Source organism: Yersinia rochesterensis, assembly GCF_003600645.1.
Lineage (GTDB): Bacteria > Pseudomonadota > Gammaproteobacteria > Enterobacterales > Enterobacteriaceae > Yersinia > Yersinia rochesterensis.
Genome location: NZ_CP032482.1, coordinates 3,629,244 through 3,686,914 on the forward strand (window position 1 = coordinate 3,629,244; position 57,671 = coordinate 3,686,914).

Below are 57,671 nucleotides of genomic sequence, written 5' to 3' on the forward strand. Positions count from 1 at the left end.
ATGAGTGATCGTCATCTTTGCGGCGCTGTTTCTGTTGCCGCCCCAGTTCACGCACTGTCATCAGGCTAACACCGGCGACCAACCCCACCACGCCGCCCAGCAATGCCGTGGCGGTGGTCGAAATTTCGCCGCCCTCAGGGTTATTAATCAGCGGTTTCTCAGCACGCGGTGTTGGGTTCTCGACATTCGCCAATTGGGCAATACCTTTAGTAAACCCGATTCCCTCCTCATTACAGCCATAGCAAGGGTGCCCAATACCAACCGGCCAGATGCCACCGCCAACATCGCAGAATTCCAGTGTCGGGCAGTTGCCGTAGGTTTCCGGCCCTTTGCAACCCAGGTGATAAAGGCAAAAACCTTGACGATGCCCTTCGTCGCCAAATTGACGGGCAAAACGGCCAGCATCGAAGTGTGGACGGCGCTCGCAGTTTTCATGGATTAAACGGCCATAAGCAAAAGTCGGGCGATTTTTGCTATCCAGTGCGGGCGGCCGCCCGAAAGTAATGATATGGGCCACTGTCGCCAGGAAGTTATGAGGATTAGGCGGGCAGCCAGGAATATTAATCACGGTTTTGCCCGGCAGCGCCGCTTGCAAACTCACCGCACCGGTCGGGTTGCCCCCCGTCGCGGGAACGCCCCCCCAAGCGGAGCACGAACCAATGGCAATTATGGCCGCCGCATGTTCCGCGGCTTCGCGGATATGCTCGACAATAGGTTTACCCGCCACCATGCAGTAAATCCCACCGTCTTTCAGTGGAATCGACCCATCCACCACCAGCACATATTTCCCTTTGTACTGTTCGATGGCCCGATGTTTATTCTCCTCCGCTTGCTCACCAAATGCCGCAGAGAGCACTTCGTGATACTCCATTGAAATAACACTCAACAGCAGGTTTTCAATGGTCGGGTGAGTGGAACGTAACAGTGATTCGGTACAGCCAGTACATTCCTGAGCACCAATCCAGATAACCGGCGGGCGCTGGGGGGAACTGACGGTGCTGGCAATTTCAGCGGCAGCCTTGCTGCTGAGCCCCATGGTGGCCGCCAATGCGGCACAAAGCTTCATAAAATCACGACGGTTAACGCCATGCTGGGAAAGCATGTTTTTTTCCCCTGTCATTATTATTCTATTGTTTACATACCCGATATTGATGACGGGCATACCCTTATAAAAAACATGGTTTTCTGTTAATAGTTTGTAACTCTGTAACTTTAATTAAGTTGATCTCTATCAATGGAAATTGATTGAATTAATGCGAGGGAAATATCTGTGAACTAAAACCGTTTCAGCAAAACATTTCATTTGCCACGAAATAGAAAATCTGTCAGGAGGAGGTTTAGTGAATGCAGATGGAATTGAATATCATTAACCCAACAATGAAACCAACCCCAGTAACTTTAATTAAATATCAGTTATTTTAGTTAGTTAACTGAAAATTAAAATTTCATATCATATAAAAACGAAACAAAAAAAAGACGTAAATATAAACCATAAAGCACAATTAATAATGAATAATACTGCGAAAAAAACTTATCATTATTAAGTCAGATAACAATAAGATTTTTATCAATTTCATTAATTTTAAGGGTTTAAAGTTATTTTTTCCCCCTCTAAATCGGCAAACATTAATGTTACAAAATGGATCAGCCCAGCATAATGTTTAAAAAACGACCAATGTGAATTAATTGCATCTTTTGTATATAAATCAAACTTTTGGTAAATAACTCGTGCTATGATTCATTTGTCGGTCAATATTCAACCGGTTATGCGCTAAAAGGGGTCTATATGATAAAACCATTCATTGTTGTTGCTATCGCCGTCGCCACACTCAGTGGTTGCGCAAATAATAACACCCTTTCGGGCGATACGTTCAGCAGCTCTCAGGCTGGACAGGCTCAAACCGTCACTTACGGTACTCTGGTTTCTGTGCGCCCGGTGACTATTCAGGGCGGTGATGGGAATAACGTCGCCGGTGCTGTCGGTGGGGCTGTTGTCGGTGGCTTCCTCGGTAATACGATAGGTGGCGGGACAGGTCGGCGTCTCGGTACTGCTGCGGGTGCTGTTGCCGGTGGTGTTGTCGGCCAACAAGTGCAGAGCATGATGAACCGCAGTAGCGGAGTTGAATTGGAAGTTCGCCGTGATAACGGAACCACCTTCCTGGTGGTTCAGGCTCAAGGTGTGACTCAGTTCCAACCGGGGCAACGAGTCACCATTGCAACCCATGGTAATACTGTCACTGTCACACCGCGCTAATTTTTGCCGCCCAAACGCCGTGTTTGGGTGCTGCTTTATTAACATTTAGCGCTGTAAGCAAATTTAAGTGCTGCTTGCAGCCGCCGCGAAGAGGCGAGGCCCATGGAAGGGCTTGATAGCAAACGCATGCAGCTTGTAGCATGACGGGCATAATGTAAAAAAACACCGCCCAGCCCTAAAAGCTCGAGGGTAAGCTGGACGGTGAAAAAAAGAACATAACTAGCCCGCTTTCTTTGCGGCAGGCTTCACTACATTCTCTCCGTGGTTCCCAAAGAATTGATATAAGGTGTCTGAAGCCGTTTTGGTTAATACCATAATTTCAATACGGCGGTTTTTTGCCGCAAGGGGTTCAGCCGGGTCCAGTAGCATCTGATCTGCCATTGCGTTAATTTGTAATACTCGCCCCTCAGTTAACCCACCTTTTACTAACGCCTTATGGGCCATCAACGCCCGCTCACCAGAAAGATTCCAGTTGTTGTACATCACTTGGTCACGATAGCGGGAAGCATCGGTATGCCCGGTAATAATGATTTTATTGTCCATTTCATTAAATGCCGGCGCCAACTCAGCCAGTAAACGGCCAAAGAATGGGGTCAGTACTGCACTGCTGCGCTGGAACATATCGCGCTGTTTATCATCCTGAATCAAAATACGCAGCCCTTGTGGCACCACCTCCATTTGCAAGTTGGATTGCGCATCGTAGGCGGATGTAATTTGCATAATGATGCGGGATAACTCTTCCATTTCTTTACGTGATTTATCCACCACATCTTCCAGAGACTGTTCTGGATCCGGCACTTCAACGGCCAGATTGCTTTTGATTTCTTTCGCTTGTTCCTTGCCATCAATGCTGTTAGAGAACTTGCCGCCGCCACTTTTGCTTTTAGAGGGAATAGAAATAAAGGATTGCTGCGAAAAGATGGTTTGCCCATTCAGTTGCGCGACAATTTCTTGCCGCTCTTCCTCCGATACCACTCCGACAATCCATAGCACCATAAACAGCGCCATCATCGCTAAGGTAAAGTCGGCAAAAGCCACTTTCCATGCGCCAGAATGCCCGCCACTGTGTTTTTTTCTGGGTGCGCGTCTAATTATGGTGGTTTGCCCGCCTTTGGCATGACTTCTCATTTTACGCGCCTGCCATTATCAGCTGGTTAACCCAGGAATCCAAGGTGGCAAAGGTGGGTTTGCTGTCCAGTGGCAGCATCTTGCGACCTGCATCCACCGACAGTAACGAAGGTTTACCCGCCACATGACTGACCAGCACTATGCGCACACATTCAAAGAATGCCAGCTTCTTTTTCATCTCTTGCTCCATGGCATTAGCCATCGGGTCCATCAGGCAATAACAGATAAACACCCCGAGGAAGGTGCCAATCAAAGCCGCCGCCACTTTGATACCAATCAGTGCAATCGAACCATCAATCGACTGCATGGTGATAATAATGCCTAATACCGCAGCACAAATACCAAAGCCGGGCATGGCTTCTGCGGTGCGGTGGAAGGATCGCGAGGGAACCAGCAGTTCATCTTCTACAGCGGATAACTCCTGCTGTAAGATTCCTTCCAGTTCGTATTGGTTAATTTTCCCCATCGCCATTAAGCGGAAATTATCGGAGATAAAAGTCACTAAATGATGATCATGTAAAATAAGCGGATAGCGCTGGAATAACGGGCTATTCGCCGGAACTTCAATATGTTCATCAAGACGTTTCAATCCCCCTTCGTCGACCATTTCCAACAATTCATAGAGCAGCATTAATAATTGTTTCTGAAACTCAGCGGTATATTCACTTTTGCGTGTTACTGCAACAATTTGATACCACATTTCTTTTAATACATAACCTGGATTCGCCAATATCATGGCACCAATTCCGGAACCAAAAATAATAATGATTTCCCCAGGCTGCCAGAAGGAAGATAATATTCCGCCTGACATAATATAGCCGCCAATCACACAGATCATAATGACCAGCAGACCAAATAATTTCTGCATAACACCCTCGATAATTTAAAAAAATGATTTAATTTTTTGAACTAGTTTTTTATTTAGCTGACAAATTCGTGCTTCAGTGAGATCTAAGACCTGAGCAATCTCTTTCATACTCATTTCTTGTTGATAATAAAGATGCAGAATCATTTGCTCTCGCTTCTCAAGTGACGCAATAGCATGGTTCAGATTATCTTCAATAATAATACTTTCTTCTAACTCTCTGCTCTGTAACGCATCAGTCGGCGTGTCTAATGACAGTATTTCGTCCAAACTCTCCATGCCGCTGGCACTTTCCAAAAGCAGGTATTCTTGATATTCCTCCGCTGTTAGTTGCAGCTCGGCCGCTATTTCCTCAAAGCTCGGTTCATGGCCCAATCGCTTGGCCAATTGTCGTATTGCCTCATTAGTCTTGTGCGTTTTTTGCCTTAACCGGCGCGGCCGCCAGTCATGTTCTCGCAATTGATCCAGCACCGCACCACGAATTCGATGGACAGCATAGGCAGCAAATTGCCCATCAGGGTGACCATAGCGGCGTAATGCCTCTAATAGCCCCATCAATGCAATTTGCTGCATATCCTCCTTGCCGATAACACTGTCTGCTTGAAATGAAAGTTGTCTGACAATACGTTTTACCAGCGGCAAATACGCTTCCAGATATTTCCCTTCCTCTGCAGGAGTCAGTGCTAAATTATCATTAGTATCTATTATTGCCATATTGATTATTGGAAGACCATTCGGCTAATTACCACATCATCAAATGGCATTGGCTCATTTAATTTTTCAAAATCTTTTTTATATTCATTCATCAACTGACGACGCAAATCAACAATGGACGTATTACGCACTGCTTGATAATCCATATTTGAAAGTAAATTAACCGTAGCCGATTGAATTACCGGCACCATCGCGATAACTTTCTTAATATCATTATCATCACCGGTTGCCATACCTAATTCCAACTGTAGGTAGCGCTCGGCTTTAGTATCTTTCAGCGTGATAATCATGTTTTTAATTTCAACAAACTGAACTGATTTATTACCACGAACAAAAGATTTACTGATAGCGACGGGCTTATTTTTTAATTCATCCCAAATAGCATCATGATATTTTACCGCTACGGCAATCAGTGCAATTAATAATAGGGAGCCCCACACTTTCATTGAAAATGTTTTTTTCTGGGTGTTCATTTATAGTCCTTTATACGGTGATGAGGAGCGTACCGTCGTCGGCGCTCATATTCTCTTGAGCCTCAATATGACGTGCTGCCAAAATATCGGCATGCGCCTGTTGGTTCTGCTGCTGTCGTTGCTGTTGCTGGCTATTCGCCGATATTTGTACCTCTACAGCAGCACTATTTTGCCCGGTTAATGTTTGCCGTAACTCCGCACAGCTCTGTTGCAATGCCCGATAAACATCCCCCTGACTTGCATTGATATGAACCTGTAATTTTCCTCCTTCCATATGCACTGAGATATCAATCTTACCCATATCCGGTGGGTCTAGCCGAATAGTGGCATGTTGTACCTTATTCTCAACCTGCATTTGCAGGCGCTCACCGAGCACATTATGTAACTGTTGCGGCCACTCTTTCTGGTTAGCCACTAATGTCAGTTGACTCTCCACCCGAGGGGCGGCCACTTCAGCACTGTTATTAGTAATATGACTCAGAATTGTGGGGATAACCGCACTGATTCCCTCTGGCATAATCCGGTTAAGAAGCAAACTTTCCCCTACTGGCACTGCCGGTTGAGCCGTAATATCCAATCGCGGGCTAATCAATTTCAGCAGATTCATCAGTGGTGATGAATTATCTGATGCCGGTTGGCCCACTATTTGATGACTATCAACCGCAGGTGCAAAAGGCACAGTGACGGTGGGTTGTACACTTTGCACTGGCGTGTCCTGCCGATGAAATTGCAGCAATACATCAAGCAGTTGCTGGTTCTGTTCATCAGTCGGCGGCAGCACGCCCGCAGCATCCGCACCCAAATTGCCATCAAATTTAGTGATCAAATCCATCACTACTGATGGCCGTAAAGAAATAGGTTGATGGGGTACCCATGCTTGTGACAATACCTCATCAAATCCTGCCAGATGATCAATGCCGCCCTCTTCCGCATTACCCGCGATGGGCGAATTCCCTACATCCACCGCCAGTTGACTACCCGCCTGAGCAAAACCCGTTAATGTGATCACCTTGCCTCCTCTTGTTGCGCCATATCCTCATAAGCGGAAATCGCCATGGTGGCGTAGGCGGTGATACCTACTTGCGCTGCTCTCTGACGGGCTATTTCATCTTTTAGCTGGTGCTTTTGCAGACCACAATATTCATAGGCCCGCTGATATATTTCCTTTAAGCGCAGCATCGCCGACTGCTGTTCCAATGAGAACGAACTCTCAGAGCGCTCGGCCAGCCACTGAACCACGCGGCTATCTACTGCCTCTATTTGCTCCCAATCTTGTTGCCCAATAGCCAAATCCAGGGTGGCAATACATTCATTAATTAACAATAAATCATTCATTAGCTCTCCTGGTTTGCTTCCCAACCTGAACGTAGAGTGGCTAATATCTTTTCCACTTCATCAATATATTCCAGTGACATTTTGATACTGGCGTCATACAACCGATAGACACAGTGGCTATATAAGCTGGCCGTACTGTTGGCCAGCTCCCCGCCATTAGCAAAATCCAATGAACCGGTCAGCGCGTTTAATACATCAATACATTTATTGATGCTGGTGGCTTTATGCTCATAACGTTTAGCCTCAATATGCCCTCTGGCCCGAACCAACTCGTCCATTAAGCCATTGAACATAATCAACACTAATTGCTGTGATGTTGCTGCTGCCGTTTGAATACCAATATCCGCTGACTGGTAATCATGAAAATTCTGATCCAATAACATTAAAATCTCGCCTGTTGATCAAACATATCCATGGTGCTTTGCATCTTATCCATCATTTCATTCAGGCGATTGAATTTGAGTAAATTGGTTTTTAATACTCGCGCATAACTGTTCTCCAACCCTTCCTTGGTTCTTTCCAGTGATGTTTTGCGCATTGCCAACATCTCTGAACGCACTTTTAGTGAGCCGTCACTGGCATTCAAATAAGGGTCTAACGCTTTATCCAGCTTATTGATTAGCCCATCGGGGCCGCTCATCAAATCAGTTATTAGTGTTGGCGAGGTCTTCAGTATTTCCGTTAATTTTTTGCTGTCTAACTTCAAATCACCATTACGATCAAATGACACCCCAATCATGCCAAGGGTTTTACCACCATAGAGTTTGCCGACCAGGCTATTTAAATTTTGCTTTAACGCGGTGGACAATGAATCGCTATTATTATTTGAACTGACCGCAGATTTAGCGCTATTAAAAGCATCAATAAATTTCTTTATTTGCGTTTCTGTTTGCGCCGGTTCGACTTCAATCTTCACTTCCAGCAGTGGGTCACCCGCCTTTTGCACTTTAACCAGCTCAATGGTCACCCCATCAATGACTTTATCCAGGGTGTTACTGCTACTTTCCACTTTTAAATTGTTGCTTTTATCGCCGATATACACCACAGAATCTTGTGCGGAAGAAAGTTCCTTCTCATTACCGGCAACAAAAATTGCTGGCCGCGGAGTATCGAACTTAATTTCATTCTCCTTACCGCTCTTATCACTGGTCAGTAACAGAATATTCTGCCCATTACTGCGCACCACTGAGGCAGTAACACCCGGGTTATCCTTAGCGTGATTAACGGCATGAGCCAAATCTGTCAGGGTATCAACGCCCTTCAGTTCAACACTAAAAGATTGACCATTGACGGTTAACGCCAGTGGATTCTGCTCAGTTTTAACCTTGTCATCTGTCAGACCGGTATAGGCCAGTTGATGAGCACTAGCTAATTTCTCAACAAAAAATGAATAAGTGCCTTTAAGCGCTTTTTCATTGGCGCTAATCGTGGCGACTTCTTTTATGCTGGTGCTGGTTTTATTTTTCAGTAAACCTTCTTCGACTTTACTTAAATCCTTTAATGCATCACGAAAAGTACTTAAGCCCGACTTTTGTTTATCCAATGCCGTTTGCTGCGTTTTTAATTGCTGCTCTAGCTTATGTTGCTTTTCTTTTCTTTTGGCGAACAGATCTTGGGTAACCTGTTTGCTCAATGCATCTACATCAATTCCCATTTGCGTTTCCCCGATAATTTTTTTATGCAACCCACTTCAGGATAGAGCGGTTAATACCCTCAACTATCTACAGTTTAGCAATAGTCATGCCAATGTTTATTTGATTGATTTATATGACTATTATTTTAATCATGGAAGAGTTTCTTCCTTATTACTCTCAAGGGGAAGCAAATTGCGGCCAAAAAAATACCGCCATAATCAGCGGTATTTTCGAGTAACAAAAATGATTAGAACAACTGTGCAACCATCTGACCCATTTGGGTATTTTTGGACAGCGCTTTAATACCGCTGTTCATCAGCAACATTGCGGTGTTTTGTGCAGTAGAAGCGGCAACAGCATCAGCATTCATAATTGAATCTTTAGCCGCCATATTCCCATCACGCATATTGGTCAGGTTGTCGCTGGAATAACCCAGACGGTTAATACCTGCCGCCAGAGACGCGGTTACTGAGCTGTAGCTACCAATGGCTTTGGTCAGTGTAGTAATGGCTTCTTGGGCATTTTTAGTATCATCCAAATTCAGTGAAGCAATACCGGCAGAACGATAGCGAGAATCGTGATCCTTGATATTTTGCAGTTTAGACTCAGCGTCTGCCAGTTCCGCTTTCGGTGCATCCAGCCCTACAACCGCCAATTCGACAACTTGGTCATTAGTTAACTTTTCGCCAAGAACGATATCTTTTGGGCTAGTAATAGCAGCAACATTAGCTACAACATTTTTACCTAAAGACGCTGCGTTTGCAGCGTCCCACACTACAGTCGCATGGCCTTGGTTACCAAAAGCGGCTTTATCAAGAGAGGGTGCAGTATTCTTTGCGGTAATGAATGCCGAGTCAAAAGCTTGTTCTGCGGTTTTAACCGCTGTTTCTGCAGTAGTGACAGCCGCAGTTTTAGTTACGATCTCGGCTTCTGCATCACCTACAACTTTCTCGATAGTATTAGCAGTAGCACCTGTATCACCGATAGTTGCAGTCCCTGCAACCGTTTCCATCAAACCTTTCACGCCTTTTGAAAGGTCAATTTCAATCACATCAGTAGCGCTGGCACCGGTCTGGAAAGTCAGTTTGCCATCTAATTTACCACCGCTGGCAAACAGGGTACCGTCACCAAAGGTGGTTTTATCCAGTGTAGACTTCAATTCTTCGCCCAGTGACTTAAATTCCGCGTTCAGCGCGGCACGGTCTTGAGCACCATTGGTGGCGTTAGCTGCTTGGGTTGCCAGCTCTTTCATCCGGTTCAGGATACCGTCGGAACCGGCCAGTGCGCCGTTAGCCGCTTCCAGCATCGCGGAGCTTTGTGAATTGTTACGCAGTGCCACATTCTGGCCAGTGATAGCAGCATTCAGGCCAGCAGCAATTTGTGAACCCGCAGCATCATCTTTGGCACTCAGGATACGCAGGCCAGTAGACAATTGGCTGGTAGACTTGTTGTACATGCTCTGTGATTTGTTCAGTGCTTTAGCAGCGATGAAAGCTTGTGACTGGTCGTTGATGCTTAATCCCATGATAATTTTCTCTATTTGGCGAGAGCTACCTATTAGCTCCCTGCCGGTATCTGAGAAAAGCGTCACCGTCACCTGTAAAATTAAATATGAAATTAAAAAAGATAAAATAGTGAAATGAAATTATATTGGCAAGGTAAAAGGCTAATATTGACACGCGCAGATTAGACGACACTATTAATTTTAAAATTAAATTAATATCCTTTCTTTATGACTATTTATTCAATATTGGTCATTAAATTATTCAATTCGCTACAATTCCGATACTGCCTCATTTTGTTTGTCTTGCTCATAAACACGTAATTTTATATGATGCGCTCCAGTTTAATGGGGGGGGTAAGATAATAAATTTGATAGTACAGCAGCATTCTACACAAATATTTTAATTGAGATCAGTACTATACGGATAAAAATTTTTACTCTAGGTAGATTTTGGTATGCTATTTATCGTTAATGACTAAATAACCTTAACTTTATAATGGTCATCTGCTTCCTCAGATTATTCCTGCGAACATTAAAATGAAAAAGTGCCAATATATTGTTAATAAATGGTCTATTGACCTCTCATCCGGTTTTATCAGTCATCAGGAAACCGGTGAACAAAAGCGCCTGGGCGAATATCAAGTTAAGCTGCTAAGTGTGCTACTGCAACATTCCGGACAAATTCTCTCGCGGGATGAACTGACCAATTTAGTCTGGAAACGCCGAGTTATTGGTAATAATAGTTTGCCGAATGCCGTCCACACTTTGCGTGTTGCTTTGGGGGATGATAAAAAGCAGCAGCGTATTATTCAAACCATCCCTAAAATCGGTTATTTATTAGACGCGACTTACTGTGAAATTATTGAAGAAGATGAAGCCCCCCCTGCGTTAAGTGATGTTGAAATCGCTGATGACCCATTAATGGTTAATCACAATCTTTCCGAGAATGCCGATCAAACCTTACTTAAGACTGTGGCAGAAAATCGTGAAACGCCGCAAGAAATGAATAATTCATCAGCAGAGGGTGCCGGTTTATCTCATCATCAGCTCTTAAGTACGGATAGCGAATCACCAGAAAAAATCGCCACTGAGTTACCACTGGTTTCCCCTCCGGTTGCAATACTGACAACAAATTCTACCCAGCCCCCCGGAACAGCAAAAAAAACTAAAAAGCTATTCGGTTTACTGGCGATTATCACTATTGGCTGCTGCATAGCACTCTATTTAACCTTTCAAGGGCAGAGTGCCGCAACTTATCAAGCAACAGAACAAGAGCAAGGAACTTATAGCAATATCAGGATGTTTCAGATTGATGACAGCCGTTTTGATAAGCAAAATGCCGACAATCTGTATATCCGGCTAAAAGATACGCTGTATAGAATCGATAAAGACCTTAAAATTAAAGATGCACATTTGACTATTTATTACCATATATCCCTGCGGCGGCTGGATTACACTATTTCAGTTGAAACGCAATGTGATAAAAAACAGCTTAATATGACGATTTACCATTGGCGGCAAGACGACAATTTGTTGAATAACGTCATCTATGATGAAACTGAGAGAAAAATAAATGAAATTCCTGCCTGCTAAAATTAGCCCTATTTTGCTGATATGTGGTGTGTCATTTACTGCATTGGCGCTCACACACAGCGATGATATCTCTATGACTCCTCATAGCGAGATGCAAATGGGGTTCTATGACCTGTTATCTCATAAAAAAGAGATCTACGATGTCCGTATTACATCAACCCATGGCGCAGTGATCAGTACAATAACCAACCCAAATGACAATAGATTTATTTTTAAGGGAAAATTCACCGTAGAAGCGGCTAAAAACCAACAAGTTAACTTCAAATATACGCCAATATTCTATAACAACCCGACATCAGGGCGCATGATTGATGGTTTTATGGACTATATGACCCATAACAATATTTTTATGACACCGATGACAGTAGCCGGTCAGCCATTGCTTTACGGATTGAGTGGAATATTTCTGGATGAAAGTAATATGACAAAGGGGAAAGATTAATTTCCCCTATATCCGTCATACTTTAAGCCGCATGTATGTTGGCTACTATTGTTAAATAAAAATTATTTTACAAATAAGTTTTTGACAATGGCACTATGAAGATAGCCTTGACCACTATGTGATAGTGTTGCATAAGATGGGCGCTCGGAAAATTGTTTGTGTGCCAATCGCTCCGCAATAGATATTGCACTGTTAGGTTGGATAATACCGGCCATTCCTGCCACCCGTTCACGAGCATTATTCTTGAATTTATTCAGTTGGCGCAATTCGCCAGTAATATGTGTTAATGTCTGTTGTAGATCTTCAATGTATTCTTTAGCTATAAACGGCTGACCGATAATCTCTTTTACCTTATCCGCCAATACACTCTCGGCCTGTAATTCAACAGATTGGAATTTGTCTGCTGGATAATGCGAACCTTCTCCGCGCACAGTCAAATTCTGGCTTAATCGTTGCCAGTGTTTCTCATCAGTCTGGAATGCCAATTGGCCGTCATTATCAAGTTTACCGTGAATACCCAAGCGCCCTAACCCTTTATTGAGTTGCAGTATTTTGTGTTTAGCTGAACTTTGCCCAATAAGTTTGACCGCTACAACACTATTGGCAGCATCGGCTAATGAAAACAACAAAGTCTCATCCTCTGACGCCAGCAACAGCTTATTGGCCTCCTTAAAGGTAAAATTAACTTTAGGGTTTTCTTCTAAGGATATATTGAGCTGTCGATCAATTGTATTACCTGAGGCAATTTCTCTTTGTTCCAACCACGATAACAATTTCAGCGACTGCTGCTTAATTGCCTTTGGGTTATGGCTGATAGCCTGTTGAAGCTCTGACAATTGACGTTCTGTCGCTAATAAATAGTGATCCGCCTGCTGCAAACTGGTTAATTGGCTATTAAGTTGCACGTTGTAACGCAAAGGTTCTGTCGAAAGATAGCCAGACTCTGGAAAGGCAGCCGGCGTTACCCGCGGCTTTAGCGGCTTTATCTGCTGAGATTGTTCAACGCCAATGCGTTTATTAACGGTTAGCCCGGTGGCAATGCCGGGGCTAACACTGGAGGATCTTACTTGCATAAATTTCTAGCCTAAATATAGTTAAAAAGGGATAACTGACTTATTTTTGCCTGCATACTATGGGCAATTTTTGTTGATAAAAAATTACTCTGCATAGCAGCATTGACCTTCAATAGGTCAATTCCCGCTAAATCCTTTTCCAGATTAGCATTCACAATTTCAACGTCATCATGAAGATTAGACAAATGATCAAGACGATTTTGTTTAGCCCCCAACTCAGTGACCATCCCACCAATTTTTTTAGCTGCCATTTCGATAGCCGCCAGGTTATTACTAATTTCTTGGTTATAAGTAATCGGTGTAATACTCGAATCAATCATTTTATTGGCTAATTTTTTTAAATTAGTCAATATTTCTAAATTATTCGATGATGTTGAAAGCGCGCTACTTAGATCAGTATTTTCTTGTAAGGTAATGCCATTACCGACTACTGCATCACGCCGCTCATTGTTACCCTTAAAAGTATATGTTTGTGTGGCATTATCATATTCAACAGGTTTAATATTACTTTTAGTTCCAGAAAATAAATAATTACCTTCGGAGTTTTTAGTATTGAGACCAGACATTATCCCATCTAGTAACAGATTTATTTCTCGGCCAAAGGTTGCAGACTCTGTAGCAGAATGATTACCATTTTTAGCGGCCAGCATTTTATCACGCACCACGAGTAATTGGTTGTCCAGTGAGTTTAAACTAGCCTCTTGTACAGAATAGTTCCCCGACAAACGGACGACATTGGTTTTATATTGGCTGACATCTGATTTTGAGTTTTCTAATTGAACCAATTGCATACTGGCAACAGGGTCATCTGATATATTATTGACTCGTTTACCGCTGGTTAGTTGCCCATCTAGTTTTGCATATTCAACCGTACGATTTGCTATATTGTCCATCATTATCCTGGACATGCTGGCATTAGTGATTCTCATTATTTACCTCTATTTTTAAATCCATATTTTATATATTCAGCGCATGAGTGCCAGAAAGTCAGAGAAAAGCTGCTCACCAATAGAAATAACTTTCATATTAGCCCGATACGCTTTGCTGTACTCTAAAATATTATTTCCTTCTTCGTCGCTATCGACACTACTTAGACTATCCCGATTTAATCTTACGCTACTGAGTACATTTTCAGTCTGTGTGATTAACTGCTGATTATTGCTACTGGCAAAGGCAACCTTTCCAACCAATGCCGTACCGGCATCTGACAAACTGGTTGGCCCGATACCAGAAATAGTGACAGCCTTATCTTTTAATGCTAATAATGCATGTAAGTTAGTCGCATTTCCTACGTTACTTGCATTATCCGAAAAACCTAATTCGCTCGGCTTAATATCAGTAACAGATAACATTCCAGTCGGATTGGAAGCATCAAATGAAAATAATGCAGCACCGGCTGTACCGCCTAAATCATAGCCCGCGGCTAACTGGGTATTAACCTCAGTGGTTAATAACTGCGCCATTCCTTGTACAATATTTTCAGTCTCTTTTAATAAACCTTGTTCATAGTTATTAATCGAGCCAAGGCTGGCACCACAAGACATATTTATTTCCGCACTATTACCAGCAAAATGGATATCTATCTGTGGCTGTGCGCTACTCGTATTTAACGCTAATGTTGCTACTGTCTGCCCATTAATTAATGGTGTGCCATCTTTCATCGAGATGTTATAGCGGCCATCTGTCTCCGCAATAACACGAACTTCAACCATTTCGCTTAACTTTTTGACCAGTTGATCTCGCTGATCTTGTAATACATTGGTATTGGTACCGTCAGAACTTAGCTTGACAATTTTTTGGTTATATTCAGCAATACTCTTGGTTAAATTATTAACTTGGCTAATTATCGCTGTTCGTTGAGTGGCAATAATCTGTTTCTGCTCCTGAGCTGATTGATGGAAATAATTAAAATTCAGCGCCAGAGATTTGGCTTCATTCACCACTTGTTCACGATAAGCAAGTGAAGACGGGTTATTTGATGCTGATGACAGGCTATTAAAGAATGCTCGCATCCCCGCCGCTAAACCGGTATTTTCATCACCCAGTGAATGCTCCAATTTGCTGAGAGCGTTTTGAGGGGCGCTAAAAAATTTATTATTACTGCTCGCCTTCCACTCTTCACTCACCAGATACTGCTCAGATAAGCGTTTAAAAGCATCGACATTAACCCCATTACCGGCGCTGTAAGCACTATTTCCACTGGCGTTAACCGCACTTTGTTCAGCGCGCTGGCGGCTATAACCCGGCGTATTCACATTAGATAAGTTCATTGCAGCCGCAGAGAGACTGGCTTGAGCCGCCTGTAAGCCACTTTGTGCAATTTTGGTGAAATTCATGATATTCCCTGCTGTAATCAATTAAATAATAGATACACGTTAGTAGCAAAAAGCGGTCAATTAGCGGCCAAACTTAAATATGAATAACAGCCCCCTGTGGCCCCAATGACCCAGGGGGTAATCAGCCGCGCTATTTCCCACCTAACTGCTGAATCAGTAAATGAGCGATACCACTACTGCGCTGCGAGGCCAGAGTGGAGGCCAGTTTGTCATCATAAAAATCCCGCATCATGCGCTGCTGTTTACTGTTAAATGGGTCGTCGTCGGCAGCCAATGCTTCAGCCGCTTTGCGCATTTGCGCCAGTAAGGTGCGCATAAATACCGCCTCAAACTGCACTGCGGCCTGCTCAAGATCTTGTGGCAGTAGCTCTCCGGTAAAGCTCCCCGGCACCACCGGGGCTGATTTACTTATTGCGTCAATCATCTGTCATCCTTAAATTACGACCAGTTCCGCATCCAGTGCCCCGGCTTCATGCAAAGCTTGTAAGATGGCCATAATGTCATCAGGAGAAGCTCCTAAACTATTGATAGTGTTGACGATGCTACGCAAGCGAGTTCCCGTAGGGACGATAACCATTTGATTGCGTCCCTTGGTCACTTCAATGTCACTTTCTGGCGTGGTGACGGTTTTTCCCCCTCCAAGCACATTAGGTTGGCTGACATTTTTCTTCTCACGGATACTGACCGTCAGATTGCCATGCGAAACGGCGGCAGAGCGCACCCTGACACCTTCGCCAATGACCACTGTCCCGGTGCGAGCATTGAACACCACCCGTGGTGACTGCTTACCGGCGTTGATTTGCACATCTTCCAACAAGGACATAAAGGCCACCCGTGCCCCCGCATCTTGTGGTGCATTGACCATCACGTTAGTGGCACTTTGCGCCACTGCAGTGTTAGAGCCAAAAGCACGGTTCAGTGCCAATGCCACATTGTTGGCTGATTTAAAGCTCGGCCGTTTCAGGTTAAGCACTACCTGGCTATTGCTTTGGAAATCACTCGGAATTTCGCGCTCAATACTGCCTCCATTGGGGATGCGCCCCACTGTGGCGGTATTGACCGTCACGCTGGAACCACTATTCGCTTCAGCTTTCATCCCTCCCACAATCACGTTGCCCTGTGCTAATGCATAAATTTCGCCATCGGCACCGCGCAATTGGGTTAATAGCAAAGTACCGCCGCGCAAGCTTTTGGCATCACCAATAGACGATACGGTGATATCAATAGATTGGCCGCGCGCATAACCCGGTGGCAGGGTGGCGCTGATCGCTACCGCCGCCACGTTCTTCACCTTGGGATCCATTTTTTCTGGCAGTTGCACACCAAACTGGCGCAGCATGTTAGCCATTGATTGGCCGGTAAATTTCACCTGGTTTTTATCGCCAGAGCCGTCAAGCCCCACCACCAGGCTGTAGCCCACCAGCTGGTTGCCACGCACCCCTTGAATATCCACCAGTGATCCCAGTGGTTGTGCTATCGCGGCGGGCAGAGCACACCACAACCCAATCAGCACAAAATAACGTCGTAACATATTGATTCCTGGTTAGATAGGAAATAATGGGTGGTTAAAGAAGCGCGTTAACCAACCGGCGGAGTTAGCATCACTAAGCGCGCCGCGGCCAGCGTAGGAAATACGCGCATTGGCGATTCGCTGAGAAGAGACTGAATTATCCCGCTCAACATCATCGGCCCGGACTAATCCGGTCACGCGCATATATTCATCGCCTTGATTGAGAGTCAGCCACTTTTCGCCACGGATAACCAATACTCCATTCGGCAATACCTGATGTACCGCGACCGTAATCGAGCCACGTAACATATTCTGCTGCGCCGAATTGGCACTGCCGTCAAAATCACGCTTGCCGGATATCGATCCCCCCAGCTTGTTCAGCTTTTTCCCCAAGATCTCGGGGATACCCAAGCTCATGTCGTTTTTTTTGCCAAAGTTAGTTTTAGCCTGCTTACTGGATTGAGTGGATTCATCCAACTTGACCGTCAGAATGTCACCGATCCGATACGCACGCCGGTCCTGCAATAGTGACCAGTTGTACGCGGGCTGGAACAGCCCACCACCTTCTTTAACCGTGGTCGGCTGGATCAAATTGGCCGGCGGTGCAAAAGCAGCATCGTCTTTCTGCACCAGCAGCGCTGGAGTTTCACAACCGCTCAACGCCAGCATCAATGGTGTTAATAATAAAAACCTTTTCATGCATCATTCACTTTTCAACGGAGGCGACGGCCAATTACAGCTTCTGAGTGACAAACTTCAGCATGTCGTCGGCAGCAGAGACCATTTTGGCGTTCATCTCATAAGCTCGCTGTACGGTTATCATGTCGACCATTTCTTCGACCACTTGCACATTGGAGCCTTCCAGTGATTTATGCGCCAGTGCGCCAAAGGACTCTTCCCCTGCAACACCTTCCGTTGCGGTACCGCTGGCAACGGTTTCTTTATAAATATTTCCGCCCACCGCTTCCAAACCGGCCGGATTGACAAAGTTGACCAAGGTGATTTGCCCCAGTTCAGCGAATTCTGCCTCTCCCCCGATGCGGGCACTTACCGTGCCATCTTTGGCGATCGCTAGATCTCTGGCACCTGCTGGCATCTCTATTTGTGGTACCAATGGCATACCTTGCGCATTGGTCAGTACCCCATCAGCATTGAGGGAAAAATTACCGGCACGGGTGTAAGCAATGCCGCCATCGGAAGTTTCAACCTGGAAAAATCCTTGGCCCACAATGGCTACATCAAAATCACTGTTGGTGACCTTAATATTGCCAACGGTAAATTGCTTTTGTGTCCCCACCACTTTGACGCCGCTACCAAACTGAATGCCGTTCGGTGTCGCATTGTTTTGATCCAATGGTGCGCCGGGGGTGCGCTGGTTCTGGTAGAACAGATCTTCAAACACCACACGATCGCGTTTAAAACCGTCGGTATTCACGTTAGCCAGGTTGTTCGAAATGGCGTTCATTTTGGCATCTTGTGCTGCCAAACCGGTTTTACTGACCCATAAAGCTGAATTCATAATGACTGCTCCCTAATTTCTATATCAATGAAATAACGATCCATGGAATAACGTTGTGCTGAAAGCGGTATTAGCTGCCACGGATGATCCGATTACCGGATTGCGCCAGCTCTTCCGCCACTTTCATCATTTTGATTTGCGCTTCAAACTGACGGCTGAGGGAAATACTGGCGGTCATTTCGCTGATAGCGGAAATATTGCTGCTTTCCAAATGCTTACTCACTAGTTGGACATTCTCGTCTCGTGCTGCGGCACCACGGCGGTTGACCAATAAGCCACGGTTATTTTTGCTCAATTGATTAGCGGGAATATCCACCAGCTTGATGCGATCAACTTCCGCCGGTGTCTTGATACCGCCGTCTTGCGGGATAATGGCAATAGTGCCGTCATCAGCGACCGACACCGACGAGTAAGGTGGCAATACAATAGGGCCGCCATCGCCTAATACTGGCAAGCCATTGATGGTTAAATCGCCGTCTGGGCCAATATCCATCTGGCCATTACGGGTGTAAACCTCGCGGCCACCACTGAGCACCGCAATCAACCCACGGTCTTTAATAGCGATATCCAATTCACGACCAGTTTCTTGCAAACTGCCCGCGCTCATATCTACACCAGCATTTTGGCTGAGCACCGCTACACGGCTGTTATAACCGCCGCCCGGCACCTGTGTCGCCGTCGCGCGTTCCAGATCAGCACGGAACCCATGCGTGTTGACGTTAGCCAAGTTATTGGCATGAATCTGTTGTTGTGTCAGGCTGCGGTTGGCCCCGCTGACGGCGGTATAGAGAAGTTTGTCCATTACAGCACCTGGAACAGTGCATTCATCATGCTGTCATTGGTGCTGATGATTTTGGTATTCGCCTGGTAATTACGTTGCGCGGTCATCAAACCGACCAATTCAGTGGTTAAATCGACGTTGGAGGATTCCAAAGCACCCACTTTGATGCCACCTAACAACCCCGTACCGGGCGCACCTAAGAGTGGTCCACCCGACTTGCCAGTGACACTCCAAGTGGTGCCATTCTGCGCAGCTAACCCATTAGGATTGGCAAAATTTGCTAATGCCAATTTGCCTTGCAGCATCCGCTCATCATTACTAAAAGTGGCGTATACCGAGCCATCACTTTCAATGCGCTCACCATTTTTAGTGCCCGCCGTGTAGCCATTGCCTTTATTCAGGGTAGGAAGAAATTCAGATTGGAACTGAGTGGTACCGGTGTAATCAAGAGTAATATTGTAATTTTCCGCGCCAGCTGCGGAGTAAGGCCCTGTAATGGTTTGGCTGTTACCCGCAGTCAATACCCCTGAGGTATTGAATGTTAGCGTATTTTGCAGCGGTGCTGGCGACGTTGCCAGAAGAGTAGTCCCGTCAACGCCGTAATGCACTTTCCACTCGCCCGGATTGGCGCTTTTAACAAAATATTGCGTTACTAAATGTTCACGGCCCAAGGAGTCATAAGCTGTCGACGTGGACATATAGTTGTACGAATCTTTATCACTCGGAGTGAACGTCGTGTTGGCGGGAGGAGTGTCACTGGCGGGCAAGTTAGCCATAAAGTCCAGTTTGCTGGTCGCTTTAGCGGGCAAGCCAGTGGTGCTTATCTTCAAATCACCGATGATACCGGTTTGTACATTACCGGCAGCATCAGCGGGATAACCTTGCAATTTCATGCCGCTAGCATTGACCAATACACCATTATTATCCGTGGTGAACATCCCGGCACGAGTGTATGCATCCTCACCATTGTTGTTTTTCACCACAAAAAAGCCGCTACCTGAAATCGCCAAATCCATCGCGTTACCCGTTCGATCAATCGAGCCTTCTTTTTGGATACTTTGCGAAGTCCCGCTAACCCCCACACCTAATGGCTGCGATTGAGCATACATAGAGGAAAACTCAGTTCGGCCCGACTTAAAACCCTTGGTGGCCGAGTTGGCAATATTGTTACTGATGCTGTTCAACTGTTCAGTCACCGCGCTCAGGCCGGTATTGGCAATACTAAAACTCATAAAATAATTCTCTTGTAAAATAATGGGTTATTGGGAAAAGTGGCGTTAAGCACCAAACTGTTTGATTTTGTGGTAAGGCACATCGCCAATACCGGCGATATTTACTTGCGCTGCGCCACCATGTTGTGGAATACGCACATTGTTCACCGCACCGGCTAATTCCAACGGAATGAATTCTTCCCCACTGCTGCTAACTGCACTGAGTTTGTAGTTGCCGGGTTTAAGATTGTGTTTGGCCGGATCAATGGTGAAATTGACACTGCCCGCCGCTTGCTGACCCAAACTAATTTGATGCTCCTGCCCCAGACCATCAACCAAGTGAATCACCAACGGTGATGCGGCATGTTCTAATGTCAGCCGCCCATTTTGGATTTGTGTCCCCAACTCAACTTCATCACTTTCCACCATCACCTGCTGCCCCACCATATTGGCGGTCGCCATTGCCTGTACTCTCTCCATCTGCACAGTGTTGCTCTGCAACATCTTGGCCATGTTTTCGGTGGATTGAACCTGTGAAAGCTGCGCCATTTGGCTGACAAACTCAGTGCCATCCATGGGGTTCAGGGGGTCCTGATTCTGAATCTGCGCCACCAATAACTTCATGAACTGGTTATTCAGTTCTTCACCTTTGGGTAACTCACTCTCCGCTATCTGAGAGCTATGACTGTTTTTTGACAACCTGCTGCTTTCATTAATATTCATGATTAGCGCTCTCCGAGCTTTAATACACTTTGCTGCATGCTTTTGACGCTGTTGAGAACTTCAACATTGGTCTCAAAGCTGCGTGATGCCGACATCATGTCAGCCATTTCGGACACCACATTGACTGCCGGATAAAAGACATAACCTTGCGGGTTAGCCAGCGGGTGATTAGGTTCATACCGCTGTACCGCCTCTCCCACTTCAACCACATCTAACACCTGTACTTGCGCCCCAGTAACGCCACGAGGATTAGCCGCACTGCGAGGTGAATAAATCGCAGAAAATATCGGACTGCGCGCTTTGTAAGCCTCTGCCGCCGAGGCCGCAGGTGACTCTGCATTCGCCAGGTTGCTGGCGATGGTATTAAGCCTGATGGTCTGGGCCGTCATGGCCGAACCTGATATCCGATAAATATTGTTAAAAGACATCCCTATTTCCCTTCAATTGCCTGTTTCAGGCCGACCAACTTCATATTGAGGAATGACAAACTGGTTTGATAATCGAGAGCATTTTTTGAAAATTCTGCCTGCTCAACATTCAATGCCACCGTATTGCCATCCTGTGAGGGTTGATAGGGCAACCGGTACTTAACTTGAGGAGAGGCTATCCCGATGCCCCCTTGTTTTGCCCGTTGCATTTCAGCGCCAAAATCAATATCTTTAGCCTGAAAATTTGGCGTATTCACATTGGCCAGATTGGCCGATAGCAGTTCTGCTCTGGTAAGTCGAAGCTGCATCGCCGCAGGGTGAACCCCTAATGCTTTCTGAAAATCAATGCCCACAAAACACGTCCTAATTTGATGTTAAAACACGAGTTTGCACTCACGAACACTCACATTAATGCAAACAACGTGCCAGGTTTATAACATCATGATTAAGTACGATTTTTTATTATTTTCCTTGTTCAATGGGAAGCGCTATTTCCCCTCAATCCGTCCCGTATTCATCCGCATTCCACGGCGGTTATTCCTGCTGTCTGTTAGCCTGATTTCACTGTATGCAGCAGCAGCAAACAGCGCTGACATTCATGCTCGAAAACAGATTTATACACAGGCATTACATGCAGCCAGCGCTGACATTAACCAAACCGCCAAAAATAAAAACTGGCAGGGCTATACGGTAAAAATGAATATTTTTATTCCGTCAGAAGTGAGCCGATATAAGTGGTGTCAGAGTGGTGTAAGAGTGACGGCGCCCGCCAGTGGGCAGCGCGATATCTCGCGTTTGCGTTATGACATCAGCTGTCCTGACGCGACAGGCTGGGAAGTCTCGGTCACGGTAAAACCCGATATTTATCTGCCGGTTTGGGTGGCAAAAAGCACCCTTGAACGCGGTAAATTAGTGGCACCTGCCGATATTGAATTGAAGAAAAAGAATATTTCGACGGCGCAGGGGGGTTATATTACCGACCCCGATGAGATAGTCGGACTAACGGTTAAACGTCGTATTCGTGGGCTGCAAGTCGTGATTCCCTCCCAATTGGAGCAGCCGATATTAGTGACCCGTGGTCAGCAAATATTAATGATTGCCGAGCAAGATGGCATTGAAGCTCGCATGTTAGGCGAGGCGCTGAAAAATGGCCGCAAAGGGGAGCTGATTAAAGTGAAAAATCTCAGCAGCAAGCGCACAGTGACCGCCATAGTTGATGATATCGCCAGAGTCAGAATGCTAGGAATTGCCAGCAGTTAGGGCTAACGGCAGTGAGTTAAGTTTTGACCATACTGTGACGCTTTATCAGGTTGTGGAGGCCTCCTCCACGATAACACGAGATAATCGGTAACTGACTATAGGTGACTTCATATGGAAATTAATGCACAGCGGCGGCAAATGATGATTGCCGCGCCAGCCGCCAAAACAGAAAATGCCTTAATAATTCAAGCTATTGCCCCTGTGCGGGCGATTGCGAGCACCACACAACATGCTGCATCGGCCGGTGAGTTACATGCCAAATTACAAAAAATGCCCGAAGTTGATAGCGAACGCGTCGCCACAGCTAAAGCCGCTATTCAGGCCGATAAAATCACACTGAATACAGCCGATATCGCCAGGGCGATGCTGAACTTCCACAGGAGTTAACGAAACTATGCAGCCGGTGAAAAATAGTCAGCAGCAGAACACTCAGCAGTTATTGGTCGCGATTCAGGAAGATCGCAAACGCTATATTGCCTTGGAAAAGTTATTGGTAAAGCAGCGCGAGTTGATGATAGGCCATGATGCTGAAGCTCTGGAGGCACTCAATCTACAGTTGATGGAACTGTATAATATGATTGATAAATCTGCCACTGAACGCCGGCGGCTAATGCAAGATTTACAATTTCCTGCCCATAAAGAAGGTATGCACCAGCTGCTCTCGAGTTTACCGATACATTACCGCGAACATGCCGGCGCATTATGGGCGGACTTACGTTTACGCGCCGATGCCTGTCGCCAGCAAAACCAGCATAATAGTCTGCTGCTGACCATGCAGATGGATCTGTTGTCTTCATTAACCGAGACTCCGGCAGATTTTTTATATGCAGGTTGAGCCACACGTTTCCCACTCTTTTTCAATGGCTGCTTTTGATTTTTATCATATTGAATTTATGGAATATTCATACCAAAAAAACATTCGCTATAGGCTATTATGCTAGGGCGAATGTTTCACATCTTTATTCTTGTGACTGACATTTCAATAAAAAATAAACATAAAAAAGCACTCAAAAATGAGTGCTCAAATTGCGGATAACCTTATCCCGCCCGGTGTCGTTGCCAGCATTGCGCGGCCAGGCCATCAGTGTTTTTTTGTTCACGCCGCCCCCGTTCCATCAAAAACTGCTGCTGTTGCTGTGCTAATACCACCGCCACGATTTTTTCCCGACAAGCTTGTTGCTGCAAATGCGTTTGCAGCTTGCCCACTTCAATATTTGCCAGCACCTGCTCCTGTTTTTGCCAGTCAATAACGCGCTGAATATTGCGCTTATAACTGGCGCTATTATTCATCAAAGCCGCCCCAGCCACGGGCATTAATGCAAAATGGGTTAGCGACGCCAAGGCATTGATATTGTTTTGATAACGCTGGCACAGCTGTTTTTGCTGTGCCAATTGACTGGTGGTCTGATTAAGCGCCCGTTGCCGTAATTGCTGTAGCTGTTGCAGGGTATTCATCAGCTTGTCACTCATGATTGGGCCTCAGGTGTTTGAATATCAGATGGTGGATAGAGCGCGTTCAGATGCGCCAGTGTGGCTGGTAAGAGCGAGGGTTGATCCACTTCTTGGCGCAGGAAGTCGATAATAGCCGGATAATACTGCACTGCCCGATCCGCCATCGGATCGGCTCCGGCGACATAACCGCCCAGCGGGATCAAGGGTTTGATCTCCATATAATCGGCATAGCATTGTTTCAGTAAACGGGCCGATTGCACCTGTTCACGCGGCGAAATCTGGCTCATGCAGCGGCTGATCGACTGGCCGATATCAATGGCGGGGTAGTGACCGGATTCCGCCAATTGACGCGATAATACGATGTGCCCATCTAATACTGCCCTGGCGCAATCGACGATGGGATCTTGTTGATCATCACCTTCTGCCAGCACAGTATAAATAGCGGTCATCGTGCCGCTGCCGTGGCTGTTTCCGGCACTCTCTGCCAACCTTGGAATAATACTGAAAGCAGAGGGCGGGTAGCCTTTGGTCGCCGGAGGCTCCCCCAATGAAAGTGCAATTTCTCGCTGCGCCATGGCATAGCGGGTGAGTGAATCCACCAGCAGTAACACGTCTTTGCCTTTATCACGATAATAGGTGGCAACGGAGTGGCACAGTTCGGTGGCTTTAATGCGCATAAGGGGCGATTCATCTGCCGGTGCGGCTATTACCACCGATTTTGCCATACCGCTGGCCTGTAATGAGTGGTCGATAAACTCCTTCACTTCTCGGCCACGTTCGCCAATCAGCCCGACCACCACCACATCCGCCTGGGTGTAGCGGGTCATCATGCCCAGCAGCATACTTTTACCGACACCACTGCCCGCCATCAACCCTACCCGTTGGCCTTTGCCAATAGTCAGCAAGCCGTTGATGGCTTTGACCCCGACATCCAATGGCGTGCTGACGGACTGGCGCTGAAGCGGGTGAATTTGCGGCAATTGCTGTTGTAGCGGAGTCTCACCACCAAGTGGCCCTTTTCCATCAATCGGCTCACCCAAGCCATTAACCACTCGCCCCAGCCAGCTATCACCAACCATCAGTTCGCCGTCCAGCTCACACGGGAATACCCGCGCACCACTCATCAGGCCATCGGGTTGCTTGAATGGCATCAAGTAAGTGACTTCTCGGTCAAACCCGACCACCTGTGCCTCAATAAAGACGTCTTCAGCACTCTCGACACGGCAACGCTGGCCAATCGCCAGACGGCAACCGACACTCTCCAGCAAAATGCCATTAACCCGTACTAAGCGGCCAGCCACTCTAGCCAGGTTAATGTTATCTATAGATTTCAATGCATTATCAAGTGCCGCTAGCTCACCCATGGTCTTGATCCGGCAGTAGGCTGCTTTTCAATGCTTCGACACACTGATCCAGACGATGCTGGCAACCCACATCAATTTCCGTGGTATCGGTGACCACTCGGCATTCACCGCTGGCCATCTCCGGATCGGCTATTAGCCCCCACTGTTTAACCTTTTCTGGCGCAACATCATTGATGCGGCCCAACTCGGCGGGGTTAAGATAGACTTTCAGTTGCGTGGGAACTGACGGCTGCGCCGCCAGTGCTTCCTCAACTAACGCGAGCAACTGCGCCGGTTGCAGTGCCAATTCACAGCGGATCACCTGACGCGTCACTTTTTCGACTAACTGCACTAGCTCATCGCGACGGCGATTTTCATAACTACCTAAATAATCATGCATTTTTTCGATATAACCGGTAAATGGCTCGATAGCTTCATTAAATCGGTTACTTTCTGATTGTCGCGCTTCTACCCGCCCTTTTTTCAACCCGTCGTCATATCCCAGACGGACACCTTCTTGATATCCCTCCTCTTTCCCCTCAGACAGCCCTTTATTAAAACCCTGACTGACCCCTTCTTGAAAACCCTCCATCAGCTGTTTTTGATAGGCCGCCGGATCAAGTGCCATGGTATCGTCTGGTTGTAAATTCTGGCGGATTTGGCGCAATGGCGGGAACTGATGAACCCGCACTTTCGCCCCGCCAAAGCGCAGGCTATTTTTTATCGACATTGCCTTACTCCATGGTCTGTTCAGCAAACAATTGCACCTGGATTTCTCCCGCTTCGGCCAGCGCACGCACCTGTGCCATTATCTCTTTGCGTACATGTTCTACGCGACTGACCGGCACAGCCCCCATCCGATTGGTAGCATTTTGCAACTGTTGTATCTGGCGCTTTGGCAATACATCATAAATGGCTTGGCGCAGTACCGGTTCAGTGCCTTTCAGCGCTATCGCCCAATCACTCATCGGGATATCATCCATCAAGCGCTGCAAGGTGACCTCACTTTGGCGGCTGAGGATAAAGAATTCATACATCTCATCCTTCAGATCATTGAGCACCTCTTCATCACGTTCTCCCAGTTGCTCCAACAACTGCTGCTGGTTGCCGGGAATGCGGTTTACGATATTCGCCGCTTGTTTGATCCCCAAAACTTTGGAGCCGTGCTCTGACAATACCGCCACGCCGCGCTCAATCAGGCGATCCAGTTCATCCACTACATCGCGGTTGACGTCATCGAGCTTGGCAATCCGGTACAGCACATCGTCCTGCCGCCCTTTATCCAGATAGGCCAAGACCTCGGCGGCGACATCCGGCGGTAGAAAAGCTAAAAATACCGCCTGTAATTGCAGATGTTCCTGCTCAATCAACGCCGCCAGTTGCGGTGTCCCGACCCACTGCAAGCGGGTCATCCGATGGCGGATTTCATCACCATAGATGCCATTAATGACACTCTTGGAGATATCACTGCCCAAGGCTTTACTCAGAATGCCTTGCAGATAACTGCGGGAAGCGCCGTTGATCCCGCTTTGTTCACGGTAATCGACAAAGAAATCATCCAATGCCTGCCGCGCATGGTTCAATTTGACACCATGCAAGCGAGACATAGTTTGGCTGATACACACCACTTCCTCGCGCGTCAGTTTTTGCATCACCATCGCCGCAGCTTCCTCACCCACACTCAGTAGCAAAATCCCTGCCTGCTCTAAACGGCTGCGTACCGGGGCAGAAGCAGTTGCGCCATCACGCACCACCGCATCATCATTCTGATTGAGGTTTGATTCGTTCATTATTATTAATCCATTGTTTAATGACTTCGGCGACACGTTCAGTTTCTAACTGAGCCAGTTGTTGCAAGTGACCGATTTTTATATCCAGGCCAGAGCCTTGCGGTGGCAGGTTGTCATCTTCTTTGAAGGAAGAGGCTGGTAACATCGCTTCTGTTGCGGTGCCTTTTTCACCCGCAGTCTTTGCCGCATTCAGGCTGTCAATGTTTTCGGACATCGCTGAAGTGGCCTGCTTATCATCCTGACGTGATAACCGCGCTATCAATGGCCGCACACCGAATAGCAAGAACAACAGCGACAATAAGCCAATACCCACGATCTCCGCCCAACGGAAAGTTGTCGCATCTTGCCACCACGGAATGACAGACTCTTCCATCACTGTCGGCGCAGTAAAGGCCAGCATATTCAGAGTCAGAGAATCACCCCGTTTCACGTCGATACCGGCAGCATCTTCAATTAAACGCTTCAATTCATTCAGTTGTTCTGGTGTCCATTTCTCCAGTGCCGGAGCCGATTTATTCAAAATGACCGCCACTGTCATTTTTTCCAGCTTAAAACCCGGATGGCGCACATGGCGGATATCGCGGTCGTAGGCATACTTACGTTGCGCCTGACTGCGGCTCATCATTGCAGGTGCATTGGTGTTGTTCGGCTGAGCGGAGGGCTGATTGCTTAACGACCCCGGAATCCCCATCGCCATGTCTTCGTTGCCGTTCTCCTGCTGAATATTCTCATCACTGACACGCGGCTCTGCGCCATAACGTTCCAGCGTTTCTTCAACACGGCTCAGATCAAGTTGGGTTGCAACACTGATGCGGTAGTTATTGATACCGACCACGGAGCTAAGTAGATTGGCGATACTCTTCTCGGTCGTGCTCTGTAAATAATGGGCTAATTCGGCACCACTTTTCACATTTGTCATTCCCTTGTCGTTAGCCTGATAGGCTTCTGACAACAGCTCACCGTGCTGATCGACCACCCGCACATTAGCCGCTTTCATGCCGGGAATGCTGCCAGCCACCAACTGGACAATGGCCCCCACCTGTTCCGCTTTCAGCGTTTGACCATATTTTAGGCGTAAGATGACCGATGCACTGCTCTCTGAGCGATTGCTGATGGCAAAAGAACTGGCCTCACTCATTCCTAAGTGAACCCGGGCATAATCCACGGCGGTTAGCGCCATGATGCTTTGCGCCAGTTCCCCCTCCAGACTGCGTTTGTAGCGCACATTCTGAATAAACTGGCTACTGCCGAGCATGGTTTCCTGATCCATCAGCTCATAACCTGTCGGCAATGTGGCAGTAATACCTTTAGCTGCCAGCAGAATACGGGCTTTGCCGAGTTGGTTTTCCGCGACTAATATTTGGCCATTATCTGGATTAATACGATAGGCAATCGCCTCGCTGTCCAGCACTTCAACCACTTGCGTCACCGGAATATGCTCCTGTGAACCAAACAAGGCGGTATAGCCCTGCGAGCTGCGCCAAAGGCTGAAAATAATCGCACCGGTGACCAAAATAGCCACCGCGCCCATGAGAATACTTTTTTGATTTTTACCCAACCTGATGGCGGGCAATTGTTGCTTAATTTTATCTAACACCGATTTACCCTACAGCGCAGTATTCATGACTTCGTCGAGTGCAGTGGTAAGCTTATTACGCACCTGCACCATCGCTGAGAAAGCCACACTGGCTTTCTGACTTGCTAGCATCGTGCCGGTTAAATCATCACTGACGCCCATATCCATTGCGGTCTGTTTATCGCTTGCCACATGTTGTAAGTTATCCACGCTATTAATCGCGCCTTTAAGCACCCGGGAAAATGAAGGGGAATTCACCTCGTTAACCTGAGCGAACAAACTACTGCCCGCGGGTTGTGGTAATGCAGTGCCAAACTCAACACTATTGCTGGCTATAGCCGCCATCTGTTGCATTTCCGCTATCATCGGCAATTGCATATTTGGCATAGTGATAGCTCCAACTTTATCCATCGTTCTTCCTCTTATGAGTAACACTCAATATCGATACCGTCTTCGCGCATATTGGCCAACCGATAGCGCAAGGCGCGCGGTGTAATACCTAAAAATGCGGCCGTTTTAGATTTATTTCCCTGGTGTCTTTGCAATAAATCCGCGATATATTGGTATTGAGCCAAACGTCCGCGTAATTTAATGTTACTTTCGCCATGATTGGATTGAATATTTTCAGTAGAGAATACCGGCTTATTTTCTGCCAATTTATCTCCCGCCAATTGTCCCTCTGATACGGACAGATTTCTTGTTGCAGGCAGACCTAAGTGTGAAATGTCGATTAATCCATCATTGCTCATAATAATTCCGCGTTGGATAACATTCTCCAACTCGCGAACATTACCTGGCCAGTAATACGTCTTTAACTCATACTGAGCTTGTGGGGTAATATTGATTTTCACATCTAGAAAATTACGATATTTATTAAAAAATGCACTTACCAACGGCATAATATCTTCAGGTCTTTCGCGCAGCGGTGAGATATGAATAGGTACTACTGATAAACGGTAATAGAGATCTTGACGAAAGCGTCCTTCTGCAATCTCAACACTCAAATCTTTATTGGTAGAGGCAATAATACGAATATCTAGCGGAATACGTTTATGGCTACCTAAACGCTCAACTTCCTGTTCTTGCAACACGCGCAATAACTTAACTTGCAAGGCTAATGGCATGTCGCCAATTTCATCCAATAATAAAGTACCGCCATTGGCTTGTTCAAATTTACCGGCAACACTGGCAACAGCCCCAGTAAATGCACCTTTTTCATAACCGAATAATATAGCTTCCAGCATACTCTCGGGGATAGCGGCACAATTTACTGCAACATAGGGCGCGTTCTCACCCATCGCTTTATGATGGATATATTTTGCCACACACTCTTTACCTGTTCCGGTCTCTCCAGTGATTAATACTGGCACATTGAATTCTGCCACCCGACGTGCAAGAGAGAATACGCTCACACTGGAGGGGGCATTAGCAACAAAACCATGTTCATTTTTAGATAACACATCCATAGCCATATTCATCATAATGTATCCACTCTCCAGCAAAGCCAACAAATCACATTCAACAGTTAATAACACGACACATAAAAAGGCATTATTAAATCTCAAGAAAATAAAATATTAGATCCTTTCATTGTTATTCAATCATTAGAAGTCCAGACAAAAATCCTGCTGGGTAATGACTATATATTTACTATTGAAAATAAAGGAATTAAATAAAAATTAAAAAAATTAAACCTTTAAAATCATTGTGTTACTGAAAAACAATTAATTCAAAAATAAAAAAGAAATAAATTAATAAAGAAATTACTATTGTATTGATTTTCAATAGAAGGTTTAATTAACATCCTAACGAAAACATAAGTAACTCACTCATCCCTATAACCACTGACGAGATCGTGAGAAATTATTCGGACTATGATTTTGGATAAAGCATGAAGCCAAATAAAGCTAAAGCGAGAGTTCACAACAGGGACTCGCTACCGGAAATAATGACTCTGGACATTAATAAACTTGGGCGTCCTTATCATAAAATACCCAAAATCGTGGGTGGCTACTTTGCGGTAATTGAAAAGCAAATCAGCCTCTATTTTTTAAGAAAATATCGAATCAATATCACGTTAAAGGATATTAAGTTCAAAACAGATTGTCATTACAAGAATGCTCAAACACTCAGTAGCCAGATAGGGAATATTGCCTTTGATATCGACCGCACTCTACTGCTTAATATTCTTAATGACTACTATGGTTTAACTAAAGAAAAGAACATAGTTTCCATTGTGGATAACACACCGAAAACCCAGACAGAAGATAGACTAAAAAACAAACTAAGCATAGAAATAGCTGATTTGATTCTTAATCAGCCAGTATTCGGTGAGCCATTGGTGATCAAAAACAATAATTCCACACCTATTGTTAATTGGTCCTATCATATGGATTTTTTGTTAAAGGATTATGAGAATATCGGTTTTACACTACTTATTGACACCCCTCATGTCGACAGGCTGCTTAATACATTACACACCGGAATCAAAGAAGAAAAGAAAACTCAGACATTGTCATCAACACAATTTAATCAATTGGTAAGCCAATTACCTATTCAGCTTACCAGCCAGTTAAGCTGTAGTGAACTCACATTATTTGACCTAATGGCAATAAAAGAGGGCGATATTATCCCTGCTTCTCTACCTGAAAGGTTCCCAGTATTTATTGGCAAGAAACCCTTATTTAGTGCTGTGGTTACTGAGAGTCGCGGCAAACTATTTTTATCTGAATTTAATGAAAAAACTAATGAGATGAACCATGACTGACCAATTAATTGAACTCGACAATGATCTGGATTTTAATTTCTCAACACCAGAGAATGAGGCTAGCGTACCACTTTCTGCCCCTACGGCTACAGTGCCCGCCGTGGATAACAGCCAGTATGAACAGCAACGCAAAATATCGCTGTTCAGCCGTATTCCTGTCACATTAACACTGGAAGTCGCCTCGGTGGATATTCCACTTTCTGAATTGATGTCAGTGAATAATGATTCAGTTATTGAGTTGGATAAACTGGCCGGCGAGCCACTAGATATTAAAATCAATGGCATCATGTTCGGTCAGGCTGAAGTCGTGGTGGTCAATGAGAAATATGGCCTGCGTATTATCAGCTTCAATAGCCAAAGCCTGGGTGAACTCGCTTTATGACCTTGAGCCGCCTGCCAACTATGACAGCTAAAATCATCAGCAGTGGCCTGGTTATTAGCGGATTATTGTATTCCCCTCTTCTCCTCGCGCAGGAGGGGGGGATAACCCTGTTTAGCACGGCACAAACTGCTGCCGGTCAGGATTACAACGTCAAGATTGAAACCCTGATTCTGATGACGCTGCTTGGCCTATTACCCATCATGATGCTGATGATGACCTGCTTTACCCGCTTTATTATCGTGCTGGCAATATTACGCCAGGCGCTGGGATTGCAGCAAAGCCCCCCCAATAAAGTGCTGACCGGTATTGCGCTAGCGCTAACCTTGCTGGTGATGCGCCCGGTATGGACTAAAGTCCATCAAGACGCCGTCATTCCCTTTCAGAATGATGAAATCACCTTACCGCAAGCGCTGGCCCGTGCGGAAATCCCCCTCAAGAATTATATGCTGGCACAAACCAGCAGTAAGTCGCTGGATCAGATGATGGATATTGCTCAGGTCAGTGGCGAGCCGCAACAGCAAGATCTTACCGTCGTGACTCCCGCTTATCTGCTGAGTGAATTGAAAACTGCTTTCCAGATTGGCTTTATGATTTACATACCTTTTCTGGTCATCGACCTGATTGTCGCCAGTATTTTGATGGCGATGGGGATGATGATGCTGTCACCGCTCATCGTTTCGCTACCCTTTAAATTAATGCTGTTTGTGTTGTGCGATGGCTGGACATTAATTGTCGGGACGCTGACTGCCAGCGTGCAGGGGTTATAGCATGATGACCACTGATATTGCAGGAGATATTATTGCCGCAGGATTGCATCTGGTATTGATCATTTCGGTGGTTGCCATTATTCCCAGCTTATTAACCGGGCTATTGGTCAGTATCTTTCAAGCCACTACACAGATTAATGAGCAAACCCTCAGTTTCCTACCGCGCTTGGTGATGACCATGCTGGTATTGATCTTTGCCGGTAAATGGATGATGACCAAACTGAGTGACTTCACCATTGCTATTTTCCAGCAAGCCGCACAGTTGGTTGGGTAACAGGCAATGGGAATAGATATTCAAACACTCACCACGCCGGTATTCGCACTTTGGCTGCCCTTTGTGCGTATTTTAGCATTTTTTCATTTTTGTCCGGTTCTCCAGCATCGCGCTTTTCCCCGTAAAGCGAAGATTGGCACCTCGCTGCTGCTGGCGGTTTTAATCACCCCCATGCTCAGCCAGCCGGTGATCTTGGGTGAGTTATTATCGATGAATTCATTGCTGCTGACTGGCGAACAAATCCTGTGGGGCTGGTTATTTGGCTCCATGCTGCAACTGGCTTTTGCCGCCCTACAGGCCGCTGGCCAGATTTTATCAATGAATATGGGTTTAGGCATGGCGGTGATGAATGACCCAACCAGTGGTGCTTCAACGACCGTTATTTCACAAATTATTTTTGTCTTTAGCACACTTATCTTTTTTACCATGAATGGGCACTTGTTACTGGTCACTATCCTGTATAAAAGTTTTATCAGTTGGCCGATGGGCGAAGCTATCAATGATTTCTCCTTACGATCACTGGCATTAAGCTTAGGTTGGATCATGTCATCCGCCACACTGCTGGCACTGCCAACCACCTTTATCATGCTGATTGTGCAAGGTTCTTTCGGTTTGTTGAACCGCATTTCTCCGACCTTGAATCTTTTCTCTCTTGGGTTTCCAATAGGTATGTTGTTCGGCCTGTTGTGCCTACTGCTACTGGCCATCAATGTGCCGGATCATTATCTCAATTTGACTAACGAGATCCTGACGCAGCTCGAACGGATGAAGGTGTACTGATGTCATCCAGCAGCGGAGAGAAAAGTGAAAAACCCACCAGCGGTAAACTGACCAAAGCGAGAAAGAAAGGGGATATTCCGCGCTCCAAAGATGTCACTATGGCGGCCGGATTAGTGACATCATTAGTCACCCTGACGCTATTTTTACCCTATTACAAAGAGTTGATTCGTGAGTCATTTTTAGCTGTTGGCCGTACAGCGGGCAGAATAGATGACCCCACAGCACTGGAACAATTACTGCTGACCAACCTGTTTATCTTTTTCAAGTTCTTGCTTACGCTAGCCCCGATTCCACTGGTCAGTATATTGGCAACCTTAGTTCCTGGCGGTTGGAATTTCACACCGGTAAAATTAATCCCTGACTTTAAAAAACTCAGTCCATTGGCAGGAATTAAAAAGATATTTTCCGCCAGTAATGGTACCGAAGTCTTGAAGATGCTCGGTAAGTGCAGCATCGTGCTTTATACCTTATACCTGATGGTCAATAACTCGCTGGCCGATTTATTGCGTTTACAGGCATTGCCGCTACAGGAAGCGATCACTGAAGGATTTATTTTATATCACGGAATTTTGGTTTATTTCATCGCCATTATTGTGATTTTTGCCGCGATCGATATTCCACTTAGCAAATATCTTTTCACCAAGAAAATGAAAATGACTAAGCAGGAGGTGAAATTAGAACACAAAAGTAATGATGGTAATCCAGAAATTAAAAATAGAGTTCGCCAATTACAACGGCAGTTTGCCATGGGGCAAATTAATAAAACCGTCCCAAATGCTGATGTTATTATTACTAACCCAACACATTTTTCAGTAGCATTAAAATACGCCCCAGAGAAAGCCAGCGCACCTTATATTATCGCAAAAGGGAAGGATGATATTGCATTATACATTCGGACTGTGGCTAAGAATAATGATATTGAAATTGTTGAATTCCCTCCTTTAGCTCGTGCTATTTACCATACCACCAAGGTCAATCAACAGGTTCCAGCCCAGTTGTATCGCGCCATCGCTCAGGTATTGACCTATGTAATGCAGGTCAAGTCTTGGCGATCTGGTCTGGCTAATAAACCGGTATTAAATACTTACCTTGGTATTCCCAAAGAGATGCAGAAATTCCATGATGAAAAATAAGTTTAGTTATCTTGCTCATATAGTAAGAGATATGCATGTTACTGTTCCAATATTAATCCTTTGCATGTTGGCAATGGTCATTTTGCCGCTATCACCTATTGTATTGGATATTTTATTTACCTTTAACATTGTGTTATCTGTATTAGTTTTATTGGTCAGCGTAAACAGTAAACGTCCACTTGATTTTGCAATATTTCCGACTGTATTACTGATTGCCACCTTAATGCGCTTAACATTAAATGTGGCGTCAACACGAGTGGTGTTACTCAATGGTCATGAAGGTGTTGGTGCTGCCGGTAAAGTGATTGAAGCTTTTGGCCAAGTGGTCATTGGTGGTAACTTTGTTGTTGGTTTCGTGGTGTTTATCATCCTAATGATCATCAACTTTGTCGTCGTGACGAAAGGTGCCGAGCGAATTTCTGAGGTTTCCGCCCGCTTTACATTAGATGCACTACCGGGCAAGCAGATGGCTATTGATGCCGACCTTAACGCCGGATTAATCAATCAGGAACAAGCCCGCCTACGCCGTAAAGAAGTTGCCAGCGAAGCCGACTTCTACGGGGCAATGGATGGCGCATCCAAGTTTGTTCGTGGTGATGCTATCGCCGGTATTATGATTCTGGTGATCAATGTGATCGGCGGCATTTGTATCGGAATTTTTAAATACGACCTCAGTGCCAGCCAGTCATTCCAGCAATATGTATTACTGACCATTGGTGATGGTTTGGTCGCGCAAATTCCTTCACTGTTATTAGCCACTGCCGCGGCAATTATTGTCACCCGGGTGAGTGATGGCGGTGATATGACTGATGAAATTAAAGATCAGTTATTAGCAAAACCGACCATTTTATATGCTGCGGCATTTGTGATGTTCATTCTCGCCATTGTGCCGGGGATGCCCCATCTTGCCTTTCTCAGCTTCACCGGATTACTCCTGTTCGCCGCTTGGCAGCAAAGTAAAAAAATACAGCAAGCGAATATTGAACCCGATCTTACAACCCTCAACCAAGCAATTTCAGAAGATAACTCACTCAATATTAATTGGGATAATATACCCGTCGTAGAACCTATCGGCCTGAATCTTGGTTATAAATTAGTGACACTGGTTGACGAAGCGAAAGATCGGCCATTAATCCAGCGGCTGCGTGGTGTGCGCCAAATTATCTCGGAAACCTGCGGAATCATATTGCCCGAAGTTAAAGTGCGGGAGAATTTTCGTTTAAAGCCCTCTCAGTACACTATTAATGTTAATGGCGTCAAAGTCGCGGGCGGTGAAATTTATATTGATAAGCTAATGGCAATTCCAACTACGGAACAATACGGGGAAGTCGATGGTGTTTTGTCGATAGATCCCACTTATGGCCTGGCGGTGGTGTGGATAGAGCCACAAAATAAGGCGAATGCCTTAAACTTTGGCTATCAAATAGTCGATTGTGCCAGTGTGGTAGCAACTCATGTCAATAAAGTGGCACGGGAACACCTGCCAGTGTTATTTAATTACGACGATATAACACAATTACACCAACGGCTGGAGTCATTGTCACCTCGACTAGCGGAAGATTTTGCTGCGGCATTTAATTTTAGTGAGTTATTAAAAGTCTATCGGCAATTATTAATCGAAAATGTCTCCCTTAAAGATATTGTGACCATCGCAACCACATTATTAGACAGTGCCAATGTGACGAAAGACTCACTTTTATTGACCTCCGATGTGCGGTACGCGTTGCGCACCGGGATCGTCAATAGCATCAATGGCGATGATAAAAACCTGTCGGTTTATACCATTAATAATGCATTGGAGAATATGTTGCTTGGCTCACTCAATCAGGCACAGCAAGCAGGAAAGATCGTCTTGGATAATTTCCCTGTCGACCCAAATATTCTGACCCAGCTACAACAGAATATGCCTATCATTAAAGAACAAATGAAAGCGGAGAATCACCAACCTATTTTATTGGTCACTCCGCAATTACGCCCCTTGATTGCACGCTATGCACGATTATTCTGCAATGGGCTTAACGTATTGTCTTATAACGAAATACCTGATGATATGTCATTGAACGTGATTGGGACGTTAGAATAAAAATATTGTTAATTATCATTATAAAAATGGCCAGGGTGTCGACACTCATTGCTCGACACCCTGGCCATTTTTTATATACTTAAAATTCCTGTCGCGAATCATAGGCCCTGACTCAATTAATTGAGTCGGAATAAGAGCACCCCGCCCGCTCTTCGGCGACCTTCACCAGCAAGATATATCAGTTATCCATAAAGGTTTGTTGCCATTCGACAATAGTTTTAGGTCTTTTATCTTTGTCTTCAGGCACATTAGTAAAATAATGAACTCGCAGGCTTCCATTCTTGTCAGGTGCAATATATGCGGCCCACATCAAACCGCTACGATTATACATAATTATCGACGCTCGTTTATTTGCAGCCCCTCGCACCCACGTAGATAATACTTTTGCGCCTCGATTATCCCTGTCTTGGCTATAGATATAGACATTGGCTGAAGCAATAAATTGGGCATAATGTTCACCGACTAACTCACGGAAAATCTTATCATTCTCGGCATCAGTAAAAATACCAATGGAAAGTAAAGTCGATATTTCGCGTGGATCTTTTTCAGCTCGGACATATTGCCCATCAATAAAAACATCTTTGGGCATCGAGATGCGACAACCCCAACTGCCATTGCTGTGTACTTGAATAGAACCATCTTTTATTGGAATCAGTAACAGCCGACAATTTGCTGTATTTTCAATAAGATCAATCACAGCCAGCCCTTCAACTTTACGGGCATCAGCTCTAAAGTTACCGGTATTTTCACCCGACCAGGCATGGCTATCAATACTGAATCCCCACTCCGTAACTCGAGTTACCTTGATAACACCACCCCGGTCATTACCTTTGGTGATATTCCACCATTGACCACGCCAGTCGAAATTTTCATCAATGTCTGACATAGAGGCAATGCCCTGAAAATAAGCACGCTGGATACAGTTATTACTGGTGCAACTGTTCAGAGATTTCTCCCATACTTGCCGCTGCTGATAAACTGTTTCAGTATCATATTTCACTAACATCGCTTGATAAATATCACTGAGTGTCTGATCAAGCCAATGAAGATCTTCATCACCGCAGACAGTGTATTCAACCGGTGTTGCTGCTCGCTGGCAGTTTATAGCGAAAGATGAAGATGAGATAATCATCAGCAAAAAAAAGAAAACACCGCGAAAAAAAACCATATTATTTAGCCTAATGAAAATATATTTTTATTATTAATGAGATAATTACGAATAGGGTTATTATATCGGCTTTATGGCTAAAAATCTGTATCTGACAATAAAAATCCACCAGATTATGCTAAGTATCCCGCACAACCCGATGGATTATCCATACTATTATTAATGGTAATTATTTCTATTATATAAAGTTAATATCTCTACAACTCATTATTCAGCCCTTTCAGGGGTAAATCACCAAGAATAAAATCATTAATGATGCTGTTGATATCCCTATCACTGCAAAAACCTAATGATTTAGCGTAGCGAGCGTCGAAATTTCCAGGCCAGGAATTGACAATTTTCTCAATGAGTGGGTCTTTCTGAATCCTAATTAGATCGGCCACTTCATTACCTGCAATGCGCCGTAATGTATCAATTATCTGTTGCACACGAACAGATAACCCAGGCAGATTAATCACTCGCCCAGACTTAAGCTGACTGGCATCCAGTTGATGACCATGAATCAGGTTATTAATTGCCATTTTCGGCGATAACAGCCACAAGGGTGTTTGTGGGCTAACAGGGCAAACTACTGCAATACCCTGTAATGGCTCACGAATAATGCCACTGGCAAAGCTAGAAGCGGCGCGATTAGGTTTGCCGGGGCGCACTACAATAGTCGGCATTCTTAAGCTACGACCATCCACGAATCCCCGACGGCTATAATCTGCCAGCAATAAATCATTCAATGCTTTTTGCGTCCCATAGGAACTTTGCGGCGCCCAAACCTGCTCATCGGGCACCACTGCCGGTAACTCTCCGCCAAATACAGCTACTGAACTGGTAATGATGATTTTAGGGCAATGCCCCAATTGACGCGCCCGCTCCAGCAGCCCACGGGTGGCATCAAAATTGATGCGCATACCCAGTTCAAATTCCTCTTCTGCTTGACTGGAGACAATTGCCGCCAGATGGAAAACGGTGCCAATCTGATGGTCAAAAACATTCGCCAGCCATGATGAATCGGCGATATCACCACAAGAGACCTGCACCCGTTCATTCGCTATCCCACGCAGCGGCACCACATCACAGGCAATGATTTTATTGATACTGTGCTGATGACCCTGGCTATCCGTCAGACTCTCCAGTGTCAGTAAATGCTCAATTAATCGACGCCCCAGAAAACCCGCAGCACCCGTTACCATTATGTTCATTGTCATATCCTTTTTATCTGCGCGGTTAGCGGTTAACTGTTTTAGCTGGAACTAAAAAGACTAACCCTGCACCAATAAATAACATGGTGGAAATAATCAACATCCCGACGGTGGTACTTTGCGTCAGATCTTTCAGATACCCCATCATATAAGGTGCGACGAAGCCCCCCAGGTTGCCCCAGGAGTTAATCAGTGCGATACCTGCGGCGGCAGCGGTGCCACCAAGGAAGGCCGTTGGCAAGCTCCAAAACAGTGGTAAAGTGCTCAATGCCCCCATAGCTCCTATAGTTAACCCCACCATGGCGATGATGATGTTGTCACTGAAGCTGGCGGAGATGATCATCCCAATTCCACCCAATGTCGCAGTTAATGCCAAGTGCCAGCGCCGTTCCCGTAAGCGGTCGGCACTGCGTGATACCACGACCATGGTCACAGCCGCCGCCGCATAGGGGATGGCGCTCAATAAACCGATGTACAAGATATTGGTCACTCCGCTGTCTTTAATCAGCGTCGGCAACCAAAAACCAATGGTGTAAAAACCGGAAATCAGGCAGAAATAAATAAGGGTGAGCAACCAGACTCGGGGTTGCAGGAAAATCTCTTTCAGGCTGCTATGGACATGATGCTGTGTGTCATTATCGATATTGGTCTGTAGGATTTTTTTCTCTTCAACAGTCAGCCATTTGGCATGTGCGATCCTGTCCGTCAGTTTAAAAATCACCAAAATACCGATGAGTATCGAGGGGATACCTTCCAGAATAAACATCCATTGCCAGCCAGCAAAACCATGGAAACCATTAAAGGCATCCATTATCCAGCCAGATAGCGGTGCACCAATCACCCCGGATAATGGCACTGCGGTGGCGAATAAGGCATACATTCGGCCACGGCGGTTACTCGGGAACCAATAAGAAATATACAGGATTACCCCCGGATAGAAGCCGGCCTCAGCAATCCCCAACAAACAACGCATCACATAGAATGACATCGGCGTGGTGACGAAAGCCATCCCCGCCGAAATAATGCCCCACGTTATCATGATGCGCGCAATCCACAGCCGCGCCCCAACACGATGCAACATCAGGTTGCTGGGAATTTCCAGGAAGAAGTAGGCAATAAAGAAGATACCGGCACCAAAACCATATACTGCATCGGAGAATTGTAAGTCATCAGCCATTTGCAACTTGGCGAAACCCACATTCACCCGATCAAGATAAGCCATGACATAACACAGCATCAATAAAGGTAAAATATGCCATGCCGCTTTACGATAGGCATGATTCTCCTCCGGTAATACCTTTGGTATCACTAAAGGTTCGGTTGATGATTCAGACATAATAAAGCCTCATATTATAATTATTTGCAGGGAACAAAGGTCAGCCATAATCCTGTCAACTACCGCAGTTGGTGTTGCATATTAATATTAATGTTAATTTTAGTTATTTAATGTTTATTAAAGTTAAATCTAAGGGATAAGTCGGGAATTAAATGCGATTCAAATCACAACATTTAACAAGAGATAATGGAGAAAGATACAATCAACTGATTTTAAATGAGTTTAAATTTAATCTTATTCACGAAAAGTAACATTAACAGTGAAAATCGGCAGCAAGTGCCGTCATGAAGAGCAATACGAAAGGGTAAATAGCCAGATACGACTCACCCCACGCACAAGAAATTATCGCGGTGAGGTGTCACGAGGAAGCGCTTAGAAATGAAACATAACTGCTCAAGCAGACAATACCTATCAAGCAGACAATGTCGCGCCGCCGTCTACCACAATATCTTGCAGAGTAATATGGCTGGCTAAATCCGAGGCGAGAAACACCACGGTGTTGGCAATTTCCTGCGGGGTGGCGATTTTCCCCAGTGGGATACCCAATTTATATTGCGGTGGAAAACCGGCAATCGTCCGCTGCTGCGCATCTTCACTGTGCCACATGCCGCGCTGCATCGGGGTATCCGTAGAGCCGGGGGAGACCACATTGCACCGCACACCGTAAGCCGCTAACTCTAATCCAACGCAATGACTAAAGCTGGTTAATGCTGCTTTAGAAGCACAATAAGCCGACATTTGGATGCGCGGCACATGCGCGGCATTGGAGCCAATAGTCACTACCGCGCCAAAACGCTGCCATTTGAACTGTGGGATTAACTGGCGCAAGAGATAAAACGCGCCGGAAACATTCACATTAAAGCACTGTTGCCAATCTTCGAGACTCAGCGCCTCAGTCTCTGCCATGCGGAGAATCCCGGCACCATTCACCAGAACATCAATACGCGGAACCTGGCTCAATAGATGCTGGCACACCAACGCGACTTGCTGCGGGTTGCTAATATCCAGCAACGCCGTGGTAAAAGGGAAGTTTTGTGTCGCCGAAAAGCTTTTATCCAACCCAACGACATCTGCACCCAGCGCGACAAACTGGCTGGCAATTTGATAGCCAATACCCTGCCCTGCCCCAGTGACCCACACCCGTTTATCAGTAAAATCCATCTGCGCCGCTTTGTTTATTGCGCAGGTACTTTTCGCGGACGAAACCTGATTAGTCGCCATTATTCAGCCCCGACCAATGACACATTTTTGTCTCGATCAATAAGTTGTGGCTCCAGCAGTTTCCACCAACCATTCAAGCTCGGGTTCTTGGCTAACGCGACAAAACTCAGTTCTATACCTTGCTGACGCCACTGTGTGGCTAGCGCCATGATATGCACCGAGTTCAGACCATAATCGATCAGATTTTCGTCTTCATCGAAATCATCAGCATTTTCATCAATCAGAGCCAGTAATTGCTGTTTTAGCTTTTCTTTACTGAAAATAAGCACATTTTCGTTCACGTTAGCGACAATTTCACTGGTAAATATCACCCGCCCGCTGCGCGTTGCCACATACTTAAGTGCCATCAAATGATCTTCCAGAGAGAAATCAGCGATAGCATCGGCGACCATAAATGGCTGAATATCTTGCATAAAAGCATCTGTGGCGGTCGTCAGGCAGCCGATATGGCCATAAATGCCACAAATAACCAACTGATCACGGCCCTTATCCGCCATGATTTGGCGTAATGGTGAGCGGTAAAACGCGCTGTATCGCCATTTAACAAGCACTTCATCATCCGTATCCGGTGTCAGCTCTGAAACGACTCGCTGTTTAGCCGGATGATTATTCAAACCTGCGCCCCACATATCATTAAGCAGCGCGCGATCCTCAGCACTTTGATGATTAGGCTGAGCAGTATAAATAACGGGTATTCCCTGCTGTTTACAGTAATTTCTCAACGCAGCAATATTTGCGATAACTTGCTGTATCAAATGGTTATTTTCACCATAAAAGCTCACAAAATAGTCCTGCATATCATGGATAAGTAACACGGCACGGGCGGGGTTAAACTGCCAATTCACTTTATTCGCCGGAAATTGCCCCACTTTAGGGAGGTCATAAGCAGAAAGAACCGGAATAGCCATCATAAAATCCTTATTTGCTAAGTGTACTAAGGCGGTCTTGAATATCCTGACGCAACCGCTTTTTATCTATCTTGCCAACGGGAGTAACAGGTAGGCCGGCGACGATTTCAAAACGGTCGGGTAATTTGAAATCAGCCACCCCCATCTCACGCAGATATTTACGCAAAGTTACTGGCCGCAGATCGGTATTCGTGACGACAATAAATGCGCAGCTTTTCTCACCCATTATTTCGTCCGGCATAGAAACCAATGCCGCGTGAAGAATATCGTTATGGGCCACCAGCAGGTTTTCAATCTCTTCTGCGGCAATCTTTTCACCACCACGGTTAATCTGATCTTTTTCCCGCCCGACTACCCGCAAATAGCCCTCTTCAGTCATCTGTACCAGATCACCGGAATGGTAAAATCCTTCTTTATCAAAGGCATTGGCATTATGGGTTGGACTGCGGTAATAACCACGGAAGGTATAAGGGCCGCGCGTCACCAGTGCACCAACCTCTCCGATAGCCACGGGCATCCCATCACTATCCACCACTTTAATTTCGTCATCCTCGCTGATAGGCCGCCCTTGAGTGGTAAACACCAAGTGGTCGCTGTCACCAAAGCGAGTGTAATTCACTAATCCTTCCGCCATCCCCAACACCTGCTGCAACTGGCAGCCCAGTCTCTGTGGAATACGGCGAGCCAGAGACTCACTGAGTTTCGCCCCTCCAACCTGTAACACTTGCAAGCTGGCCAGGTCAGCGGAAAAATGCTCTGCGGCTTGTAGCCACAGGGCCACGGCGGGAGGAACCAAAGAGGTGAATGTAATTTGGTGGCGTTTAATCAGCGGGAAGCAACTCATCGCGCTGGGATCTGGAGCCAACACTACACAGCCGCCGACATAAAACACCCCTAATGCCCCCGGTGAACTGAGCGGGTAATTATGGGCGGCCGGTAAAGCGCAGAGATAGCGGGTGTGCTCGTCGAGCTGACAAATTTCCGCGCTGGCCCGCACACTGTAGTAATAGTCATTGTGGGTGCGAGGGATCAGTTTTGGCGTCCCCGTGCTGCCCCCGGAAAGTTGGAAAAAAGCCACTTCGTCAGCCGCAGAGGGATAAAATTCGGCAGTTTCATTATCCCGATCATTAAATCCCCTCTCGCTATACAACAAGGCCTCCAGCGACTGAGCGTAATCGGTATTTCCCGCCACAATGAGGAATTCCAGCATTGGCGTTTTTTTCTGTAATTCGGCGCAATAATCCCCTGTGGCAAACAGGTTATGGCTGGCATCAGCAATCAGTAAGCGCGGTTGGATTTGTTCAATATAAGCATTTAACTCCAATCGGTTATGACTGAATAATGCATTGACGGGCGCAACACCGATTTTTAATAGTGCAAAGTAAACCAGATAAAATTCAGCACAATTGGGGAGTTGAACCAAGGCGGTATCGCCACGGCGCATGCCCTGATGGGTTAAGCGCACAGCCAACTGCTGCGCTGCCTGCTCGAACTGCGCATAACTGATATGGCGCTCACCACAAATGATGGCCGTCGCCTCTGGCCGCTGCTGGCACTGGCGAGACAACATCTCCGTCATCGGCTGGTCTGTCCAATAGCCTTTCTCGCGATAGCGACGAGCAAACTCTTGCGGCCAACGGGTAAATTCAATACTCATAGCGGCACTCCTGATCGGGTGATGGCGATCGCATTGAGCATGGTGCCCAATTTGGCTTCAGTTTCTGCCCATTCCAGCGCGGGTTGTGAGGCAGCGACAATGCCCGCCCCAGCAAATAAGCGCACTTGTGTTGGATGTACCGTGGCGCACCGGATAATCACCGCCCATTCACCATTGCCCTGTTCATCACACCAACCCACAATTCCGCTGAATAACCCCCGCTCAAAAGGCTCTAATTGTTGAATTAACTGGCGGGCTTTTTGCGTCGGTAATCCACACAATGCGGGGGTTGGGTGTAACAGATTCGCCAGTTCTAACACCCGCATCTGTGGGTTTTCCAACTCACCGCTGATGGCGGAAGATAAGTGCCACAGCGCGGCGGTGCTAATCAATGAAGGTTGTGAAGGGATATGCAGACTTGAGCAATGTGGCGTCAATAAGCGGCGAATTTCGTCGATAACCAGCCGATGCTCATATTGGTCTTTCTCTGAATCCAGTAATGCCTGGCTAATATCCCAATCATGTTGTGGGTCGTCTTGCCGTTTCGCCGAACCAGCCAACGGATTGGTATAAACCCCAGCCAGATGTTTACGCACCAATAATTCAGGGCTGGCACCGAGTAATACGCCACCATCAGCAAGCGGCACGCGAAAATGATGCGCCGTGCTGTTTTGGATCAGTAAATGATTCATAACCTGATCGCTATCAACCGGGATGTCTGTATCAATTTCCAGAATACGGGACAGCACAACTTTATGGATTGCACCGCACTGACAAGCAGCAACAGCCTCCCCCACAATATGTTTGAACTCATTTTCATCCGGCAAACTGCGGCTGGTGAGGGCAGTAACCGCTCTGCGGCTATTAACACACGCAGCATCCACCAAAGCTTGGCGGTCACAAACCTGATAATGTTCCGGAATAAATAAGCACGATGCCTGACGGGCATCAAAAGGTATGGCCCCGACGATGATAGGCTGTTGTTGTCCAGCATCACGTGCACGTTGGAACGCCGATTGTAGGGCTGATTGCAGTGAATTTTCATGGTCAGCACGGCCTTGTGCCGCTTGATTAATTCGTTCGAAAATACCCTGGGTTTTGATACTCTGATGTTTTGAAGTAAATAGAAATGTTGAGGATACAGCTGAAAACGGCGAATTAACGGGCATGTCTGCAGAGCTGCCGTGTTCTTCAGAGCTGCCATGTTCTTCAGAGTTGAAGTACCGCACAAAGACCTCCATCACAATGCAAATAGTAATGGTAATAATAATTACTATCATTCCCTTTCGTGCGTGGTAAATTACGACTAAGAATTCATATTGTCAATCAATGTAAATATGTTATTGATGAATCTTATTTATATATCCCCCCAGAACTGGGGCTTAAAATAGAAAGAGAAAATGCCGTTATGTCCTTTTATATCAATTACATTCAGTATAAAAAATGGCGGTCAATATTGACTAAATTGGGTCTTTTGGGCCTTATTTTCTGCTTGTCTGCCTGTAAACCGGCGGAAGAAACTGCGGATCAGCAAGCACCATCATCAGGCAATGAGGGTACAGCTACGTGGACCCGCACAGTAGAAACGGCCAAAGGCCCGGTGGTACTAACACATCCCCCCAAACGGATTGTGTCCACCAGTATCACCATTACCGGGACTTTGCTGGCTATCAATGCCCCTGTGATTGCCAGTGGGGCGACCGTGCCTGACACCACAGTGGCTGACCATCAAGGTTTCTTTACACAATGGTCAGATGTTGCACAGGCCAAAAAACTGGTGCCAATGTACCAGACGGAACCCAATGCCGAAGCTGTCGCTGGAATGAATCCGGACTTAATTATTATTTCTGCCACTGGCGGGGATTCGGCCTTGAAGCTCTATGAGCAACTGTCAGTTATCGCCCCCACATTAGTCATTAATTATGATGATAAAAGTTGGCAAGAGTTAGCCGTCGTGCTGGGCCAGGCAACAGGGCATGAAGCTGACGCACAGCAAGTTATTGAGAAATTCGCTAATCGACTCAATGAGGTAAAGCAGAATATTACGCTGCCACCACAACCGATTTCAGCGTTTGTCTATCAAGCGGCGGGCAGCACTGCCAATTTATGGACCGAGCATTCAGCACAGGGAAAACTACTACAGGAATTGGGCTTCACACTGGCAGAAGTCCCTGATGCGGTGAAAGGCAACACCAGCATGGGGCACCGCAAAGATATCATCCAACTGGGTGGCGAGAAATTGGCCGAGGGCCTTAACGGTGAAACTATTTTGCTATTCTCCGGCGACCAACCGGCGATTGACGCACTGAAAAATAATAAGTTTTTAGCTCATATCCCAGCAATTGAACATGATCGAGTTTATGCCGCGGGCTATGATACGTTCCGGTTAGATTATTACAGTGCGAGTCATTTATTGGCACGGATTGAGGGGATGTTTAAGGCTAAACCTTAATTATTTGATGTTTTATCAGACCGGTTAGTTTTTGGAGGATGATCTGGGGGCGTTCACAACTGAACCAGATCACCATCAACAAACCCCATCTATATCTTAAAAATTAAAACTAAAATCGCCCCTTCGGTATCACCAACGGCGTATGCGAAACCGGATCATCAATAATTAAACAGGGCATACCAAAAACCTGCTCGACTAAATCGGCAGTGATCACGTCGCGCGGTTTACCTTGCGTCACTATCTGCCCATCGCGCATGGCGATAATATGGGTGGCATAGCGGCAAGCATGATTAAGATCATGCAGGACGGCCACTAACGTATGGTTATGTTCCTGATTAAGATTGCTAAATAACTCAAGCAAATCAATTTGATGGGCAATATCTAAATAGGTGGTTGGCTCATCTAACAGTAACAATGGCGTTTGTTGCGCCAGCACCATGGCTATCCATACCCGTTGGCGTTGCCCGCCGGATAAAGCATCCACCGACCTGTCCGCCAGTTCACTGACCCCCGTGGCTTCCATGGCATGGCTGACCGCCAACCGGTCGGTTTGTGTCCATTGCTGCAACAATTTCTGATGGGGATAGCGGCCTCGCGCCACTAAATCCAGCACACTGATACCATCCGGAGCTTGCGAGCTTTGCGGTAATAAGCCCAAATGGCGCGCAACATGCCGGGTATCAAGGCTGGCAATATTCTTACCGTCTAAAATCACCTGGCCCGCCTGCGGTTTCAGCAAACGGCTCAAAGCACGTAACAGTGTCGATTTGCCACAGGCATTGGGGCCGACAATCACGGTAAACTCACCATCAGGAATGGCGACACTCAGGTTCTTGCTGATAATCTTGCCGTCATAACCTAAGGTCAGAGCATCGGCCTGCAAGCGCGACAGAGGTAAGGTGGCAGAGCTAGCATTACTCATGATCGTCCGGACTCTCGGATTAAAAGCCAAATAAGGTATAAGCCGCCGATGCTGATGGTGACCACACCGACTGGCAATTGATTAGGTGAAAATAGGTGCTGAGCGCACAAATCCGCGGCTATCAATAACAATGCTCCCATCAGCGCAGACGCGGTCAACGTCACTGAAGATGTGCCCAACAAACGTTTTGCAATCTGTGGCGCGGCTAATGCAATAAAGGAAATAGGCCCCGCCGCCGCAGTGACCGCGGCCATCAAAATCACGCCAATCGCCATCAAGCCCAAACGGGTTCTTTCGACCGGAACGCCCAAAGCTCCCGCCGCATCATCGCCCATTTCCAACAGCGGCATACGGCGGCTCAGTAACATAGCCACCAGGGTAGCGATAATGATAAATATCACCGACGGCAAGCCCTTGGCCCACGTCAGGCCATTAAGCGAACCGGCCCCCCACGCCGCGGCGGTCATAGCGGCTTCTAATGACGCCGTGATAGTCAGCCAGGTATTGAATGCCGTTAACATTGCGCCAATGGCGATGCCGACAATAATCAGCCGAAAACCCTGAATCCCCTGCCGATAAGCCAACAAATACACCGCGAGGGCAGACAGCAACCCTCCCCCCAGCGCGCTACTGGCAACCTCAAAATAGTTGCCGTTGAACAGGGTAATCGCCACCAGTGCACCGGTATAAGCCCCCGCATTAAAGCCGATGATATCTGGGCTACCTAATGGATTGCGCACCAATGACTGAAATATAGCGCCACTGATCCCTAGCGCAGCACCGAAAATCAACGCCATCATGGCGCGGGGCAACCGCCATTGGTTGACGATAATATCCGCCGCACCGCTGGCTTGGCCGAATAGGGCTGAAAATACTTGCCCGGAAGAGAGCGGTAAAGTCCCGACCCTTAATGCCAGCAGCCCCGTCAATAAACAGGCCAATAGCAGTAAACTGCCGACAATCAGGCTACGGGGTTGGATCCGCAGATTGATTGGGCCATCAGGGCGGCCCAATAGCCATGGCGGAGTAGCGGGTTTCATAACGCGGTCATCCTTTTATTACGGCGTACCAGCCAGATCAATAAGGGCGCGCCAATAAATGCCGTTACGATGGAAACCCGCAATTCACCCGGTACCAGAAAGCGGCCGACGATATCAGAAACCAGTAACAAAATTGGAGTCATCACCAAGGTGAATGGGAGAATCCAACATTGATTCGGCCCGACAATCCAGCGAGCAATATGCGGCACCATCAGGCCGACAAAGGCGATCGGGCCAACTGCCGCAGTAGCAGCACCGCAGAGTAAAGTCACAGTGACCACAGCCCAAAATTGGGTTTGACCAATGCGCGCGCCAATTGCGGCGGCTAAATCCTCCCCCATATGCATAGCATTGAGGGGCCGAGCCAGCAGCAAGGCAATCACACAGCCGAGAAGAATGGCGGGCGCGACCGCCATCACCACCGACATATCGCGGATGTCCAGCGAGCCAGCTTGCCAGAAGCGAACGCGGTCGTAGACCTGCGGGTGTGTCAGTGATATGCCGGTAGAAATCCCCATGAGTACCGCCCCGATGGCCACGCCGGAGAGGGTCAGCCGCAAAGGATTAACCCGCCCACTGCCCTGTGTTCCCACCCAATACACCACCAGCGTCGTGAGCATCGCGCCAATAAATGCAGCAATCATATAGCCATGAATGGCATGTACGCCGAAAACAGTGATACCAAGTACCACCGCAAAACTGGCCCCCGCATTGACGCCCAAAATCCCTGGGTCCGCCAAAGGATTGCGGGTCAATGCTTGAATCACTGCGCCGGATAACCCGAGTGCAGCACCGGCTAGCACACCAATCAAGGTGCGGGGTAGGCGAGATTCCAGTATTAAAACGCTGTCGGCATTGTTGTGTTCACCCAGCAAACTTTGCCAGACAACAGAGAAAGGAATGGCTTTAGCACCGAGCATCAGGCTGGCAACCATCACGAGCATCAATATAACTATGCTGAGTAAAAACAAAAGTCCCCGGCGGGATTGTGCGTTTTCAGCAACAACAGGGCTTGGTTTTAGCCGTTTTGGTAAAGATTGGTTTGGGGAATCAGTCGCTGACATTGTGACTCTTTTTTAACAAACGCCGATTGTTTATAAATGATTATTTACAAATGATTGTTATTATCGTTTTGATTATCATTAGTATTAATTTCATGTATTTTAACACGACTTACAATGGGAATGCATTGGCTAAAACCGCTTCCCGGCAAGATTAATGTCCGTTTGTCACCATGGCAGGTCATTGTTACCTACATTAAAGGATTAAATCATCATGGAAAAATCACCGATTCTTTTAGATTTCAGCCTGTTAAGAGAAAATGCTAATTTTCGAGCGGTGTTTTTTGCCCGTTTTATTTCCATTTTGGGGCTGGGGATGCTCACGGTTGCGGTGCCGGTGCAGATACAAATGATGACCGGATCCACCTTGCAAGTGGGGCTGGCCGTCACCTTGGATGGGCTGGGGATGTTTATTGGCTTATTGCTGGGGGGCGTATTAGCGGACAGACTTGATCGACGTAAACTGATTTTATTCGCCCGCTTTACCTGTGGTTTAGGTTTTATTGGCTTAAGTATCAATGCGTTCTCTGTGACACCCTCATTGTGGGTTTTGTATGTTTTAGCGGCCTGGGATGGGTTCTTTGGTGCTCTCGGTATGACCGCATTGATGGCGGCAACGCCCTCACTGGTCGGGCGAGAAAATCTGGCCGCAGCGGGCGGGTTAAGCATGCTGACTGTGCGTTTTGGCTCGGTGATTTCCCCGGCCATTGGCGGCCTGGTGATTGTTTATGGCGGAGTGGGTTGGAACTACGGGATTGCTGCGGTGGGGACGATGTTAACTCTGTTGCCGCTGTTGAGTCTGCCCTCAATGAAACCGACAACCAGCCAGCATGAACACCCATTACGGGCATTGGCGACAGGGATTTCGTTTGTATTGCGGCATAAAGTTGTTGGCTCCGTGGTGTTGCTGGGGACATTGGTCAGCATGATTGGGGCTATCCGTATTTTGTTCCCCGCGCTGGCGGAGAATACCTATCATGTCGGGGCTTCACAGATTGGTTTAATGTACTCAGTGGTGCCACTGGGGGCGACAATCGGGGCCTTTACCAGTGGCTGGGTCAATCAAGTTCGCCGCCCTGGAATGGTGCTGATGTACAGTTCTATTGCCGCTTTTTTAGCCATCGGGACATTAGGGCTGACCAATAATTTCTATCTGGCTCTGCCCGGTTTGTTGTTATATGGCTATCTAGGGTCTATCAGTGGATTGCTGCAATATACCTTAGTGCAAACTCATACACCGGATGCCTTATTAGGGCGGGTGAACAGCCTATGGAATGTGCAGTTTGTCGCGGGTGAATCATTCGGCGCATTGGGGTTAGGTGTGTTAGCGAGAGTCATGGCCCCGGCGCTCAGCGCCTTGACCTTTGGTATGATCGCCGCAACGGCGGGGGGGGTTATTGCCGTCTGTGGCGGGACATTACGCCGCGCGACCATGGGGGACGAGGTTTCCAATGAGGGGGAGAAGATTGATGAAGTTGGCGGGTGATAGATCACCGGATCATTGTTTTGGTTGATAGTCGATTTGGTACTCAGGTTCGGTTGTTAGAATTTCACTGTTCACTTAACCTCCGACTCATAAATACAGATCGAATCATTGTTTCGGTTGATATTCGTTTAGTTATCACTTAATCCCAGTCGCCTCAACCGAGCAGGAGGGCTAGCCGGCCCTCCTGCACCTGCGGCTTGCGCGAAATATTGCCCTGCGGGTAAACCCTCCTGCGTCTTTCGGGCTGACGAGCCAGCGCGATTCGCATCCATGCTCAAGCGCACTTTTCGCCGCCATCCCTGGCGGCTCACTCTACCCTCCATCCTTGTCGGCAATATTCCTGATTGCGCTCAACATCAAAACCACGGTTTTGACCTTGATGTTAAAAGCACATTTGAGCCGCCGAGTGAAGAATGGAGCAAGGGAAATCCGCCATGGACGGCGGATTTAGGCGTCATGAGCAGGGACGCGACAACACTGCGAAGCAGTTTTGAACAACGCTTGCGTTGGCCCGAAGGGTAGCCTCGAAGAGGCTATAATAAAGCCGTCCCGCCAGTGAAATGATGAGTGAGGGAACCCACGCCGTGGGCTGGCGATACGTGCGAAGCGCGGGATTCCACAAGGGTGCGCGCCCGCACCCTTTGGCGATTGGTTCAGCCGAGGCCAAGTGACCAGTAAAATTCTAACAACCGAACCAGAACATCGAACCTATTCACCATCCCCAACTACAATGACCTAATCCCACTAAACACTTGCTGCAAAATGGGCCCCAGCACTTTTAATGTCTCCGGCGACATCATCGTGATATGCGAACAATCAAGATGATATGTCCGCAGTTGCTTCACATATGGCCGCCAGATATCCTCGGGAGTCTCACCCGCGGGTAGGGTTTGGGTGGCAACAAATAACGTGGTTTCACCCTCGTAAACTGGCGTTTTAGCCCCTGATAACAAGCCGACAGAGTCGTCATAATTTGCCTGAATTTGCGCAAACATTTCTCGTTTCTCTTGCTGCTCATCGCCCGCCGCCGCCATAAACAATGCCCGCTCGCGCTCAACTTCCTCCAGCGCCTCCGCCTCAATCGGCGCATTCCAATCCTGGGTTTCCGGCGGATAGGTATCCAACAACCCCAAGAAAGCCACTTCCTCGCCCTGTGCTTGTAATTTTACCGCCATGGCCTGCGCCACTGTGCCGCCCAATGAGTATCCCATTAGGTGATATGGCCCCTGTGGCTGCACCTGACGTAAGGTCGCCAAATGATGGTCACATAAGCTGTCCATATCCCGACTAGTGGCAATGGCCCCATGAGGGCGCGGAGACTGAATTCCCAGCACCGGCCAACTACCCGGCAAATAACGCGGTAACAAACTGAATTGCCAAGCAAAACCAGACGCCGGATGGATACAAAATAGCGGGTTTCCCCTACCACCACGCAACTGCAAGACTTCGCTGAAACCAGCTTTACCCGCGGGTTTATCTGACTGCGGCTGGCTCAATGCGGCTGCCAATGCCGCCACTGTCGAGGCCACCATCACCTGCCCCACCGCGACGGGCTGTTGCAACTCACGGCGCAGGTCAGCCGCCAAGCGCATTGCCAACAAAGAATGGCCGCCCAGCGCGAAGAAATCATCATCCGCACCGACGCTTTCAACTCCCAACAAATGGGCAAATAATCCCGCAATCAGACTTTCCAAACCGGCTTGTGGCGCGCGCCCACTACTGCCCGCCTGATTCACTGGTGCCGGTAATGCCTTGCGATCCAGTTTGCCATTGGCACTCAGCGGGAAAGCACTCAGGCTGACGATAACTACCGGCACCATATGCGCCGGTAAGCGCTCACTAAGCTGGCTGCGCAAAACCTCTAAATCAATATTTTCCGATCCGACAACCGGCACAATATAGCCGACCAACTGGCGGGTATCGGCTCCGGCTAAGGCCCCTTCCGCCCCCGCCAAGGTGCGGGCATGCACCACCGCTTGCTGGACTGAAGGAAACTCCAATAGCGCAGATTCAATCTCACCTAATTCAATGCGTTGCCCACGAATTTTCAATTGATCGTCACTGCGCCCCAAATATTCTACTGTGCCATCCGGCAGCCAGCGGGCGATATCACCGGTGCGGTACATCCGCTGTCCACGGTCATAAGGATCAGCAACAAATCGGCTGGCAGTCAGATCTGGGCGGGCATGGTAACCCTGCGCCAGTTGTACGCCACACAAATAGAGATCGCCCGAAATGCCGACCGGGGCTTGCCGCAGCATAGTGTCGAGAATACGCAGTTGGGTATTCCACACCGGCTTGCCGATGGGCACACTGCTGCCAGTCACTCGCGCCAAAGCATCACCATAGGCGGGTTGATAAGTGACATCCACCGCCGCTTCGGTTGGGCCATATAAATTATGCAATGGAGCAGCAAAAATCTGTTGGTATAGCTCCGATAGCTCGCGTGACAATGCTTCGCCACTGCAAAATACTCGGCGTAAGCTCTGGCAAGGCTGCTGCTGCCCATGCATCGCACTGACAAAAGCGGCCAGCATTGAGGGCACAAAGTGAGCGGTCGTGACGCCATAATCCTCAATCAAGCTACGCAGTAGCTCGGGGTCACGATGAGCTTCTGGCGGCACCATGACCAATCTTGCCCCGGTTATCATCGGCCAGAAAAACTCCCACACCGAGACATCAAAACTGCACGGCGTTTTCTGTAATACCACGTCATCAGCGCCCAGCGGATACTCATTTTGCATCCATAACAGGCGGTTAACGATAGCCCCATGTGTGACTACCACACCTTTTGGCCGCCCCGTAGAGCCGGAGGTGTAAATCAAATAAGCCGGATGGTTTGGCGTTATCTGGATGGCGGGCAACAGCGCCGGTTTATCCTGCGTGGGCAGTTGATCCAGCAGCAACAGCGGGGCCTGGCCGGTAAAGCGCTCAGCCAAAGAGCTGACCGTAATAAGGAGACGTGGATCGGCATCACTGATCATGTAAGCCAGGCGATCATCAGGATAACCAGTATCCAGCGGCAAATAAGCAGCGCCTGCGGCCAAAATAGCCATCAAGGCCAAACTGAGATTCACCGAGCGCGGCAGCGCCACAGCAACCCGGTCACCGGGCAGCACGCCCTGTTGACGTAGATGGGCAGCCAGCGATTGAACCCGCTGATTAACTTGCTGATAAGTGAGTGTTTCATCAGCATCCAATAAGGCGATAGCCTGTGGTGTTAGCTGCGACTGTTGGTTTAGCAAATCACATAGTGTCAGCGCAGGTAGGGCGATGGCAGTGTCATTGGCGGCTGCCAACAGCGCTTTTTCATCGGCAGTCAGCAAATTCAGGGCGGATAACGGCAATTCGGGCTGCCAGACCAAATATTCCAGCAACATCACCAAGCGCTGGGCCAATCGTTGCGGATCGCCGACCGCATCACGGTATTCCAGTTGCAGATGCAGCTTCTCGCCCGGCAACACCAATAAAGTCAGTGGGTAATGGGTATAACCGCGATTATTCAGTGCATTACACCGCAAACCCTTGAAAGATTGCTGATGTAATTGATTGTTTTCCGGGTAGTTTTCAACCACCAGCAAGGTATCAAATAATGTATTCGCCCCGGCCAGACGCTGGATCTCCCCCAACCCCAGACCATCGTGCTCCAGTAGTTGGATCTGCTGCTGCTGCAACGCGGTCAACTGTGCTAACAGTGGCAATTGCGGCTGTAATTTCACCCGCACCGGGAGGGTGTTACTGAACAGCCCGACGTGCTGTTCGATACCGTCGATTTCACTAAAACGGCCAGAAACCGGTGAGCCGAATACCACATCATCACGGCCACTAAGCACGCCCAATAAGGTGGCCCAAACCCCTTGCAGTAGAGTATTGAGCGTGATGCCATCGCGCCGTTGCAACTCGGTCAGTGCCGTTTCCAGTTTGCTGTCCAGCGCGATAGTCCATTCGCGTACCGGGCTGGCGGCATTGGTTTCAGGATATAGAATCGTTGGCGTGACACCGCGAACAGCCTGCTGCCAGGCCAAACGGTCTGATTGCAGGTCGCGCGACGTCATGCGGCGAATCAAATCACCATAACTGACACTCAGCGGCGCTAATTCCGGCTTATTGCCGTAGAGATGCAGCAAGTCATGCAGCAAAATTGCCGATGACCAGCCATCTCCCACCAAATGGTGCGCGATGATGATCAACGAATAGCGCTCGGCGCTGTAGCGGATTAAGGTGGCAATCAGTAAAGGTTTTAATGTCCCCGCCGTCTCACTCACCAGATCCCGTGCCAGCCCTTCGCGCTCCAATTGCTGGGTTTTGGCAGTTTGCTGATCCGGTGTCAATGCGCTCAAGTCATATTGCTGCCATGGCCAGCGACGGGCGCTATCTTGAATCTGCGGTAGAATTTGTAATGATTCACTGTGCAACTCACTGTCAAAAATAGCCCCCAGTTGCGGGTAGCGCCGCAGTAGGTTTTCCAGTGCATCACGCAAGCACTCAATGTCTAATGCACCTTGAAGGTCAAAACGGCTGATCGCATTGTAATTGTTAGCTTCTTGCCCTAACTGAGCATGGAACAGTAAACCTTGTTGGAGCGGCAATACCGGGAGAATATCGGCGATTGGGCCATATTTTTCGCCAGCCGCCTGCCACAGTGTTTCGGGTAAGGATGCCGTGGGTGCCGCTTCGGGCGAACTCATTAAGGGTTGTAAAGCCAGCGCCATTTTAGCCGGTGTGCGCAGAGCAAAAATCTCGCGCGGAGCCAAGCGGAAACCGGCGCGACGCAAAGTGCTCCCCAGCGCCATAGCGGAAATACTGTCGCCCCCGAGTTGGAAGAAATCATCTTCCGCACCAATATTGCCCAAACGCAGCAAGTGGGCGATGGCATCACACAACAGCTTTTCCGGCGGGGTTTGTGGTGCCCGGCTGGTGAACTGTTGCCGATGTTGTGGGGCGGGCAGCGCTTGCCTGTCAATCTTGCCGTTTACCGTCAGCGGCATTTCATCCAACACCATCAGGATCGCGGGCACCATATAATCTGGCAAGCTCGCGGCCAATTGATCCATTAGCCGGGCATTAAGATCTTTACTCTGGCGCAGTTGCGCATCGGGTACCACGCAGTAGCCAATAAGCCGATGGGTCGCGCCGACCGCTTCGGCGATAACCACTGCGCTACTGACTGCCGGCAAGACCACTAGCGCGTTTTCGACTTCGCCCAGCTCAACCCGGAAACCGCGCACTTTTATCTGGTGGTCGGTGCGCCCGACAAAATCCAACTGCCCCTCTGCCGTCCAGCGCATCAAGTCGCCGCTGCGATACATCACTTCGCCGTGACGGAAAGGGTTGGCCACAAAACGCGCCGCGGTTAAATCAGGCCGGTTCAGATAACCACGAGCCAACCCTTTACCGGCAATATATAACTCCCCCACCGCACCTATTGGCACTTTGGCGAGTTGACTATCCAGCAAATAGACTTCGGTATTCGCCACCGGCCGGCCAATAACCGGTTGCGTCGCCACCTGGATATTCGCGCCGAGGGTATCTATGGTGTATTCCGACGGGCCGTAGAAGTTAACCACGTTCAGTTCAGGATGCTGTTTCAGCCGCTCCCACAAACGCGGTGTGGCGGCTTCACCGCCAATCATAATAAAGGCGGGCTGGTGATGCCCAGCCTCCAGTAAACCGCTATCGATCATTTGCGTAAAGAATGACGGGGTAATGTCCATGGTGTCGATTGGCGTCTGATCCATCATCTGCACCAATGCATAAGCATCACGGCGCATTTCTTCATCAAAAATGACCATCTCGCAGCCCATCATCATCCAGAACAGCGGTTCCCAAGAGGAATCGAAAGAGAATGATGCGGTATGCCCCGCGCGCATTCGGCGGGTATTATGCCGCTTAAATTCCGCCATCGCCGGGCCATACAGGTACGTGCGGTGCGCCACGAGCAAATTGACTAACCCGCCATGGGTGCTCATGACCCCTTTAGGTCGGCCAGTCGAACCCGAGGTATAAATCATGTATGCCAGATGTTCACCGTGCAGGGAATGCTGGCGCTCTGCATCAGTAATGGGCCGAACAGAGAAAACCGTGCATTCCTGCTGGA

General features: G+C 47.3%; 56 protein-coding genes (2 of these 56 cut by a window edge). 16 read left to right on the forward strand and 40 right to left on the reverse strand.

Annotated features, from left to right (window positions below; translation table 11 throughout):
- Positions 1-1,120, reverse strand: the 5' portion of a protein-coding gene (hybO, locus tag DXZ79_RS16830; RefSeq protein WP_072089171.1) for a hydrogenase 2 small subunit. Its footprint begins 14 nt before the window's first position; only the first 1,120 of its 1,134 coding nucleotides appear in the window; it begins with the start codon at positions 1,118-1,120; the stop codon falls past the left edge of the window.
- 666 nt (positions 1,121-1,786) lie between these two features.
- On the opposite strand from hybO, the gene DXZ79_RS16835 reads away from it, so the two are divergent.
- On the forward strand, positions 1,787-2,254 hold the full coding sequence (locus tag DXZ79_RS16835) for an outer membrane lipoprotein (protein ID WP_032819574.1): 468 nt from the start codon (positions 1,787-1,789) through the stop codon (positions 2,252-2,254).
- Between the two features lie 219 nt (positions 2,255-2,473).
- Here the strand turns inward: DXZ79_RS16835 and lafU are convergent, their stop codons facing one another.
- The 9 genes from lafU to DXZ79_RS16880 all read right to left on the reverse strand — a co-directional run bounded on the left by lafU (position 2,474) and on the right by DXZ79_RS16880 (position 9,928).
- Positions 2,474-3,382 (reverse strand): putative lateral flagellar export/assembly protein LafU, encoded by a 909-nt coding sequence (gene lafU / locus DXZ79_RS16840; RefSeq protein ID WP_038639205.1) that lies wholly within the window; start codon positions 3,380-3,382, stop codon positions 2,474-2,476.
- A 1-nt stretch (position 3,383) separates the two neighbouring features.
- On the reverse strand, positions 3,384-4,250 hold the full coding sequence (gene motA, locus DXZ79_RS16845) for a flagellar motor stator protein MotA (RefSeq protein ID WP_038639202.1): 867 nt from the start codon (positions 4,248-4,250) through the stop codon (positions 3,384-3,386).
- A gap of 15 nt (positions 4,251-4,265) precedes the next feature.
- Positions 4,266-4,961, reverse strand: coding sequence for a FliA/WhiG family RNA polymerase sigma factor (locus DXZ79_RS16850; protein ID WP_120011471.1), 696 nt, complete (start codon positions 4,959-4,961; stop codon positions 4,266-4,268).
- Positions 4,962-4,966: 5 nt separating this feature from the next.
- Positions 4,967-5,434 carry a flagellar basal body-associated FliL family protein gene (locus tag DXZ79_RS16855; protein ID WP_120011472.1) on the reverse strand — a complete coding sequence of 156 codons (468 nt, stop codon included), beginning with the start codon at positions 5,432-5,434 and terminating at the stop codon, positions 4,967-4,969.
- 10 nt (positions 5,435-5,444) lie between these two features.
- Positions 5,445-6,443, reverse strand: a complete 999-nt coding sequence (locus DXZ79_RS16860) for a flagellar hook-length control protein FliK (RefSeq protein WP_120011473.1) — start codon at positions 6,441-6,443, stop codon at positions 5,445-5,447.
- Complete coding sequence (locus DXZ79_RS16865; protein WP_050291936.1) at positions 6,440-6,769, reverse strand: hypothetical protein; 330 nt, start codon at positions 6,767-6,769, stop codon at positions 6,440-6,442. Before DXZ79_RS16865 ends, DXZ79_RS16860 begins: the two co-directional genes overlap by 4 nt.
- Positions 6,769-7,152 (reverse strand): flagellar export chaperone FliS, encoded by a 384-nt coding sequence (gene fliS, locus DXZ79_RS16870; protein WP_120011474.1) that lies wholly within the window; start codon positions 7,150-7,152, stop codon positions 6,769-6,771. Before fliS ends, DXZ79_RS16865 begins: the two co-directional genes overlap by 1 nt.
- Entirely contained in the window at positions 7,152-8,423 is a 1,272-nt protein-coding gene (gene fliD, locus DXZ79_RS16875; protein ID WP_120011475.1) for a flagellar filament capping protein FliD, read from the reverse strand. Before fliD ends, fliS begins: the two co-directional genes overlap by 1 nt.
- Before the next feature lie 227 nt (positions 8,424-8,650).
- Complete coding sequence (locus DXZ79_RS16880) at positions 8,651-9,928, reverse strand: flagellin N-terminal helical domain-containing protein (protein WP_050291939.1); 1,278 nt, start codon at positions 9,926-9,928, stop codon at positions 8,651-8,653.
- A gap of 516 nt (positions 9,929-10,444) precedes the next feature.
- Here DXZ79_RS16880 and DXZ79_RS16890 point away from each other — a divergent pair.
- Both DXZ79_RS16890 and DXZ79_RS16895 read left to right on the forward strand, forming a co-directional pair.
- A complete protein-coding gene (locus tag DXZ79_RS16890; protein ID WP_038639182.1) occupies positions 10,445-11,500 on the forward strand; it encodes a winged helix-turn-helix domain-containing protein in 1,056 nt (351 codons plus the stop codon).
- Positions 11,481-11,942, forward strand: a complete 462-nt coding sequence (locus DXZ79_RS16895; protein ID WP_038639179.1) for a hypothetical protein — start codon at positions 11,481-11,483, stop codon at positions 11,940-11,942. The genes DXZ79_RS16890 and DXZ79_RS16895 overlap by 20 nt, the downstream gene beginning before the upstream one ends.
- A gap of 62 nt (positions 11,943-12,004) precedes the next feature.
- On the opposite strand, the gene DXZ79_RS16900 is transcribed toward DXZ79_RS16895, so the two are convergent.
- The 12 genes from DXZ79_RS16900 to DXZ79_RS16955 form a co-directional block, all read right to left on the reverse strand.
- The gene (locus DXZ79_RS16900; RefSeq protein ID WP_120011476.1) at positions 12,005-13,015 is read right to left on the reverse strand and encodes a hypothetical protein; all 1,011 of its coding nucleotides are present in this window, start codon (positions 13,013-13,015) and stop codon (positions 12,005-12,007) included.
- A gap of 11 nt (positions 13,016-13,026) precedes the next feature.
- Positions 13,027-13,944, reverse strand: coding sequence for a flagellin N-terminal helical domain-containing protein (locus tag DXZ79_RS16905; protein ID WP_120011477.1), 918 nt, complete (start codon positions 13,942-13,944; stop codon positions 13,027-13,029).
- 36 nt (positions 13,945-13,980) lie between these two features.
- On the reverse strand, positions 13,981-15,351 hold the full coding sequence (flgK, locus tag DXZ79_RS16910; RefSeq protein WP_038639170.1) for a flagellar hook-associated protein FlgK: 1,371 nt from the start codon (positions 15,349-15,351) through the stop codon (positions 13,981-13,983).
- Positions 15,352-15,481: 130 nt separating this feature from the next.
- A complete protein-coding gene (locus tag DXZ79_RS16915) occupies positions 15,482-15,775 on the reverse strand; it encodes a rod-binding protein (protein WP_038639167.1) in 294 nt (97 codons plus the stop codon).
- Between the two features lie 9 nt (positions 15,776-15,784).
- Positions 15,785-16,882, reverse strand: a complete 1,098-nt coding sequence (locus DXZ79_RS16920; protein ID WP_038639165.1) for a flagellar basal body P-ring protein FlgI — start codon at positions 16,880-16,882, stop codon at positions 15,785-15,787.
- A gap of 12 nt (positions 16,883-16,894) precedes the next feature.
- Complete coding sequence (gene flgH / locus DXZ79_RS16925; RefSeq protein ID WP_038639162.1) at positions 16,895-17,560, reverse strand: flagellar basal body L-ring protein FlgH; 666 nt, start codon at positions 17,558-17,560, stop codon at positions 16,895-16,897.
- Between the two features lie 34 nt (positions 17,561-17,594).
- Positions 17,595-18,380 (reverse strand): flagellar basal-body rod protein FlgG, encoded by a 786-nt coding sequence (gene flgG, locus DXZ79_RS16930; protein ID WP_038639158.1) that lies wholly within the window; start codon positions 18,378-18,380, stop codon positions 17,595-17,597.
- 70 nt (positions 18,381-18,450) lie between these two features.
- The gene (gene flgF, locus DXZ79_RS16935) at positions 18,451-19,182 is read right to left on the reverse strand and encodes a flagellar basal-body rod protein FlgF (RefSeq protein WP_120011479.1); all 732 of its coding nucleotides are present in this window, start codon (positions 19,180-19,182) and stop codon (positions 18,451-18,453) included.
- Positions 19,182-20,393, reverse strand: a complete 1,212-nt coding sequence (flgE, locus tag DXZ79_RS16940; protein ID WP_038639152.1) for a flagellar hook protein FlgE — start codon at positions 20,391-20,393, stop codon at positions 19,182-19,184. Before flgE ends, flgF begins: the two co-directional genes overlap by 1 nt.
- 45 nt (positions 20,394-20,438) lie before the next feature.
- Positions 20,439-21,095: a flagellar hook assembly protein FlgD gene (flgD, locus tag DXZ79_RS16945; RefSeq protein WP_038639150.1), complete on the reverse strand. Its 657-nt coding sequence runs from the start codon at positions 21,093-21,095 to the stop codon at positions 20,439-20,441.
- Positions 21,096-21,097: 2 nt separating this feature from the next.
- Entirely contained in the window at positions 21,098-21,523 is a 426-nt protein-coding gene (gene flgC, locus DXZ79_RS16950; RefSeq protein ID WP_038639147.1) for a flagellar basal body rod protein FlgC, read from the reverse strand.
- 2 nt (positions 21,524-21,525) lie between these two features.
- Positions 21,526-21,876, reverse strand: a complete 351-nt coding sequence (locus tag DXZ79_RS16955) for a flagellar basal body protein (RefSeq protein ID WP_038639144.1) — start codon at positions 21,874-21,876, stop codon at positions 21,526-21,528.
- A gap of 88 nt (positions 21,877-21,964) precedes the next feature.
- Here DXZ79_RS16955 and flgA point away from each other — a divergent pair, with 88 nt between their 5' ends.
- The 3 genes from flgA (at position 21,965) to flgN (ending at position 23,618) form a co-directional block, all read left to right on the forward strand.
- Entirely contained in the window at positions 21,965-22,783 is an 819-nt protein-coding gene (gene flgA / locus DXZ79_RS16960; RefSeq protein WP_120011480.1) for a flagellar basal body P-ring formation chaperone FlgA, read from the forward strand.
- A 111-nt stretch (positions 22,784-22,894) separates the two neighbouring features.
- A complete protein-coding gene (locus tag DXZ79_RS16965) occupies positions 22,895-23,170 on the forward strand; it encodes a flagellar biosynthesis anti-sigma factor FlgM (protein ID WP_038639138.1) in 276 nt (91 codons plus the stop codon).
- A gap of 7 nt (positions 23,171-23,177) precedes the next feature.
- Positions 23,178-23,618, forward strand: coding sequence for a flagellar export chaperone FlgN (flgN, locus tag DXZ79_RS16970; protein WP_038639136.1), 441 nt, complete (start codon positions 23,178-23,180; stop codon positions 23,616-23,618).
- Positions 23,619-23,821: 203 nt separating this feature from the next.
- On the opposite strand, the gene fliJ is transcribed toward flgN, so the two are convergent.
- From fliJ to DXZ79_RS17005, 7 genes are read right to left on the reverse strand one after another with little or no spacing between them, the layout of a single operon-like run.
- On the reverse strand, positions 23,822-24,253 hold the full coding sequence (gene fliJ, locus DXZ79_RS16975) for a flagellar export protein FliJ (protein WP_038639133.1): 432 nt from the start codon (positions 24,251-24,253) through the stop codon (positions 23,822-23,824).
- The gene (gene fliI, locus DXZ79_RS16980) at positions 24,250-25,599 is read right to left on the reverse strand and encodes a flagellar protein export ATPase FliI (protein WP_038639131.1); all 1,350 of its coding nucleotides are present in this window, start codon (positions 25,597-25,599) and stop codon (positions 24,250-24,252) included. Before fliI ends, fliJ begins: the two co-directional genes overlap by 4 nt.
- Entirely contained in the window at positions 25,592-26,308 is a 717-nt protein-coding gene (fliH, locus tag DXZ79_RS16985) for a flagellar assembly protein FliH (protein ID WP_038639128.1), read from the reverse strand. The genes fliI and fliH overlap by 8 nt, the downstream gene beginning before the upstream one ends.
- A gap of 4 nt (positions 26,309-26,312) precedes the next feature.
- A complete protein-coding gene (locus DXZ79_RS16990) occupies positions 26,313-27,368 on the reverse strand; it encodes a flagellar motor switch protein FliG (protein WP_038639125.1) in 1,056 nt (351 codons plus the stop codon).
- A complete protein-coding gene (fliF, locus tag DXZ79_RS16995; RefSeq protein WP_038639123.1) occupies positions 27,340-28,965 on the reverse strand; it encodes a flagellar basal-body MS-ring/collar protein FliF in 1,626 nt (541 codons plus the stop codon). The genes DXZ79_RS16990 and fliF overlap by 29 nt, the downstream gene beginning before the upstream one ends.
- Before the next feature lie 9 nt (positions 28,966-28,974).
- Positions 28,975-29,355, reverse strand: coding sequence for a flagellar hook-basal body complex protein FliE (fliE, locus tag DXZ79_RS17000; protein WP_038639120.1), 381 nt, complete (start codon positions 29,353-29,355; stop codon positions 28,975-28,977).
- 11 nt (positions 29,356-29,366) lie between these two features.
- Positions 29,367-30,425 carry a sigma-54 interaction domain-containing protein gene (locus tag DXZ79_RS17005; RefSeq protein ID WP_038639117.1) on the reverse strand — a complete coding sequence of 353 codons (1,059 nt, stop codon included), beginning with the start codon at positions 30,423-30,425 and terminating at the stop codon, positions 29,367-29,369.
- Positions 30,426-30,835: 410 nt separating this feature from the next.
- Between DXZ79_RS17005 and DXZ79_RS17010 the strand changes: the two genes are divergently transcribed.
- Genes DXZ79_RS17010 through DXZ79_RS17040 form a run of 7 tightly spaced genes read left to right on the forward strand, consistent with a single transcriptional unit; the run spans position 30,836 to position 37,130 of the window.
- A complete protein-coding gene (locus DXZ79_RS17010) occupies positions 30,836-31,711 on the forward strand; it encodes a FliM/FliN family flagellar motor switch protein (RefSeq protein ID WP_050291943.1) in 876 nt (291 codons plus the stop codon).
- Positions 31,704-32,093, forward strand: coding sequence for a flagellar motor switch protein FliN (fliN, locus tag DXZ79_RS17015; RefSeq protein WP_038639111.1), 390 nt, complete (start codon positions 31,704-31,706; stop codon positions 32,091-32,093). Before DXZ79_RS17010 ends, fliN begins: the two co-directional genes overlap by 8 nt.
- 20 nt (positions 32,094-32,113) lie before the next feature.
- Positions 32,114-32,860, forward strand: a complete 747-nt coding sequence (fliP, locus tag DXZ79_RS17020; RefSeq protein WP_162928785.1) for a flagellar type III secretion system pore protein FliP — start codon at positions 32,114-32,116, stop codon at positions 32,858-32,860.
- 1 nt (position 32,861) lies between these two features.
- The gene (fliQ, locus tag DXZ79_RS17025; protein ID WP_013650415.1) at positions 32,862-33,134 is read left to right on the forward strand and encodes a flagellar biosynthesis protein FliQ; all 273 of its coding nucleotides are present in this window, start codon (positions 32,862-32,864) and stop codon (positions 33,132-33,134) included.
- Positions 33,135-33,140: 6 nt separating this feature from the next.
- Positions 33,141-33,914 (forward strand): flagellar biosynthetic protein FliR, encoded by a 774-nt coding sequence (gene fliR, locus DXZ79_RS17030; RefSeq protein ID WP_038639106.1) that lies wholly within the window; start codon positions 33,141-33,143, stop codon positions 33,912-33,914.
- A complete protein-coding gene (gene flhB / locus DXZ79_RS17035) occupies positions 33,914-35,047 on the forward strand; it encodes a flagellar type III secretion system protein FlhB (RefSeq protein WP_038639098.1) in 1,134 nt (377 codons plus the stop codon). The genes fliR and flhB overlap by 1 nt, the downstream gene beginning before the upstream one ends.
- Positions 35,034-37,130, forward strand: coding sequence for a flagellar biosynthesis protein FlhA (locus tag DXZ79_RS17040; RefSeq protein ID WP_038639095.1), 2,097 nt, complete (start codon positions 35,034-35,036; stop codon positions 37,128-37,130). The genes flhB and DXZ79_RS17040 overlap by 14 nt, the downstream gene beginning before the upstream one ends.
- Positions 37,131-37,308: 178 nt before the next feature.
- On the opposite strand, the gene DXZ79_RS17045 is transcribed toward DXZ79_RS17040, so the two are convergent.
- The 7 genes from DXZ79_RS17045 to DXZ79_RS17075 all read right to left on the reverse strand — a co-directional run bounded on the left by DXZ79_RS17045 (position 37,309) and on the right by DXZ79_RS17075 (position 45,782).
- The gene (locus tag DXZ79_RS17045; protein ID WP_038639091.1) at positions 37,309-38,298 is read right to left on the reverse strand and encodes a lysozyme inhibitor LprI family protein; all 990 of its coding nucleotides are present in this window, start codon (positions 38,296-38,298) and stop codon (positions 37,309-37,311) included.
- A gap of 197 nt (positions 38,299-38,495) precedes the next feature.
- Positions 38,496-39,491, reverse strand: coding sequence for a D-erythronate dehydrogenase (denD, locus tag DXZ79_RS17050; protein ID WP_120011482.1), 996 nt, complete (start codon positions 39,489-39,491; stop codon positions 38,496-38,498).
- Between the two features lie 25 nt (positions 39,492-39,516).
- Entirely contained in the window at positions 39,517-40,827 is a 1,311-nt protein-coding gene (locus DXZ79_RS17055; protein WP_038639086.1) for an MFS transporter, read from the reverse strand.
- Positions 40,828-41,238: 411 nt separating this feature from the next.
- A complete protein-coding gene (gene dhbA / locus DXZ79_RS17060) occupies positions 41,239-42,048 on the reverse strand; it encodes a 2,3-dihydro-2,3-dihydroxybenzoate dehydrogenase (RefSeq protein ID WP_230852385.1) in 810 nt (269 codons plus the stop codon).
- Positions 42,048-42,956 carry an isochorismatase gene (locus DXZ79_RS17065; RefSeq protein ID WP_038639083.1) on the reverse strand — a complete coding sequence of 303 codons (909 nt, stop codon included), beginning with the start codon at positions 42,954-42,956 and terminating at the stop codon, positions 42,048-42,050. The genes dhbA and DXZ79_RS17065 overlap by 1 nt, the downstream gene beginning before the upstream one ends.
- Positions 42,957-42,966: 10 nt before the next feature.
- On the reverse strand, positions 42,967-44,613 hold the full coding sequence (locus tag DXZ79_RS17070; RefSeq protein ID WP_050291948.1) for a (2,3-dihydroxybenzoyl)adenylate synthase: 1,647 nt from the start codon (positions 44,611-44,613) through the stop codon (positions 42,967-42,969).
- Positions 44,610-45,782: an isochorismate synthase gene (locus DXZ79_RS17075; RefSeq protein WP_038640059.1), complete on the reverse strand. Its 1,173-nt coding sequence runs from the start codon at positions 45,780-45,782 to the stop codon at positions 44,610-44,612. Before DXZ79_RS17075 ends, DXZ79_RS17070 begins: the two co-directional genes overlap by 4 nt.
- Positions 45,783-46,021: 239 nt before the next feature.
- Between DXZ79_RS17075 and fepB the strand changes: the two genes are divergently transcribed.
- On the forward strand, positions 46,022-47,065 hold the full coding sequence (gene fepB, locus DXZ79_RS17080; protein WP_038639078.1) for a Fe2+-enterobactin ABC transporter substrate-binding protein: 1,044 nt from the start codon (positions 46,022-46,024) through the stop codon (positions 47,063-47,065).
- A 109-nt stretch (positions 47,066-47,174) separates the two neighbouring features.
- On the opposite strand, the gene DXZ79_RS17085 is transcribed toward fepB, so the two are convergent.
- The 3 genes from DXZ79_RS17085 to fepD are packed head-to-tail and all read right to left on the reverse strand — an operon-like array spanning position 47,175 to position 50,091.
- The gene (locus DXZ79_RS17085; RefSeq protein WP_042562479.1) at positions 47,175-47,987 is read right to left on the reverse strand and encodes an ABC transporter ATP-binding protein; all 813 of its coding nucleotides are present in this window, start codon (positions 47,985-47,987) and stop codon (positions 47,175-47,177) included.
- Positions 47,984-49,027, reverse strand: coding sequence for an iron-enterobactin ABC transporter permease (gene fepG, locus DXZ79_RS17090; RefSeq protein WP_038639073.1), 1,044 nt, complete (start codon positions 49,025-49,027; stop codon positions 47,984-47,986). The genes DXZ79_RS17085 and fepG overlap by 4 nt, the downstream gene beginning before the upstream one ends.
- Positions 49,024-50,091 carry a Fe(3+)-siderophore ABC transporter permease gene (gene fepD, locus DXZ79_RS17095; protein WP_038639071.1) on the reverse strand — a complete coding sequence of 356 codons (1,068 nt, stop codon included), beginning with the start codon at positions 50,089-50,091 and terminating at the stop codon, positions 49,024-49,026. Before fepD ends, fepG begins: the two co-directional genes overlap by 4 nt.
- Before the next feature lie 211 nt (positions 50,092-50,302).
- Between fepD and entS the strand changes: the two genes are divergently transcribed.
- Both entS and DXZ79_RS17105 read left to right on the forward strand, forming a co-directional pair.
- A complete protein-coding gene (entS, locus tag DXZ79_RS17100) occupies positions 50,303-51,574 on the forward strand; it encodes an enterobactin transporter EntS (protein ID WP_120011483.1) in 1,272 nt (423 codons plus the stop codon).
- A gap of 270 nt (positions 51,575-51,844) precedes the next feature.
- Positions 51,845-52,096, forward strand: a complete 252-nt coding sequence (locus DXZ79_RS17105; protein WP_196333104.1) for a hypothetical protein — start codon at positions 51,845-51,847, stop codon at positions 52,094-52,096.
- 203 nt (positions 52,097-52,299) lie between these two features.
- Here DXZ79_RS17105 and DXZ79_RS17110 read toward each other — a convergent pair whose 3' ends face one another.
- On the reverse strand, positions 52,300-57,671 hold the 3' portion of the coding sequence (locus DXZ79_RS17110) for a non-ribosomal peptide synthetase (RefSeq protein WP_120011484.1). It continues 1,819 nt past the right edge of the window; 5,372 of the gene's 7,191 nt are visible here — the last part of the coding sequence; its start codon lies beyond the right edge, outside the window — the gene reads right to left on this strand; its stop codon occupies positions 52,300-52,302.

What these genes read in the sequence shown, in the direction of transcription:
- DXZ79_RS16915 (WP_038639167.1), bottom strand. Translation starts at nt 15,775, where the DNA reads ATGATTGACGCAATAAGTAAATCAGCCCCGGTGGTGCCGGGGAGCTTT.
- fepB (WP_038639078.1), top strand. Translation starts at nt 46,022, where the DNA reads ATGTCCTTTTATATCAATTACATTCAGTATAAAAAATGGCGGTCAATA.
- flgE (WP_038639152.1), bottom strand. Translation starts at nt 20,393, where the DNA reads ATGAGTTTTAGTATTGCCAATACCGGCCTGAGCGCGGTGACTGAACAG.
- entS (WP_120011483.1), top strand. Translation starts at nt 50,303, where the DNA reads ATGGAAAAATCACCGATTCTTTTAGATTTCAGCCTGTTAAGAGAAAAT.
- DXZ79_RS16855 (WP_120011472.1), bottom strand. Translation starts at nt 5,434, where the DNA reads ATGAACACCCAGAAAAAAACATTTTCAATGAAAGTGTGGGGCTCCCTA.
- flgG (WP_038639158.1), bottom strand. Translation starts at nt 18,380, where the DNA reads ATGAATTCAGCTTTATGGGTCAGTAAAACCGGTTTGGCAGCACAAGAT.
- fliP (WP_162928785.1), top strand. Translation starts at nt 32,114, where the DNA reads ATGACAGCTAAAATCATCAGCAGTGGCCTGGTTATTAGCGGATTATTG.
- fliQ (WP_013650415.1), top strand. Translation starts at nt 32,862, where the DNA reads ATGATGACCACTGATATTGCAGGAGATATTATTGCCGCAGGATTGCAT.
- fepD (WP_038639071.1), bottom strand. Translation starts at nt 50,091, where the DNA reads ATGTCAGCGACTGATTCCCCAAACCAATCTTTACCAAAACGGCTAAAA.
- fliJ (WP_038639133.1), bottom strand. Translation starts at nt 24,253, where the DNA reads ATGAGTGACAAGCTGATGAATACCCTGCAACAGCTACAGCAATTACGG.
- fliR (WP_038639106.1), top strand. Translation starts at nt 33,141, where the DNA reads ATGGGAATAGATATTCAAACACTCACCACGCCGGTATTCGCACTTTGG.
- flgK (WP_038639170.1), bottom strand. Translation starts at nt 15,351, where the DNA reads ATGAATTTCACCAAAATTGCACAAAGTGGCTTACAGGCGGCTCAAGCC.
- DXZ79_RS16835 (WP_032819574.1), top strand. Translation starts at nt 1,787, where the DNA reads ATGATAAAACCATTCATTGTTGTTGCTATCGCCGTCGCCACACTCAGT.
- flhB (WP_038639098.1), top strand. Translation starts at nt 33,914, where the DNA reads ATGTCATCCAGCAGCGGAGAGAAAAGTGAAAAACCCACCAGCGGTAAA.
- motA (WP_038639202.1), bottom strand. Translation starts at nt 4,250, where the DNA reads ATGCAGAAATTATTTGGTCTGCTGGTCATTATGATCTGTGTGATTGGC.
- flgA (WP_120011480.1), top strand. Translation starts at nt 21,965, where the DNA reads ATGATTAAGTACGATTTTTTATTATTTTCCTTGTTCAATGGGAAGCGC.
- fliD (WP_120011475.1), bottom strand. Translation starts at nt 8,423, where the DNA reads ATGGGAATTGATGTAGATGCATTGAGCAAACAGGTTACCCAAGATCTG.
- fliE (WP_038639120.1), bottom strand. Translation starts at nt 29,355, where the DNA reads ATGGATAAAGTTGGAGCTATCACTATGCCAAATATGCAATTGCCGATG.
- fepG (WP_038639073.1), bottom strand. Translation starts at nt 49,027, where the DNA reads ATGAAACCCGCTACTCCGCCATGGCTATTGGGCCGCCCTGATGGCCCA.
- flgN (WP_038639136.1), top strand. Translation starts at nt 23,178, where the DNA reads ATGCAGCCGGTGAAAAATAGTCAGCAGCAGAACACTCAGCAGTTATTG.
- DXZ79_RS17070 (WP_050291948.1), bottom strand. Translation starts at nt 44,613, where the DNA reads ATGAGTATTGAATTTACCCGTTGGCCGCAAGAGTTTGCTCGTCGCTAT.
- DXZ79_RS17040 (WP_038639095.1), top strand. Translation starts at nt 35,034, where the DNA reads ATGATGAAAAATAAGTTTAGTTATCTTGCTCATATAGTAAGAGATATG.
- DXZ79_RS16965 (WP_038639138.1), top strand. Translation starts at nt 22,895, where the DNA reads ATGGAAATTAATGCACAGCGGCGGCAAATGATGATTGCCGCGCCAGCC.
- fliI (WP_038639131.1), bottom strand. Translation starts at nt 25,599, where the DNA reads ATGGGTGAGCTAGCGGCACTTGATAATGCATTGAAATCTATAGATAAC.
- flgH (WP_038639162.1), bottom strand. Translation starts at nt 17,560, where the DNA reads ATGAAAAGGTTTTTATTATTAACACCATTGATGCTGGCGTTGAGCGGT.
- DXZ79_RS17105 (WP_196333104.1), top strand. Translation starts at nt 51,845, where the DNA reads ATGCTCAAGCGCACTTTTCGCCGCCATCCCTGGCGGCTCACTCTACCC.
- DXZ79_RS17045 (WP_038639091.1), bottom strand. Translation starts at nt 38,298, where the DNA reads ATGGTTTTTTTTCGCGGTGTTTTCTTTTTTTTGCTGATGATTATCTCA.
- DXZ79_RS16890 (WP_038639182.1), top strand. Translation starts at nt 10,445, where the DNA reads ATGAAAAAGTGCCAATATATTGTTAATAAATGGTCTATTGACCTCTCA.
- DXZ79_RS17085 (WP_042562479.1), bottom strand. Translation starts at nt 47,987, where the DNA reads ATGAGTAATGCTAGCTCTGCCACCTTACCTCTGTCGCGCTTGCAGGCC.
- DXZ79_RS16990 (WP_038639125.1), bottom strand. Translation starts at nt 27,368, where the DNA reads ATGAACGAATCAAACCTCAATCAGAATGATGATGCGGTGGTGCGTGAT.
- dhbA (WP_230852385.1), bottom strand. Translation starts at nt 42,048, where the DNA reads ATGGCGACTAATCAGGTTTCGTCCGCGAAAAGTACCTGCGCAATAAAC.
- DXZ79_RS16900 (WP_120011476.1), bottom strand. Translation starts at nt 13,015, where the DNA reads ATGCAAGTAAGATCCTCCAGTGTTAGCCCCGGCATTGCCACCGGGCTA.
- denD (WP_120011482.1), bottom strand. Translation starts at nt 39,491, where the DNA reads ATGAACATAATGGTAACGGGTGCTGCGGGTTTTCTGGGGCGTCGATTA.
- DXZ79_RS17010 (WP_050291943.1), top strand. Translation starts at nt 30,836, where the DNA reads ATGAAGCCAAATAAAGCTAAAGCGAGAGTTCACAACAGGGACTCGCTA.
- DXZ79_RS16865 (WP_050291936.1), bottom strand. Translation starts at nt 6,769, where the DNA reads ATGAATGATTTATTGTTAATTAATGAATGTATTGCCACCCTGGATTTG.
- lafU (WP_038639205.1), bottom strand. Translation starts at nt 3,382, where the DNA reads ATGAGAAGTCATGCCAAAGGCGGGCAAACCACCATAATTAGACGCGCA.
- flgC (WP_038639147.1), bottom strand. Translation starts at nt 21,523, where the DNA reads ATGTCTTTTAACAATATTTATCGGATATCAGGTTCGGCCATGACGGCC.
- DXZ79_RS16920 (WP_038639165.1), bottom strand. Translation starts at nt 16,882, where the DNA reads ATGTTACGACGTTATTTTGTGCTGATTGGGTTGTGGTGTGCTCTGCCC.
- DXZ79_RS17055 (WP_038639086.1), bottom strand. Translation starts at nt 40,827, where the DNA reads ATGTCTGAATCATCAACCGAACCTTTAGTGATACCAAAGGTATTACCG.
- DXZ79_RS17065 (WP_038639083.1), bottom strand. Translation starts at nt 42,956, where the DNA reads ATGGCTATTCCGGTTCTTTCTGCTTATGACCTCCCTAAAGTGGGGCAA.
- DXZ79_RS17075 (WP_038640059.1), bottom strand. Translation starts at nt 45,782, where the DNA reads ATGCCCGTTAATTCGCCGTTTTCAGCTGTATCCTCAACATTTCTATTT.
- flgD (WP_038639150.1), bottom strand. Translation starts at nt 21,095, where the DNA reads ATGAATATTAATGAAAGCAGCAGGTTGTCAAAAAACAGTCATAGCTCT.
- DXZ79_RS16880 (WP_050291939.1), bottom strand. Translation starts at nt 9,928, where the DNA reads ATGGGATTAAGCATCAACGACCAGTCACAAGCTTTCATCGCTGCTAAA.
- DXZ79_RS17005 (WP_038639117.1), bottom strand. Translation starts at nt 30,425, where the DNA reads ATGATGAATATGGCTATGGATGTGTTATCTAAAAATGAACATGGTTTT.
- fliS (WP_120011474.1), bottom strand. Translation starts at nt 7,152, where the DNA reads ATGTTATTGGATCAGAATTTTCATGATTACCAGTCAGCGGATATTGGT.
- flgF (WP_120011479.1), bottom strand. Translation starts at nt 19,182, where the DNA reads ATGGACAAACTTCTCTATACCGCCGTCAGCGGGGCCAACCGCAGCCTG.
- DXZ79_RS16850 (WP_120011471.1), bottom strand. Translation starts at nt 4,961, where the DNA reads ATGGCAATAATAGATACTAATGATAATTTAGCACTGACTCCTGCAGAG.
- DXZ79_RS16905 (WP_120011477.1), bottom strand. Translation starts at nt 13,944, where the DNA reads ATGAGAATCACTAATGCCAGCATGTCCAGGATAATGATGGACAATATA.
- DXZ79_RS16895 (WP_038639179.1), top strand. Translation starts at nt 11,481, where the DNA reads ATGAAATTCCTGCCTGCTAAAATTAGCCCTATTTTGCTGATATGTGGT.
- fliH (WP_038639128.1), bottom strand. Translation starts at nt 26,308, where the DNA reads ATGTCGATAAAAAATAGCCTGCGCTTTGGCGGGGCGAAAGTGCGGGTT.
- fliN (WP_038639111.1), top strand. Translation starts at nt 31,704, where the DNA reads ATGACTGACCAATTAATTGAACTCGACAATGATCTGGATTTTAATTTC.